General features: G+C 71.3%; 43 protein-coding genes (1 of these 43 running past the window's edge). 25 read left to right on the top strand and 18 right to left on the bottom strand.

What is annotated here, in order from left to right:
• Positions 1 to 2,576, bottom strand: the 5' portion of a protein-coding gene (locus ACG83_RS27895; protein WP_054569237.1) for a branched-chain amino acid ABC transporter permease/ATP-binding protein. It extends 277 nt beyond the left edge of the window; the window shows 2,576 of its 2,853 coding nt (coding positions 1-2,576); it begins with the start codon at positions 2,574 to 2,576; its stop codon lies off the left edge, out of view.
• 25 nt (positions 2,577 to 2,601) lie between these two features.
• A complete protein-coding gene (locus tag ACG83_RS27890; RefSeq protein ID WP_054569236.1) occupies positions 2,602 to 4,011 on the bottom strand; it encodes an ABC transporter substrate-binding protein in 1,410 nt (469 codons plus the stop codon).
• 265 nt (positions 4,012 to 4,276) lie between these two features.
• Here ACG83_RS27890 and ACG83_RS27885 point away from each other — a divergent pair, with 265 nt between their 5' ends.
• The 11 genes from ACG83_RS27885 (at position 4,277) to ACG83_RS27835 (ending at position 18,066) form a co-directional block, all read left to right on the top strand.
• Positions 4,277 to 5,506 carry a CaiB/BaiF CoA-transferase family protein gene (locus tag ACG83_RS27885; protein WP_054569235.1) on the top strand — a complete coding sequence of 410 codons (1,230 nt, stop codon included), beginning with the start codon at positions 4,277 to 4,279 and terminating at the stop codon, positions 5,504 to 5,506.
• Positions 5,503 to 5,979: a Zn-ribbon domain-containing OB-fold protein gene (locus ACG83_RS27880; RefSeq protein ID WP_054569234.1), complete on the top strand. Its 477-nt coding sequence runs from the start codon at positions 5,503 to 5,505 to the stop codon at positions 5,977 to 5,979. Before ACG83_RS27885 ends, ACG83_RS27880 begins: the two co-directional genes overlap by 4 nt.
• Positions 5,976 to 7,211: a thiolase family protein gene (locus ACG83_RS27875; RefSeq protein ID WP_054569233.1), complete on the top strand. Its 1,236-nt coding sequence runs from the start codon at positions 5,976 to 5,978 to the stop codon at positions 7,209 to 7,211. Before ACG83_RS27880 ends, ACG83_RS27875 begins: the two co-directional genes overlap by 4 nt.
• 8 nt (positions 7,212 to 7,219) lie before the next feature.
• A complete protein-coding gene (locus tag ACG83_RS27870) occupies positions 7,220 to 8,692 on the top strand; it encodes an aldehyde dehydrogenase family protein (RefSeq protein WP_054569232.1) in 1,473 nt (490 codons plus the stop codon).
• Complete coding sequence (locus ACG83_RS27865; RefSeq protein WP_054569231.1) at positions 8,689 to 9,897, top strand: amidohydrolase family protein; 1,209 nt, start codon at positions 8,689 to 8,691, stop codon at positions 9,895 to 9,897. The genes ACG83_RS27870 and ACG83_RS27865 overlap by 4 nt, the downstream gene beginning before the upstream one ends.
• A 32-nt stretch (positions 9,898 to 9,929) precedes the next feature.
• Positions 9,930 to 10,724, top strand: coding sequence for an SDR family NAD(P)-dependent oxidoreductase (locus tag ACG83_RS27860; protein ID WP_054569230.1), 795 nt, complete (start codon positions 9,930 to 9,932; stop codon positions 10,722 to 10,724).
• A gap of 32 nt (positions 10,725 to 10,756) precedes the next feature.
• Positions 10,757 to 12,007, top strand: coding sequence for a cytochrome P450 (locus ACG83_RS27855; RefSeq protein WP_054569599.1), 1,251 nt, complete (start codon positions 10,757 to 10,759; stop codon positions 12,005 to 12,007).
• Complete coding sequence (locus ACG83_RS27850; protein ID WP_054569229.1) at positions 12,004 to 12,438, top strand: nitroreductase family deazaflavin-dependent oxidoreductase; 435 nt, start codon at positions 12,004 to 12,006, stop codon at positions 12,436 to 12,438. Before ACG83_RS27855 ends, ACG83_RS27850 begins: the two co-directional genes overlap by 4 nt.
• Positions 12,439 to 12,530: 92 nt before the next feature.
• Positions 12,531 to 13,136 carry a TetR/AcrR family transcriptional regulator gene (locus tag ACG83_RS27845; RefSeq protein WP_083473680.1) on the top strand — a complete coding sequence of 202 codons (606 nt, stop codon included), beginning with the start codon at positions 12,531 to 12,533 and terminating at the stop codon, positions 13,134 to 13,136.
• Positions 13,137 to 13,142: 6 nt separating this feature from the next.
• On the top strand, positions 13,143 to 16,172 hold the full coding sequence (locus ACG83_RS42970) for an ABC transporter substrate-binding protein (protein WP_054569227.1): 3,030 nt from the start codon (positions 13,143 to 13,145) through the stop codon (positions 16,170 to 16,172).
• 103 nt (positions 16,173 to 16,275) lie between these two features.
• Positions 16,276 to 18,066 carry a GGDEF domain-containing protein gene (locus ACG83_RS27835; protein WP_054569226.1) on the top strand — a complete coding sequence of 597 codons (1,791 nt, stop codon included), beginning with the start codon at positions 16,276 to 16,278 and terminating at the stop codon, positions 18,064 to 18,066.
• A 167-nt stretch (positions 18,067 to 18,233) separates the two neighbouring features.
• On the opposite strand, the gene ACG83_RS27830 is transcribed toward ACG83_RS27835, so the two are convergent.
• Positions 18,234 to 19,106, bottom strand: a complete 873-nt coding sequence (locus ACG83_RS27830) for an NAD(P)-dependent oxidoreductase (protein WP_158230862.1) — start codon at positions 19,104 to 19,106, stop codon at positions 18,234 to 18,236.
• 21 nt (positions 19,107 to 19,127) lie between these two features.
• Positions 19,128 to 20,405 carry an MFS transporter gene (locus ACG83_RS27825; RefSeq protein WP_083473621.1) on the bottom strand — a complete coding sequence of 426 codons (1,278 nt, stop codon included), beginning with the start codon at positions 20,403 to 20,405 and terminating at the stop codon, positions 19,128 to 19,130.
• A gap of 144 nt (positions 20,406 to 20,549) precedes the next feature.
• Between ACG83_RS27825 and ACG83_RS27820 the strand changes: the two genes are divergently transcribed.
• Entirely contained in the window at positions 20,550 to 21,956 is a 1,407-nt protein-coding gene (locus ACG83_RS27820) for a PLP-dependent aminotransferase family protein (RefSeq protein ID WP_054569223.1), read from the top strand.
• Positions 21,957 to 22,011: 55 nt separating this feature from the next.
• Here ACG83_RS27820 and ACG83_RS27815 read toward each other — a convergent pair whose 3' ends face one another.
• The 3 genes from ACG83_RS27815 to ACG83_RS27805 all read right to left on the bottom strand — a co-directional run bounded on the left by ACG83_RS27815 (position 22,012) and on the right by ACG83_RS27805 (position 25,655).
• The gene (locus ACG83_RS27815; protein ID WP_369812928.1) at positions 22,012 to 23,160 is read right to left on the bottom strand and encodes a 4-hydroxybenzoate 3-monooxygenase; all 1,149 of its coding nucleotides are present in this window, start codon (positions 23,158 to 23,160) and stop codon (positions 22,012 to 22,014) included.
• Between the two features lie 284 nt (positions 23,161 to 23,444).
• On the bottom strand, positions 23,445 to 24,416 hold the full coding sequence (locus ACG83_RS27810) for an aminotransferase class IV (protein WP_054569222.1): 972 nt from the start codon (positions 24,414 to 24,416) through the stop codon (positions 23,445 to 23,447).
• Positions 24,417 to 25,655, bottom strand: a complete 1,239-nt coding sequence (locus tag ACG83_RS27805; RefSeq protein WP_054569221.1) for an FAD-dependent oxidoreductase — start codon at positions 25,653 to 25,655, stop codon at positions 24,417 to 24,419.
• Positions 25,656 to 26,261: 606 nt separating this feature from the next.
• On the opposite strand from ACG83_RS27805, the gene pabB reads away from it, so the two are divergent.
• The 6 genes from pabB to ACG83_RS27775 all read left to right on the top strand — a co-directional run bounded on the left by pabB (position 26,262) and on the right by ACG83_RS27775 (position 36,201).
• On the top strand, positions 26,262 to 28,469 hold the full coding sequence (gene pabB, locus ACG83_RS27800) for an aminodeoxychorismate synthase component I (protein ID WP_054569220.1): 2,208 nt from the start codon (positions 26,262 to 26,264) through the stop codon (positions 28,467 to 28,469).
• The gene (locus ACG83_RS27795) at positions 28,466 to 30,070 is read left to right on the top strand and encodes an AMP-binding protein (RefSeq protein WP_054569219.1); all 1,605 of its coding nucleotides are present in this window, start codon (positions 28,466 to 28,468) and stop codon (positions 30,068 to 30,070) included. Before pabB ends, ACG83_RS27795 begins: the two co-directional genes overlap by 4 nt.
• Before the next feature lie 25 nt (positions 30,071 to 30,095).
• Positions 30,096 to 31,796 (top strand): class I adenylate-forming enzyme family protein, encoded by a 1,701-nt coding sequence (locus ACG83_RS27790; protein WP_063793227.1) that lies wholly within the window; start codon positions 30,096 to 30,098, stop codon positions 31,794 to 31,796.
• Between the two features lie 31 nt (positions 31,797 to 31,827).
• Positions 31,828 to 32,841 carry a methyltransferase gene (locus ACG83_RS27785; protein WP_054569218.1) on the top strand — a complete coding sequence of 338 codons (1,014 nt, stop codon included), beginning with the start codon at positions 31,828 to 31,830 and terminating at the stop codon, positions 32,839 to 32,841.
• A gap of 82 nt (positions 32,842 to 32,923) precedes the next feature.
• On the top strand, positions 32,924 to 33,730 hold the full coding sequence (locus ACG83_RS27780) for a DUF3050 domain-containing protein (protein ID WP_054569217.1): 807 nt from the start codon (positions 32,924 to 32,926) through the stop codon (positions 33,728 to 33,730).
• A 221-nt stretch (positions 33,731 to 33,951) separates the two neighbouring features.
• Positions 33,952 to 36,201, top strand: coding sequence for an arylsulfatase (locus ACG83_RS27775; protein WP_235498232.1), 2,250 nt, complete (start codon positions 33,952 to 33,954; stop codon positions 36,199 to 36,201).
• Between the two features lie 52 nt (positions 36,202 to 36,253).
• Here ACG83_RS27775 and ACG83_RS27770 read toward each other — a convergent pair whose 3' ends face one another.
• Positions 36,254 to 36,976, bottom strand: coding sequence for a TetR/AcrR family transcriptional regulator (locus tag ACG83_RS27770; RefSeq protein WP_083473620.1), 723 nt, complete (start codon positions 36,974 to 36,976; stop codon positions 36,254 to 36,256).
• A 136-nt stretch (positions 36,977 to 37,112) separates the two neighbouring features.
• Here ACG83_RS27770 and ACG83_RS27765 point away from each other — a divergent pair, with 136 nt between their 5' ends.
• Both ACG83_RS27765 and ACG83_RS27760 read left to right on the top strand, forming a co-directional pair.
• Entirely contained in the window at positions 37,113 to 38,624 is a 1,512-nt protein-coding gene (locus tag ACG83_RS27765; protein ID WP_054569216.1) for an MFS transporter, read from the top strand.
• A 133-nt stretch (positions 38,625 to 38,757) separates the two neighbouring features.
• Positions 38,758 to 39,609 (top strand): DUF72 domain-containing protein, encoded by an 852-nt coding sequence (locus tag ACG83_RS27760; protein ID WP_054569594.1) that lies wholly within the window; start codon positions 38,758 to 38,760, stop codon positions 39,607 to 39,609.
• Between the two features lie 42 nt (positions 39,610 to 39,651).
• Here the strand turns inward: ACG83_RS27760 and ACG83_RS27755 are convergent, their stop codons facing one another.
• Positions 39,652 to 40,506: a siderophore-interacting protein gene (locus ACG83_RS27755; protein WP_054569215.1), complete on the bottom strand. Its 855-nt coding sequence runs from the start codon at positions 40,504 to 40,506 to the stop codon at positions 39,652 to 39,654.
• 364 nt (positions 40,507 to 40,870) lie between these two features.
• Here ACG83_RS27755 and ACG83_RS27750 point away from each other — a divergent pair, with 364 nt between their 5' ends.
• Positions 40,871 to 41,596: a hypothetical protein gene (locus ACG83_RS27750; RefSeq protein WP_054569214.1), complete on the top strand. Its 726-nt coding sequence runs from the start codon at positions 40,871 to 40,873 to the stop codon at positions 41,594 to 41,596.
• Positions 41,597 to 41,697: 101 nt separating this feature from the next.
• A complete protein-coding gene (locus ACG83_RS27745) occupies positions 41,698 to 42,279 on the top strand; it encodes an NUDIX hydrolase (protein WP_054569593.1) in 582 nt (193 codons plus the stop codon).
• Positions 42,280 to 42,460: 181 nt separating this feature from the next.
• Here ACG83_RS27745 and ACG83_RS27740 read toward each other — a convergent pair whose 3' ends face one another.
• The 3 genes from ACG83_RS27740 to ACG83_RS27730 form a co-directional block, all read right to left on the bottom strand.
• Complete coding sequence (locus ACG83_RS27740; RefSeq protein WP_235498231.1) at positions 42,461 to 43,969, bottom strand: MFS transporter; 1,509 nt, start codon at positions 43,967 to 43,969, stop codon at positions 42,461 to 42,463.
• A gap of 23 nt (positions 43,970 to 43,992) precedes the next feature.
• A complete protein-coding gene (locus tag ACG83_RS27735) occupies positions 43,993 to 45,198 on the bottom strand; it encodes a thiolase family protein (protein ID WP_054569212.1) in 1,206 nt (401 codons plus the stop codon).
• An 80-nt stretch (positions 45,199 to 45,278) separates the two neighbouring features.
• Positions 45,279 to 45,671: a Zn-ribbon domain-containing OB-fold protein gene (locus ACG83_RS27730; RefSeq protein WP_054569211.1), complete on the bottom strand. Its 393-nt coding sequence runs from the start codon at positions 45,669 to 45,671 to the stop codon at positions 45,279 to 45,281.
• A 216-nt stretch (positions 45,672 to 45,887) separates the two neighbouring features.
• Between ACG83_RS27730 and ACG83_RS27725 the strand changes: the two genes are divergently transcribed.
• From ACG83_RS27725 to ACG83_RS27715, 3 genes are read left to right on the top strand one after another with little or no spacing between them, the layout of a single operon-like run.
• Positions 45,888 to 47,450 (top strand): AMP-binding protein, encoded by a 1,563-nt coding sequence (locus tag ACG83_RS27725; protein WP_054569210.1) that lies wholly within the window; start codon positions 45,888 to 45,890, stop codon positions 47,448 to 47,450.
• Position 47,451: 1 nt separating this feature from the next.
• The gene (locus ACG83_RS27720) at positions 47,452 to 49,947 is read left to right on the top strand and encodes a CoA transferase (protein WP_054569209.1); all 2,496 of its coding nucleotides are present in this window, start codon (positions 47,452 to 47,454) and stop codon (positions 49,945 to 49,947) included.
• 44 nt (positions 49,948 to 49,991) lie between these two features.
• The gene (locus ACG83_RS27715; RefSeq protein WP_054569208.1) at positions 49,992 to 50,753 is read left to right on the top strand and encodes a hypothetical protein; all 762 of its coding nucleotides are present in this window, start codon (positions 49,992 to 49,994) and stop codon (positions 50,751 to 50,753) included.
• Between the two features lie 277 nt (positions 50,754 to 51,030).
• Here ACG83_RS27715 and ACG83_RS27710 read toward each other — a convergent pair whose 3' ends face one another.
• The 6 genes from ACG83_RS27710 to ACG83_RS27685 form a co-directional block, all read right to left on the bottom strand.
• Positions 51,031 to 52,179 (bottom strand): CaiB/BaiF CoA-transferase family protein, encoded by a 1,149-nt coding sequence (locus ACG83_RS27710; protein ID WP_054569207.1) that lies wholly within the window; start codon positions 52,177 to 52,179, stop codon positions 51,031 to 51,033.
• 82 nt (positions 52,180 to 52,261) lie between these two features.
• On the bottom strand, positions 52,262 to 53,233 hold the full coding sequence (locus ACG83_RS27705; protein ID WP_054569206.1) for an LLM class flavin-dependent oxidoreductase: 972 nt from the start codon (positions 53,231 to 53,233) through the stop codon (positions 52,262 to 52,264).
• 173 nt (positions 53,234 to 53,406) lie between these two features.
• Entirely contained in the window at positions 53,407 to 54,663 is a 1,257-nt protein-coding gene (locus tag ACG83_RS27700; RefSeq protein ID WP_235498230.1) for an amidohydrolase family protein, read from the bottom strand.
• Between the two features lie 341 nt (positions 54,664 to 55,004).
• The gene (locus tag ACG83_RS27695; protein WP_083473619.1) at positions 55,005 to 55,649 is read right to left on the bottom strand and encodes a TetR/AcrR family transcriptional regulator; all 645 of its coding nucleotides are present in this window, start codon (positions 55,647 to 55,649) and stop codon (positions 55,005 to 55,007) included.
• A 151-nt stretch (positions 55,650 to 55,800) separates the two neighbouring features.
• On the bottom strand, positions 55,801 to 57,093 hold the full coding sequence (locus tag ACG83_RS27690) for an acyl-CoA dehydrogenase family protein (protein ID WP_054569591.1): 1,293 nt from the start codon (positions 57,091 to 57,093) through the stop codon (positions 55,801 to 55,803).
• A gap of 87 nt (positions 57,094 to 57,180) precedes the next feature.
• The coding region (locus ACG83_RS27685; protein WP_255354781.1) for an acyl-CoA dehydrogenase family protein at positions 57,181 to 57,671 on the bottom strand (491 nt) is incomplete at its 5' end.

Genomic DNA, 57,671 nt, shown 5'->3' with positions numbered 1-57,671 from the left:
GCCCGAATGCGCTCGCCGAGCCAGGCCGTCTCCGTGGTGTCGAGGCCGGCCGCGGGCTCGTCGAGCAGCAGCACCCGGGTGTCGGCGGCGCAGGCGCGGGCGATCGACACGAGCTGCCGTTCGCCGTGGCTGAGCGCGCTCGCCGGCCGGTCGGCCCGGTCCGCGATGCCGACCAGGTGCAGAGCGCGCTCCAGCGCATGCTTTCGCTCGTGCCCGGGGACACCCGACAGCGCGGCGCCGACGTTCTCCTCGACGGTGAGGTCGTCGTACAGCTCCAGCGCCTGGAACGTGCGCGCCAGGCCATGGCGGACCCGCCGGTGCGTCGCCAGGGTGTCGATCCGGACGTCGTCCAGGTGCGCCGTCCCGGTCGCCCGTGCGAATCCGGTGATCGCGTCGATCACGCTGGTCTTGCCGGCGCCGTTCGGCCCGATGAGACCGACGATCTGCCCTGGCTCGACGCGCAGCGAGACGTCGTCGACGGCCAGCACACCGCCGTATCGCACGGTGAGGTGGTCGACCCGCAGTGTCGCGGTCCGGGCGGCCGGCGGCGACGGCACTGGTGCCGTCGTCATCCCGGCCGTTCCGGTCGGCTCCGCGGAGCCGGGTTCGGCGTGCCTCGCGGCCCCGAGCCCGGGCGGGCCAATGCGTCCGACGAGCGTGCGCAGCCGCCCGGCGAGCTGGTGCCCGCCGCTGGCCAGTCCTTCCGGGTGGCCGATCAGCACTCCGATCACGCCCAGGCCGGACAGCACCGGGAACCAGTCGCCGAGGTCGACCCAGCGGTCCATGGCGACGAACGCGACCCCGCTGCCGCCCATCACCCCGGCGAGAATCCCGCCGTAGACGGAGGTGACACCGGCCAGGTAGGCCGTCGACAGCAGGGTCAGGCCGGCGATCGCGCTGAACGAGTCGAAGGTCACGACACCGCGGCGATAGGCGAGCAGGCTTCCGCCCAGGCCGGCGATGAAGGACGCCAGCGCGAAGCTCACCACCTTGACCCGGACGACGTCGATCCCGATGCCGGCGGCCGAGCGCTCGTTCGCGCGCACCGCCAGCATCGCCGAGCCCAGCGCGCTCATCCGCAGCCGTGCCACGCCCCATGCCACGGCGACCAGCACCGCCAGGCACATCAGCCCGAACGGCAGCCGGGGGAAGGCGTGGCCGCTGCCGATGCCCAGGTCGAGCCCGAACAGCGTCGGCTGCTCCACGGTGGCGCCGTCCGAGCTGACGAAGTCGGAGTTGCGGAACCAGACCGCCTCGATCGCGTAGGCGAGGGCGAGGGTGACGATGCCGAGGGTCAGTCCGCGCAGCCGCAGCGCGGGCAGGCCGACGAGCACCCCGACGGCTGTCGCGACCAGGGCGGCCAGTAGCGGCGCGATGGGGAAGGGGACGCCCCAGCCGCTGGTGAGGCCGGACAGTGTGAACGCGGCGCAGCCGGCGAGGGCCAGCTGCGCCAGCGACACCTGCCCGGCGAAGCCGGTGACCACGACGACGGACAGCCCGATGACCGCGCCGATGAACGTGCCGATCACCGCGCTGCGCCAGGTGCCGTCGGTGAGCAGCAGCGCGAGCACGCCCAGGCCGGTGCCGGTGAGGGTGGGCAGGGCCAGCGACCGAGGGCGGGGCGCGTGCCCGAGCGGCTGGCGCACCAGCGACCCGCGGACTGGCAGGCCCCGCCGGCTGGCCAGCAGCGCCACCATGATCACAAGGAGGGGCACCAGCTCCGCCAGCCCCGATTCGGGCAGCCAGGAGTGGTCGGCGGACAGCGAGAGCGCCTCCGACTGCACCATCCCGATCGCGAGGCCGGCCGCGACCGTCGGGAACAGGTGCTGGAAGCCCCCGACGACCGCCGCGGCCAGCGCCGGTACCACGAACAGCGTGTAGTTGGACGGGGTGAGTGGGCTGAGCGGGGCGATGAGGATCCCCGCGGCGCCGGCCACGGTGCCGCTGATCATCCAGTTGGCGAGCGCGACCCGGTCCGGGGAGGCCCCGCTGACGTACGCGCCGGTCTGCGACTCGGCCACCGCCCGGGTGAGCAGGCCGAGCCTGGTGGCCCGGAAGACCGCGGTCAGCGCGAGCGCGATGGCGACGACGGCGAGGGCCAGGTAGAGCCGGTCGGAGAGCACGGTCAGCGAGCCGAGCGTCCAGCGGTCCTCGGGGAAGATCGCCTCGACGCTGACCGGCTCACCGCCGATCCTGATCGCCATCACGGACTCGACGACGACGAGCACCCCCAGCGAGGCGACCGCCCGGGCCAGCGGCGGGGCCTCCCGCAGCGGCCGGAACACCAGCAGGTACAGCAGGGCGCCGAGCAGCGCCCCGACGACCAGTGCGATCGCGGCGGCGGGAACCAGCCCGAGGCTCCCGCCGACGTCCACGGTCTTCGGCAGCCCCGGCACCGGTATCAGCAGCTCGCCCTCGCGCAGCGAGCCGTAGGTGTAGGCCACATAGAGGGCGACCGACCCGGTGGCGAAGTTGATGACCCCCGAGCTGCGGTAGGTGAGCACCAGCGCGAGCGCGAGCGCCGCGAAGACGCCGCCGTTGCCGAGCCCGAGCAGAAGCGAAGCGACATGGTCCATGGGGAACTCCCGCTGCCGGTTCGGGTCAGTCCTCGATCGGCGTCGCGCCGACGAGCTTGTACTCCGTCGGCTCGCCCGCGTCGTCGAGGGTGGTCAGCAGGCCGCCGCGGCCGCACACCGCCGGCGAGCCGGCGACGGCGTGGCCGTTGCACCGGATCTTCAGGCCGCCGCCGCCGGGCAGCTCCGTCGCCGGCATCGCCTTCATCGCGGTGATGACGGACGTCGGCGTGACGTCGCCGGTCAGGTTCGCGAGGCTGGCCTGGAACCCGGCCAGGGTCGTGAAGATGTTCACGCCGGACGGCTTGCTGGGGTCGATGTCCTTGCCGTAGGTGGTCACGACCGCCTGGTAGAGCCGGGTCGACGGGTTGTCGGTGCCGATCGGGCTGTTGGCGGCGACGGACACGCCTTCCAGGTAGCTGGCGGGCACCGCCTTGCGGGTGGCGTCGGTGACGCACTGCCCGATCATCGAGATCGGGCCGTCGTAGCCGACGGCGCGCAGGCCGTTCAGCGCCGAGATGCAGAACGAGTCGTTGCCGTGGATGTGCACGACGCCCGGGTCGTCGCCGGCGAGCTTGCGCATCTGCGGGGTCATGTCGGCGGTGCCCAGCGGGACGGGGACGATCGTCAGGTCGATGCCGGCGGCCTTGTAGACGGCCACGGCCGCCTGGTAGCTCGCCCGGGAGGACGGCACGTCGATCACGACGGCCGTGACCTTGGTGGTCTTGTGCTCCTTGGCCAGCGCGATCGGCACGCCGGACACGGGGAACGTCGGATCGGTGAGCGCGAACGTGGCCTTGGTGTCACCGAGGATGCGATTGCCGCTCGCGCCGAAGAAGACCGCGGGCAGCCCGGCCTGGTTGATCGGCTGCCAGACGCTCTCCAGCACGGGTGTGGAGCCGACGACGACCGCGGCGACGTTCTCCTCGACCATCCGGTTGCCGCAGTCGGCGCCCTTGCCCGGGTCAGCGAGCGTCTCGCAGAGGACGAGCTCGACGGGCCGGCCGGCGATGCCGGAGCGGTGCTCGTTGAGGTACTTGACGGTCGCTTCGGCGACGTCCTTCTCGATGTTGAGGTCGCCGGACGCCCCGCGCCCCGTGACCAGCCCGATCCGCACCGGCTCGCCCCTCGCCGGCGCCGCCGGCCCGAGTGCGTCGGCGGTGCTCGCCGCACCCGTCGCCGCGGCACCCGTCGCGGCGCCCTGGCCGTCGTCCGCGTCGTCCCCGCAGGCGGTCACCGCCAGCAGCACGGCGACCGCGGACGCCGTCAGCGCCAGCCGGGCTCGGGCGGCCGAACGGCCTCGAACCGCGAGGGCTGGGAGGCCCGGATGAGCCGGGAGGGCCGGTGCGGCCGTCGGCGCCGGTAAGGCGGGTAGGACCGGTGAGGTGGATAACGCCGGTAGTTCGCGCTGCCTGGTTGTCCTGCCACTTCTGCGCATGTGCAACCTGCCCCGGGTCTGTCGTGATGGGTGGTCCCGCCGCGCCGCGGGCGGTCCACAGCGGCTCGTGGCGGTTCGAAATCGGGTGGGCTGACCTGCCTGGACGCTCGGTCAGCCGGGCGGGCCGAGCTGATCTGCCGGCTTGGCGGTGGATGCTTGCACGCACATTTCGAGAAGTCAACGTCTTCACAAATGTGAGAGTGACGTTCTACATTCACGCACCACAAGCTTGCTTGCCTGTCGAGTGGCCGAGGGAGGTGCCGGCGTGGACGATCCCGCGTTCGGCGGTGTCCGCGTGATCGAGCTGGCCCAGTGGGTGTTCGTGCCGGTCGCCGGCGCGCTGCTGGCCGACTGGGGCGCCGACGTCGTCCGGGTCGAGCGCCCGGAGGGAGACCCCTACCGGGGACTGGCGACCCAGGGCATCGGCACCGACGGCGCCGGCGGGGTGAACCTCTCCATCGCCCTGGCCAACCGGGGCAAACGCTCCCTCGCCCTCGACCTGCGGACCGAGCCGGGCCGCCGTGTGCTCGACCAGCTGCTGGCCACCGCCGACGTCTTCCTCACCAACTTCCGGCCGGGCGCGCTGCGCCGCCTCGGGCTCGACGCCGAGACGCTGACCGCCCGGTACCCGAAGCTCGTCTACGCCCGCGGGCACGGCTTCGGCGCCCGCGGCCCCGGCGCCGACCGGCCCGGCTACGACTCGTCCGCCTTCTGGGCGCAGGGCGGGCTCGCCCACGTCCTCACCCCGCCCGGGCAGGACGTCCCGATCAGCCAGCGGGGCGCCATGGGGGACCGCAACGGGGCGACGGCGCTCGCGTTCGGGATCGCCGCGGCGCTGTTACGGCGCGAGCGCACCGGCCGCGGCTCCGTCGTGGACGTCTCGCTGCTCGCCACCGCCATGTGGACGCTGTCCTCCGACGTGCTCTCCGCCCTCGCCGGCCAGACGCCGCGAGCCGCGTCCGGCGCCGCCGCGTACCGCAATCCGCTCGTCGGTCCCTACCGCACCAAGGACGGCCGGCACATCCAGCTCGTGTTCCTGGAACCGGACCGCTACTGGGCCGACTTCTGCCGCCTCGTCGGCCGGGACGACCTCGTCACCGACCCCCGCTTCACCGACCTGGCCGCCCGCGCGGCGAACCGGGAGGCCTGCGTCGCCACGATCGCGGCGATCTTCGCCGACCGGACCTTCGCCGAGTGGAAGGACCTGCTCGCCGGGATCGACGCGCCCTGGGCGCCGGTGCAGGCCGTCGAGGAGCTGCTCACCGACCCGCAGGTGCTCGCCAACGACTATCTCGGCGAGGTCCGTCCCGGGGAGGCGGGCGCGGACACCGGCGCGTCCTACCGGCTGCCGACCGGCCCGGTGCAGATCGACGAGCGCCCGCCCGACCTGCGCCGGGCCCCCGAGCACGGTGAGCACACCGAGTCGGTGCTGCTGGAGCTCGGCTACACCTGGGAGCAGATCGGTGAGCTCGCCGAGGCGGGAGTGATCCCGTGACCATCCGCCCCTTACCGGTTCCTGACGAGATCTCCGCGCCCTACTGGGCGGCGGCGGCCGGCCATGTGCTGGCGATCGCCCGCTGCGCCCGCTGCGGGTCGTTCGCGCTGCCGCCCGACCAGGCCTGCCCGCACTGCGGCAGCACCGACCCGGACTACGCCTTCGCGCCGGTCAGCGGCCGCGGCACGGTCCGTTCGTGGACGGTGATCCGCCAGCCGGGCCTGCCGGGGTTCGCGGCCGAGGTGCCGTTCGTGCTGGTGGACGTCGAGCTCGCCGAGCAGCCCGAGCTGCGCATGATCGGCCGCCTGCTGGACGGCCCCGCCGCCCTCGAAAGCCCCGCGAGCCCCGACGGCCCTGCGCAGCCGCTGCGCCTCGGCGCTCCGGTCCGGGTCGGCTTCGAGGACGTGGCACCGGGGGTCGCCATCCCCGCCTTCACCCTCGCCGCCGCCGCGCGGCCGGGGGAGGAGCCGTGACCGGGCGGGGGTTCACCGCCCGCGGCAAGGTCGCCGTCGTCGGGTACGCGCAGAGCGCCATCCAGCGCCACGCCGGACGTCCCCTCGGGGCGATCACGCTGGAGACCGCCCGCGCCGCGGTAGCCGACGCCGGGCTCACCTGCGCGGACATCGACGGCGTGGTCACCTCCGCGCTGTTCCCCACCGCGGGGTCGCACGACGTCCAGGACGGTGTCAGCTCGGTGCCGGCGACCTGGCTGGCCGAGCGGCTCCGCGGAGCTGGGGCCGGGACCGGGGGCGGCGACGCGCCGCGGTACGTCGCCGGCTTCCACGGGATCGGGCAGATCCCGGGCATGGTCGGGATGGCGGTCAACGCCGTCGCGAGCGGCGCCGCCGACAACGTGCTGGTCTACCGGGCGCTGCACAACCCGCCCGGGAAGTACCACGCCAACACCATGGAACGCGCCGCCGGCCCGGCGCAGTGGACGGCCCCGCAGGGCTTCTTCGGCCCGCTGGCGATGATCGGCCTGCCCTACACCGAGTACCTCCAGCGGTACGGCGCGCGGCGCGAGGCGATGGCGGCCGTCCTCGTCGAGGCGCGCAAGAACGGCGCCCGCATCCCGTGGTCCTACTGGTACAAGCGCCCGCTGACCGCCGCCGAGTACCTGGCCGCGCCGATGATCAGCGACCCGGTCTGCCGGTACGACTGCGACATCCCCGTCGACGGGGTGGCGGCGTTCGTCCTCACCTCGGCCGAGCGGGCCGCCGACCTGCCGCACCGGCCGGTGTACGTCGCCGGCTACGCCAGCGGGCTGCCGGCGACCCGGCGGCTGCCGCTGCACTGGCCGCTCGACGACATCATGGACGTCGGTGCCGAGACCGCCCGGCGGCTGTGGGAGAGCAGCGGGGTCGGCCCGGACGAGGTCGACCTGCCGCAGCTGTACGACGGGTTCTCCCCGTTCGTCTACTTCTGGCTGGAGGCCCTCGGCTTCTGCCCGCGCGGCGAGGCGCACCGCTTCGTCCAGGACGGGCGGATCGACAGCGACCGCCCCGACGCCCTGCCGGTGCTCTCCGGCGGCGGCGCGCTCGGCAACGGCCGGATGCACGGCATCCCGCAGATGCTCGAGTGCTACCTGCAGCTCTCCGGACGGGCCGGTGACCGCCAGCGGGTCGGCGCGGCCGTCGGCCTCGCGTGCCACTCCTCCCCCCACTACGGCGGCGCCGTCGTCTACACGGCCGAGCCGAGAAGGTGAGACAGCCAGTGCCCGACCTCATCGCCGAGCGATGCTCCTACATCGCCGGCAGCTGGGTGGACGGTGACGAGACGCTCGCCGTCGAGAATCCGGCGGACGAGTCGCACGTCACCGACGTGGCCGTCGCGCCGCTGGCCGAGATCGAGCGCGCCGTCGTCGAGGCTCGGCGGTGCTTCGACGCGGGGGAGTGGGCGGACGTCCCGCCGGCCGCGCGGGCCCAGGTGCTGCACGCCCTGGTCGACCATGTGGTGGCCCGCCGCGACGCGCTGATCGCCACCATGGTCGCCGAGGCCGGGCAGCCCGTCTCCTTCGCCGAGCGCGCGCAGTTCGGCGCCGGCGTCGCGCTGGCCCGCGGCACCATCGACCTCTACCTGTCGATGCCACACGAGGACACCAACCCGGTGCCCGTCGACGAGCTGGTGCGCGCGGGCGGGGTCCTGAGCATCCGCCGGCACGAGCCGGTCGGTGTCGTCAGCGCCATCACGCCGTACAACGGCGCGATCATCATGGCGTTCCAGAAGCTGATCCCGGCGCTGATGGCGGGCAACTCGGTGATCCTGCGGCCCAGCCCGCTCACCCCGGTCTCGTCGCTGCTGTTCGGCGCGGCGGCGCAGGCGGCCGGGCTGCCGGCGGGCGCGCTGAGCGTGGTGGTGGAAGGCGGCGCCGCCGGGGCGGAGCTGCTCACCAGCCATCCCGCCGTCGACATGGTCTCGTTCACCGGCTCCACCGCGGTCGGCCGGCGCATCCTCGCCCAGGCGGCGCCGACGGTGAAGCGGGTGGCCCTGGAGCTCGGCGGCAAGTCGGCGCAGATCTACCTGCCGGACGCGGTCGGCCGGGCCGCGGCGGGTGCCGCGGCGGTGGTCGCGGCGACGGCCGGGCAGGCCTGCGTCGCCGCGACCCGCATGCTCGTCCCCGCCGACCGCAAGGACGAGGTCGTCGAGGCGGTGTCGCGGGCCTACGCGGCCATCACCGTCGGCCCGCCCAGCGACCCGGCGGCCCGGATGGGGCCGCTCATCAACGCCGCGGCGCGGGAACGCTGCGAGCGGTTCGTCGCCACCGCCCAGGAGCACGGCGGCAAGGTCGCCTTCGGCGGTAACCGCCCGGCCGGGCTGGAACGCGGCTACTACTTCGAGCCCACCGTGCTCGACCTGCCCGACAACATCAATCCCGCGGCCCGCGAGGAGATCTTCGGGCCGGTGATCAGCATCCTCGGCTACCGCGACCTGGACGACGCGGTGCGCATCGCCAACGACAGCGACTACGGCCTGTCCGGCCAGGTCTACGGCGCCGACCTGCCCGCGGCGACCGCGGTGGCCCGCCGGCTGCGCACCGGGGCGGTCAACGTCAACGTCGGCGGAATGTTCAGCGCCTACGCCCCGAGCGGCGGCTACAAGCACAGCGGCCTTGGCCGCGAGCGCGGGCCGGACGGCATCCGCGCCTTCCAGGAGGTCAAGCACCTCGCGATCAAGGAGCAGTCATGACAGACACCCTCTCGCTCGACTGGCTGATCTCGGTCGACGACCACGTGCTCGAACCGCCCAACCTGTGGCTCGACCGGGTGCCGGCGAAGGACCGCGACCGTGCCCCGCACATGGAGTTCGACGACACCGGCATGGACTTCTGGGTGTACGACGGCAAGAAGTTCCCCAGCTCGGGCCTGTCCGCGGTGGCCGGGAAGGAGAAGGAGGAGTTCTCCCCGGAGCCGCTGCGGTACAGCGAGATGCGCCCGGGCTGCTACGACGCCGCGGAGCGGATCAAGGACATGGACCGGGCCGGCATCCTGGCCTCGCTGTGCTTCCCGACCATCACCCGCTTCTGCGGCCAGCTGTTCATGGAGGCGTCCGACCGGGAGTTCGGGCTGGTCTGCCTGAAGGCCTACAACGACTGGATGCTCGAGGAATGGTGCGGTGCGGCCCCCGGCCGGTACATCCCGCTCGTCCTGATTCCGCTGTGGGACCCGGCCCTGGCCGTGAAGGAGCTGGAGCGCTGCGCGGCGAAGGGCGCGACGACGTTCGCGTTCTCCGAGAACCCGGCCCCGCTCGGCCTGCCGACCATCCATGACCCGTCCGGCTACTGGGAGCCGGTGATGGCCGCGGCCAACGATCTGGAGATGGTCGTGTCGATGCATGTCGGCTCGTCGTCGCAGGTGCCGAAGATCGCCCCGGACGCGCCGTTCATGGCGAACCTGACCTGGGGTGCCATGCGCACGTCCGGCGCGATGCTGTCCTGGCTGTTCTCCGGGATGTTCCAGCGCCACCCGAACCTGAAGATCGCGCTGTCCGAGGGTGAGATCGGCTGGATGCCGTACTACCTGGAGCGCGCCGAGCAGGTGCTCGACAAGCAGCGGCACTGGGTGAAGAAGGGTGCGCGCTGGAACGACCACGGCGCCGCCGGCGCCATCGACCTGGACACGTTCGACGTGCGTGCGACGTTCCGCGACCACGTCTTCGGCTGCTTCATCGAGGACCACCACGGCATCGCCAGCATCGCCGAGATCGGCGAGGACAACATCATGTGCGAGACGGACTACCCGCACTCCGACTCCACCTGGCCCAACTGCATCCAGACGGTGAAGGGCATCATCGGCCACCTGCCGGCCGAGACCCAGTACAAGATCCTGCGGGGCAACGCCGAGCGGCTCTACCGCTTCACCCCCGCCGCGCCGCCCGTCCTGAGCGGGGTCTGAGTGGGACCAGAGCGGACGGACGGAGGGACGTCGTGACGGGCCTGCTGCTCGACGGGAAGGTGGCCGTGGTCACCGGAGCGGGCTCGGGGGTGGGTCGGGCGTCCGCCCTGCGCTTCGCCGCCGAGGGTGCCCGCGTGGTGTGCGCCGACATCAGCCTCGACGGCGCCGAGGAGACCGTTCGCGAGATCGAGAAGGCCGGTGCCGACGGCCGCGCCGAGCCGGTGCGCTGCGACGTCTCCGTGGAGGAGGACGTCGTGGGCGCCCTCGACCTCGCTGCGGAGAGGTTCGGTGCGCTCGACGTCGTGTTCAACAACGCCGGTATCCCGACCCCGCGGCTCGGGGCCAGGCTGGAGGACCACACGGTCGAGGACTTCGAGCGCCTGGTGGCGGTCAACCTGCGCGGGGTCTTCCTCGGGTGCAGGCACGCCGTGATCCGGTTCAAGAGTCAGGGCGGCGGCGGGGTCATCCTCAACACCGGCTCGGTCGCCGGCCTCGTCGGCTGGGGCGGCTCGGTGTACGGGGCGACCAAGGGCGGGGTGCACCAGCTCACCCGGGCCGTCGCCATCGAGGGCGCGCCGTTCGGGATCCGGGCGAACGCCATCTGCCCGGCCGGCATGCCCTACACCGGCTTCATGGCCGCCGGTGGCCTCGGCGGCGACGCCGAGACCACGGCCGCGGCCGCTCGCCAGGTCGGCGCCACGCATCCGCTGGGACGTCCGATCACCGCCGAGGACTGTGCCGAGACCGCGGTGTTCCTGGTGTCCGACCGGGCCGCCAACATCACCGGGGTGCTCGTCCCGATCGACGGCGGATACGTGGCGAGGTGACCGAGGTGACTGAGGTGCCCGCGGTGAGCGATATGGGCCGGGCGCTCGACCCCGACCGCATCCGCACGCTGTTCGACCTGCGCAGCAGCTACAACGTGCGCAGCGGCGGCGACTACGAGGACGACCCCAACCCGGTCTGGCGGGAGCTGCGGGAGCGGGGGCCGGTGCACGAGGGCACCGTCCACGAGCTGACCGGGTACTCCCGCCCGGCGATGTTCCAGGGCCTGCCCTACCCGGACCGGCCGCATTTCTCGGTCTTCTCGTTCGACGAGTGCGACCGGGTCTTCCGCGACAGCGAGACCTTCGCCTCGTCGCCGGAAGCCGTCGACCCGACCGGAGGGGGGATCGGCACCGCCAGCAGCATGCTGTCGATGGGCGGCGCCCAGCACCGCCGGTACCGTGCCCTCGTCCAGCCGTCGTTCGTCCCGGCCCGCGCCGGCTGGTGGATCACGAACTGGATCGAGGAGACGGTGCACGCACTCATCGACCGGTTCGCCGACAACGGCTCCGCGGAGCTGAACGTCGACTTCTGCGCGGCGATCCCGGTGCTGACGATCACCAGCAGCTTCGGGGTGCCCGTCGAGGAGGCGCTGCACATCCGCGAGGTGCTCACCGACCCGCCGCAGGTGATTCGCGCGCTCGCGCCGATCGTTGCCGCACGGCGCGAGCAGCCCAAGGACGATCTCATCAGCACCCTGGTCGCGGCGGAGATCACCGACGAGGACGGGGCGCGGCACCGCCTGTCCGACACCGAGATCTACACGTTCGCCGTACTGCTGCTGCTCGCCGGCTCCGGCACCACCTGGAAGCAGATGGGCATCACGCTGACCGCCCTGTTGCGGCGGCCGGAGCTGCTCGACGCCGTCCGCGCGGACCGCTCCCTGCTGCGCCCGGCCGTGGAGGAGTCGTTGCGCTGGTCGCCCACCGACCCGATGTTCTCCCGCTTCGCCACCCGGGACGTCGAGCTCGCCGGGCAGCGGATCCCGCGCGGTGCCCTGGTGCACCTGTGCCTGGGCGCGGCGAACCGCGACCCGGCCCGCTGGGAGCGCCCCGACGAGTTCGACATCTTCCGCCCCATGAAGCGCTCCCTCGGCTTCGGCGGCGGGCCGCACATCTGCCTGGGCATGCACGTCGCCCGGGCCGAGATCAGCGTCGGTATCGGCGCGCTGCTCGACCGGCTGCCGAACCTGCGCCTCGACCCGCTGGCCACCCCGCCGCGCCTGATCGGCATGTACGAGCGCGGCGCGACCGAGATCCCCGTCGTCTTCGGAGGTTCCTGGTGAGTGAAGCCGGCTACCGGCCGCCGGATCTGGCTCTCGTCGGCGCGGAGCATGTCGCGCGCTACCGGGAGACCGGCGGGGAGGTGGGCTACGAGTGGAACGGCGTGCCCACTCTGTTGCTCACCACCGTCGGCCGCCGCTCCGGTCAGCCGCGGACATCCGCGCTGATCTTCGGGCGGGACGGGGCGGACTACCTTGTGGTGGCCTCGAAAGGCGGCTCACCCGCCGCCCCGCAGTGGTATCTGAACCTCACCGATCAGGCGGCGGCGGAGATCCAGGTCCGTGCCGAACATCTGTCGGTGGTCGCGCGGACGGCCTCCGACGAGGAGAAGCCCCGACTGTGGAAGATCATGACCGAGGTCTGGCCGAACTACGACGCCTACCAGGCCAGAACAGCGAGACCGATACCCGTGGTGGTGCTGACGCCCGCGTAGCCCCCGGTACCGTCGGAGGGGTGTCCTGGGCCGATCGTGCCGCGGACCGGTCGCCGCTGGTGCAGCGGTCCCGGTCGCGCAGCGTGCAGCAGATGACGGTGATCGTCGATGCCGCGAAGCGGCTGATCGCCAGCCGGGGTTCCTCCTTCACGACGCAGGACCTCGTGAAGGAGGCCGGCATCGCGATGCAGACGTTCTACCGGCATTTCCCCGGCAAGGACCAGCTCATGCTCGCCGTCATCGAGGACGTCATCAGCGGGCAGGTGGTGCGCTACCAGGAGTCCGCGGCCGGCGAGCCGGACCCGCTCGCCCGCATGCGGAGGTACATCGAGGCCGCCCTGCACTCACTCGGCAGCGAGGACGGCGCCGTCCGCGGTGCGCGGTTCATCACCGCCGAGCACTGGCGGCTGTACCAGCTCTACCCGGACGAGGTCGACCACGCGACCCGCCCGTTCGCCGATCTCGTGGCTGGCGAGCTGGAGGCGGCCCAGGCCGGCGGCCTCATCGGCCCGATCGACACCGCCCAGACCGGTGAGCTGGTCAACCTGCTGGTCAGAGCGGTCTTCCATCACTACGCGTTCGCGACGCGCAAGGAATCCTCCGCCGAGGTCGCCGCCCGGGTCTGGGCGTTCTGCCTCGGCGGTTTCGGGGCCCTGGCCCCGCCGGCCACACCGCTGGCAGGAAAGGGCGCAGAATAAGGCAATATGCGCCCACCTCGTCGCGAAAGCGTCGAGCGGGCCCTGCCCGGCTACGAGATCGGGGGGCCGCTCGGGCAGGGCGGGTTCGGTGTCGTGCTGTCCGGCCGGCACCGCCAGCTGGGGCGCAGCGTCGCCATCAAGATCCTGGACGTCGACGGCGGCACCGACAGCGACGCCGACGTCGAGGTGCGCCGGCGGTTCGCGGCCGAGGCGCGGGTGCTCGCGCGGCTCGACCACCCGCACGTCGTCGCGATCTACGACTATCTCGAGCACGACGACCTGCGGATCATCGTGATGGAGCAGCTCTCCGGCGGCAGCCTCTCCCGGCGGCTGCGCGCCACCAGCCCGCGGCAGGCGTGCGCGGTCGGCCTGTGCGTGGCCGAGGCGCTCGGTGCCGCGCACCAGGTCGGCGTGCTGCACCGCGACATCAAACCGGCGAACATCCTGTTCACCGGCAGCTCGCTGGTGAAGGTCGCCGACTTCGGCATCGCCAAGATCGTCACCGAGTCGACCTCGGTGACGTCCGGGCTGGTCGGGACCCTGCCCTACATGGCGCCGGAGCAGTTCGGCGAGGGCGGGCTCGGCCCGGCCACCGACCTGTACGCGCTCGGTGTGACGCTGTACGAGCTGTTCGAGCGGCACCGGCCGTCGGGCCCGGTGACGACTCCCGGCGCACTGGTGCACTGGCATCTGGCGGGACGTCCCGCGCCGCTGGTCGAGGCCCCGGCGCCGGTGGCGGGTGTCGTGCTGCGCGCGCTGGCGAAGGACCCGGCGCAGCGGCACCCGTCCGCCCGCGCGTTCGCGCTCGATCTGGCCGCGGCGGCGGCGCAGAGCTTCGGGCCGGGCTGGCTGGCGGACTGCGGTATCCCCGTCCGCCTCGACGACGAGGTCGTCGACGCCGCACGAGCCGCCCCGCCGGCAGCACTCCCGCCGGCAGCACTCCCGCCGGCAGCACTCCCGCCGGCAGCACTCCCGCCGGCAGCACTCCCGCCGGCAGCACTCCCGCCGCCAGGCGCGCCGTGGCGAGCCATGCGGCCGACCGCCCAGCCGCCGCTGACTTCCCAGCCGCCGCTGACCGCGCCGACCGCGCCGACCCCACCGCCGCCACCGCCGCCACCGCCGCCACCGGGCGTACCTGCCTGGGCACCACCGGTCCCGCCGGCGGGTGCCACGCCCGGTTCGCGTGGTACCGGGATCGCGATCGGTCCGCCCTACCTGGGTTCGCGCGGCCTCCGCCGCCTCGGTCGCCGCCGGGTCGTTGCGCTGGCGACCGTGTTGATCATCGCCGTGGGTACCGGGCTCGGACTGCTGCTCACCTGGCCGGATGGCTCCTCCCGGCACCAGCGGCTCGCCGGGGACGAGGCAGCGACAGCCACGGCGGCGCCTTCGCCACGGCAGCCGTCGGGGAAAAGCGGCGGAACCCTGAAGCTGGTCGCGAGCGGCGGCGACTGTGACTCCTGGGATCCGGGACTTACCTACCTCGCCCCCTGCTGGTCGATGCAGCGGCTGGTCTCCCGGACGCTGCTCACCTACCGGGCCGAGGCCGGGGCGGCCGGCACCGAGCTGGTGCCGGACCTTGCGGCGGCCATGCCCGAGCGGGTCGACAGCATCACCTGGAAGGTCCGGATCCGTACCGGCCTGACGTTCCAGGACGGCTCCGTGATCCGGGCGGAGGACGTGAAGTACGCGATCGCCCGTGGCTATGACCAGGCGCTGGTCCTCCGGGGCGCGCCGGGGTACCTCAGCGAGGTGCTCAGCCAGTCGCCGGCCGAGTTCCCCGGGCCGCGTGACAAACCCCTGGCGGGCTTCACCTCGATCGACACGCCTGACGAGACCACCCTGGTCTTCCACCTGCGTGAGCCGTTCGACGACTTCCCCTACCTGCTCACGCTGCCGCAGACCGCGCCGATTCCCGCCAGGGCCGACCTTGTCACCAGCGAGGCCGGCTCCGGCTACGACGCGACGCGGCTGGTCTCCAGCGGGCCCTACCGGGTCGAGTCGTACACGGCGGCCAAGTCGATCAGCTTCGTGCGCAACCCGAGGTGGGTCGCCGCCACCGACCCGAACCGGGCCGCGCTGCCCGACCGGATCACGGTCGCCTTCGACGTCCCCGCGGACGAGATCGACGCCGATCTGATCAGGGGTACCTACGACGCCGACATCTCCGGCGGCTCGGTCGGTGCGTCGACCACCGCGGCGATCGCCGCGCAGCCGGCCCTGAAGGCACGCAGCGAGGTCACCGTCCTGCCCTACCTGAGCTACCTGGCTGTTATGACCAGGCAGGCGCCGTTCGACAACGAACACTGCCGGCGCGCGGTGGCCTGGGCGGTCGACCGGGCGCGGCAGTCCAGCCTCCGCGGCTATGACGCGTTCGGCGGCACCGGGGCCGCGGGCCTGCTGCCGCCGGCCCTCGCCGGCTACACCGGCTCCAGCGCCTACCCGAGCGACGGCCTGCGCGGTGACCTGGGCAGGGCGCGCGACGAGCTCACCGCCTGCGGCCACCCGGACGGTTTCGCCACCACCCTCTCCGTGCCTGACCGCGCCGCTGACGTCAAGGCGGCCGAGTCGATCCAGGACGACCTGGGCAAGATCGGCATCAAAGTGACGCTGAAGACCTATGCGACCGGGGACTTCTACGACACGCTGGGCGCGCCGGACCAGGTGCACGCCGCCGGGATCGGGCTCGCGCTGACCAACTGGGGCCCGGACTGGCCGAGCGGCTACGCCTTCTTCCACCAGATCGTCGACGGCCGGCAGATCCGTCAGCAGGGCAACTTCAACATCTCGGAGCTCGACGACCGGGCGGTCAACGACGCCCTCGACGTCGCGGCGGCGAGGAGCGATCCCGAGCATCCCGAGGCGGCGGCGGACAGCTGGGCCAGGGTGGACCAGCTGGTGCAGCAGACCGCGGCCCTCGTGCCGCTGGTGCACCGCCGCGCCCAGGTCCTCTTCAGCGAGCGACTGACGAACGTCTACCTGAACCTTGGCCTCAACGCCTCGTACGACGTCGCCAACCTCGGCGTCAGGACCGGCTGACGACGGCAGCGAGCTGCGATCGCCGGTCTGTAGTTGCGATGTCCCGCGTGTGTTGACACGCTCGGTTCGACGCAATCTCAGCGGCATGGGCGGTGGTGGGGCCATGCGGGGCCACGTCCCGGAGCGGACCGAGGAGTCTTCCGGCGGCCGGGACGAGTCCGTCGTTCCCACGGCTGTCCGGGGTGCCAGGCGGGCTCCGTCGGCGTCCCCGCACCGCACGGGATGGGTGCACCGCCTGTGGGAACAGGCGGACCGCCCGTTCCGCCGGGCCGCTGGCGCGATCCTGCTGCTCCTGCTCGGCTCCGCGCTCCCGCTGCTGGTTCTGGAGGGCCGGACCGAGCTCGCGTTCGTGCGCCTCACGAGCCCGATCTTCTCGGCGGTGGCGGTGGGAATCTGTGTGTGGGCTGGTCTGCGCAACCACGGGGCGGAACGGGCCTGGCGATTACTCATCGCCGCCATGATCATGGCGAACGCGCTGGCGGGAGGGGCGATCGCGCGGGACGTCATCAACGGCGGTCCCGCGCTGCCCAGCATGACCCCGCTGGCGATGCTCGGCCTGACACCGACGGTGTGCGGCCTGGCGGCCCTGCTGTGCTTTCCGTCCGAGCCCTACGACCACGCGACCCGCGCCCGGGTCGACGGGGCGAACCGGCGGCTACACGTGATCACTGTTCTGGACGGCCTGATCGTCGTCGGTGCGGTGGCGTTGCTCTGCTGGGTGCTGATCCTGAACCGGGCGCTGGACTCACCCGTGTCGCCGGGCCTGCCCGGGACCCTGGCCGTCGCGGCTGTCGCGACCCTGCTCATCGTCCTGGTCATCCTGACCGCGGCGTTTCGCAGGCCGCGGTCGCCGCTTGGCCTGGTGCTGGTCGGATCCGGGATCATGCTCTTCTGTCTGTCCGTCATGTCGCACATGTATGCCGGTGTCCGTGGGCTTGCCGACGTCCCGCGGGTGCTGGATCTCGGCTTCGGGGGCAGTGGTCTGCTTCTCGCGCTCGCCGCCCTGCTCCGTCCCGGCGGGCCTGTGCCGGCCACCGGGCGCCTGCCGCCAGACCGCTGGGAGACCGCCGCCGCCGTCCGGGTGGACGGCCGCGCGGCCGCGGGGGCAGGTTCGGCCGACGGGATGGCCCCCGCGCGTTCGCCGGCACGTCACCGCTGGTGGCACGGGGTGCTGCCGTACATCCCGCTGCTGGTCGGCGGTGCGTTCGCCATCTTCCATCTCCAGCCCGTGAGCGGAAGCCTTGATCGTGATCTGACCCTGTGGGGGCTGCTGGGCCTGCTCCTGCTGGCCGTGCTCCGCCAGATGACCACGATGGCCGACAACGCACACCTGCTGACCCAGCTCGAGGGGAAGCAGCACGAGCTGCACCACCTCGCGTTCCATGACCCGCTGACCGGGCTCGCGAACCGCGCGCTCTTCGTCGCCCGCCTCAATCGCGCGCTGGCCGACCGCCGCCTCCGGCCGCACCGGGTCTCGCTCCTCTTCTGCGATCTGGATGGATTCAAGGGTGTCAACGACAGGTTCGGGCACGCGGCCGGCGACGAACTTCTGCGCGTCGTCGCCGCGCGGCTGGCCGGGCAGGTCAGGCCGGGCGACTCGGTTGCCCGGCTCGGCGGGGATGAGTTCGCCATCCTGCTCGAATCGGACTCGCGGGATCCGGAGGCGGTCGGGCGCCGTCTGACCCGCGCGGTACGCGCCCCGGTCCAGCTGCGGAGCTGCCCGTGCCGCGTCGACGCCAGCGTCGGTCTGGTCACGGTGGAGGAGGATGCGGGGACGGTCTCGGCGGAGGCCCTCCTCCATCGGGCCGATCTCGCCATGTACCACGCGAAGGCCACGGGCGGGGGTCAGCTGACCGTCTTCCGGCCGGAGCTGGCGGAGGACGGCCACGCTTGACCGCGGCGGCTCGCTGCGATGTGCTGACCGGCCGCAACGCCGCCTACGACGTTGCCAGCCTCGGCGCCAGCGTCAGGGCCGGCTGAGCCCGGCGCCCACGTGCCCCCAGCCGCCCACGTGCCCCAGCCGCCCCGTGCCCCAGCCGCCCCGTGCCCCAGCAGCGCGGGTCAGCCCGCGATCGCCTCCGGCCAGTTCCCCCGCCGTGCGGTCCAGCCGAGAAGGCGCTGTGCCCGGCCGCTGTCGATCCGCTGGTTGTCCAGATCCGGTTCGAGGTCAGCGTCGACGGCTGGTTGCGGGGCGCCGTCGATCCGGGCGAGCCGGGTCAGATATGACTCGTAGGTCACCGGCTCGGCGGCGAGGTTGAGGATTTCACCCGACGGCCGTCGGTCGAGCACCGCGAGCACGGCGTCCGCGACGTCCGCGACGTGTACATGGGAGACGAAAGTGCTGCCGTCCCCGGGAATCGGGAGTTTTCCCGCCCGCAGCAGCTCTCGCTGCCGATCCTGAATGGTTGCCGGCCCGACGAAACGCGCGGCCCGCAGAATCGTCCAGGCGCATGTCCGGGGAAGTTCGATGACAGCTTCCTCCATCGCCGCGGTCGGGCCGACGAGAGCGGCCCGCTCGGGATCGGAGTCGATGGGGACCGACTCGTCGATCCATTCGGCGCCGCGCACCGGGTAGATCATGCTGATGCTGAGCTGGACCAGTACCGGGACGCCGACCTGGGCGACCAGCCTGGCCAACCGCGGGGAACCCGTCTCGCGGATGCTCGAGTCGAGATCCCACCCACGTGGGTCGTCATCATCGGCTGGTACCGCCGTGGCGAGGTTGACGACCGCGTCATGACCTGCGAGCCGAGATGGCAGAACGTCTTCGAGATCCGCGTCCAGCAGCCCCGCGCGCAGCCGTCGTACGGCGGGAGGCAGCTGGTCCAGCCGTGGGCCCGGAGACATCGCTGTGATCTCGTGGCCCGCTGCCAGGAGAGCGTCCACCAGCGGCCTGCCCGCGGCACCGGTGGCACCGACCACAAAAACACGCATCGTGCTATCACCCATTTCTTGTCAGTTGACGGACTGTTCACGCCGCGTCGGAATCTCGGACGGAGTCGGCCCGTCGCCCCGGACGCGTCGCCCACGAAAATCGAAATCGGTCGTTGCCGCCGCGGCGCCGGCGGAGGCCAGCAGTCCGCCGAACAGGCATACCCCGCTCCAGCCCCATTGCTGCCAGATCGCGAGAGCGGCATTCGTACCGAGCGTGCCGCCGGCGAAGAGCGTCACCACGTAGATGGTGTTGAGGCGGGCGGCGGTCTCCCCGGCACTGGCGAATATTCGCTGCTGGTTGGCGCTGTTGGCCGCGCTGTAACCGACGTCGAGCAGAACGACCCCGAGAGCCAGCACCACCAGGCTCGAGCGGCCGGCGGCGAGAACACAGAAAGACGAAGCGATCATCAGGAGCCCGCAGAGGGTCACCAGGCGCCCGCGGCCCATATCCGCGATACGGCCGGCTCGTGGCGCTACCAGCGCACCGCCGACCCCGATCAGCGCGATAAGCCCCACCGTCGTGGGCCCGCGTTCGAACGGAGCACCGGACAGCCGGGCGGGAAGCGTGGTCCAGAAGCCGGTGAGGACCGCGAAGGCCAGGAATCCGTAGAGCATCGGACGCCGAAGGCCACGCGTCCGAACCGCGAGGAGGAACGTGTTCGCGACCAGGTCCCGGTAGGCCCAGTCCGTGGTCTTTGGTGATATGGGCAGAGCGCGGCGGCAGGCGACCAGAAGAACCGCGGTCCAGACCGCCGCGCACCCGTACATCGTGCGCCAGCCGAACTGCCCGCCGATGATTCCGGCGACCGTTCTGGAGAGCAGGATTCCGGTGAGCAGTCCGGTCATGATCTGGCCTGCGACGCGCCCGCGGTCGGCTGGCCTGCTCAGGTGGACCGCCAGCGGGAGCGCGATCTGCGGTGTGACGTTCACCAGCCCGAGCATGATGCTGGCGACGAGCAGCACGGCCGTGTTGGGGGCGGTGGCGACGCCGGCGAGGACGACCATTGTCGCGGCGAGCAGGATCGATACCAGCCGCCGCCGGTCGGCGACATCCCCCAACGGAACCAGCAGCACCAGACCGACCGCATAGCTCAGCTGGGTGGATGCCACGATCGCACCGATGGTGGACTCGCCGACGCCGAGTCCCTGCGCCATGTCGACCAGAAGAGTTTGACCATAGTAAAGATTTGCCGCGACCGCTCCGGCGGTGATCGCGAGAACAAGGATGCGATGGTCGGAGAGGGACAATCGGGCCGAGGGGCGGCGAGCCGAAGTGGTATCCCCGTTGCCCGTGGCCATGGGCACTGCCAGCGGCTCTATACCGCCTGTCGGTTCGATACCGGCCAGCGGAGGTGCCCGATGTGACGCCTGGCACTCGTCTCCATCCTTATTCTCCACGGCGAAACCATATCGGTGCCCGGCCTCATGCTAAGGTCCAAACTCGTGACCATTTCCTGGGTCAAACCCGGTCCGTACAGCTTCCTGGTCGATCTCGACCCGAAGCTTGGTCGCAGAGCCGCGTTGGAGGCCGGCCTTCGTGACGCCATCCGGGCCGGTCGTCTCCGCCCCGGCGCGCGCCTGCCGTCGAGTCGCATCCTCGCGGCGGAGCTCGGTGTCTCCCGCGGAACGATCAGCACGGCGTATACGCAGCTGGTGAGCGAGGGTTTCCTGGTGAGCAGCCGGGGCGGTGGATCGCGGGTCGCGGATCTCGCCACCGGCGGAGCGGAACCGAAAAACATCGGTCCGCGGTCGGAAAAGGAGGCGAGTGCCCTTCGCTGGGACTTCCGTCCGGGAGAGCCCGATCTGACCTCCTTCCCGCGGAGCGAGTGGCAGAATGCGCTGCGCGAGATTCTCCGCACCTCACCGGCGTCCTTCCTCGGATATCAGGACCCACAGGGCGTCCCGGAGCTGCGCAGTGCGGTGGCCGATCACCTCCGGCGGTCGAGAAATCTCGCCGTCGACACCGAGAACATCGTCATCTGCGCCGGATTTCGGCAGGGGCTTGACCTGATATGCAGGGTTCTGCGTGATGCGGGCACCCGGACCGTGGCCCTGGAGGACCCCGGACTGGCCGATCATCATCGCGTGGCCGGCGCGAGCCTGAACGTGGTGTCGCTGCCGGTGGATGCGCTGGGTGCGGACACGCAGCAGCTGTGGACATCTTCGGCGCAGGCGGTCGTGCTCACTCCGTCCCATCAGTTCCCGCTGGGAGTGAGACTGCATCCGGACCGCCGGGCGGAGGCGTTCGCCTGGGCGCGCCGGACCGACGGCCTGATCATAGAAGACGACTACGACGGGGAGTTCCTCTACGACGGCGGGCCGCTGGGCGCGATGCAGGGCGAGGACCCCGACCGGGTCGCGTATATCGGCAGCGTGAGCAAGACGTTGGCACCCGGAATCCGGCTCGGCTGGCTGGTGCTCCCACCCCATCTCATCTCCCCGGTGTGCGAGGCGAAGTATCTGAGTGATGCCGCCTCCGGAAGCTTCGACCAGAATGTGCTCGCATCGATGCTGCGATCAGGTGCGTTCGCGACGCACCTGCGTAAACGGCGAGTCGCCTACCGGCAACGGCGCGACCACATGGTCGGTATGGTGGCGGAGCGGGTGCCCGGGGCGACGATTCGCGGAATTGCCGCCGGCCTGCATGCGGTTATCGAGCTTCCGGCCGGGGTGCAGGCCGGATGGCTGCAGCGGTCCGCGGCCCGGCGCGGCCTCGGTATCGGCAATCTGGACAGCTACCGGATCGCCGGCGAGCGGGCGGACGACGCCGTTGTGCTCGCCTACGGCCGGCCACCCAGTCATTCCTTCGCACGTGGAATCGCGGAGTTCGTGGACCTTGTGCCCGGATAGCCCCCGGTGGCCCGAGCGGTACGGCGGCGGCGCTTTCCCTGCGGCCGGCCAAGCCCTACGGCCGGGAAAGCCCGACGTACTGTTCGGCAAATGCAGTCGCGGCCGTGCTCGACCGGCGCAGGAGATCGAGCCGAGCCCGCCTCATCCGGCGCTGGGCCGCGCTCTCTCCGGGCGAGACGTGCAGCAGCGAGGTCATGAACTCGGAGAACTCCTGCCCATGCCACGCACGCCGCAGTGAGTGGCTCTGGTAGCCGTCGAGCAGGTCGCGGCGCCCTGAGCGATACCAGTGGTCCAGCCCCTCGGCGAGCAGGCGGGCATCCGCGACGGCCATGTTCAGCCCCTTCGCGGCGCTCGGCGGCACGATGTGCGCGGCGTCGCCCAGGAGGAACAGGGTCCGGTACTGCATGTGCTCCTCCACATGGGCGCGCAGCCCGACCAGCACCCGTTCCGTGATGGTCCCGGTCGGCAGCTTGCCCGTTCCGCCGGTAAGGCGTAGATCCAGCTCGTGCCAGATCTCCTCGTCGCTGCGCAGGTGGATCGGCTCGTCCGGTGGTACCTGGAGGTAGAGGCGGCTCACGTCCGGCGAGCGCATGCTCTGCAGGGCGAAGCCCCGATCGGTCACGGCATAGATCAGTTCCGGGGAGAGCGGCGGCGCCTGGGCGAGGACGCCGAGCCAGGCGAAGGGGTAGGTCCACTGGTGTGAGCTGCGCCGCTGTGCGGGGATCGCCGCCCGGGACACCCCGTGATGGCCGTCGCAGCCGGCAAGGAACTCACAGGAGATCTCGACCGGGATTCCGTCCAGGGTGCACTGGACCAGGGAGCCGTCGACGCCCACCTGGCAGATCCGCACATCGGTGACACCGAAGTGGATCTCACCCTGGGACTCCAGCCGGGCGCCGATCAGGTCCTTGACGATCTCCTGCTGGCCGTAGACGACCATCGGGACGCCGGTGAGCTCGGAGAACGCGAGGCGGAAGGCCGCGCCATCATGGCGAAGCTCCATTCCGTCATGCACCATGCCGTGACGGTCCAGGCGGTGCGCCACACCGGCCGCTCGGAAGGCCTCGACGGTGGACCATTCAAGAAGGCCGGCCCGCACACGCTTCTCAACGTGTTCCCGGCTGCGCCGCTCCAGAACCACGGAGGCAATGCCGCACTGTTCAAGAAGGCGAGCAAGAAGTAGCCCGGCCGGACCGGCGCCAATAATGCAGACCTTGACGGTTCGCTTCTCGGGGTGATCGGGAATCGGAGTCTCCTGAAACGTGGGCCGTTGGCAGGCCGGTGCCGATCGGCCGCACAGCGCCAGCCGAATGCGGAGGAGAAAAAATGCCGGGAACTGGGCCGGCGAGAGAAAGAAGATGACTGTTGCCTGCGATTTTCCTTGAAATTCCACGCCTGGGTGGTGCTGGGTTGCCGGGCGTAGAGCTGGCAGGATCGAGATTATCACCTCCTGGTGATGGTCACACTACACCCGCTTTTTCGGATGGTCTATCTTGATGGACCATCCGCGGCACTGCTCTTTGGACCATCCGCCGGCCTTGCATCTCCTTTCCGTGTCGGGTCACCGCACACGTCCTGCGCCCGGCTTGTTGGCAGGGCCTGTACCAGGCTGGTAAGCCATCGCTGCCATTGCTCGCTTCTGAGTGCGGGCCCGGCCTCGAGCGTGGTGCCGACCCAGGAGGTCACTGGCCGGATCCCGTGCAGCGCGTTGAGCAGCCACACCTCCCGGCCGGCGAGCTCCTCGACGCGCCGGCGGCTCGGCCGGATCTCGAGGCCGATCCGGCGGGCTCTTTCGAGGACCAGGCCGATGGTTATCCCCGGCAGTACGCGAAAGCGGGGGTCGGGAACGCAGAGAGCGTCGCCCTCCCACCAGCAGATGCTGCTGGTGGTCGCCTCGACGACCAGGCCGCTCCTGGTGGTCAGCGCGACCTCGTCCGCCCCCTGGCCGCCGGCCGTTCGCCGGAGGTCTGCCAGCCGGTCGAGGTCCGGGCCCTTGACCCGCGGCCGGGTGCGCGGGTCAGGGACGGGCGCACCCCATACCCGCACCCCGGTGCCGAGTGGCGGTGCCGGGCGGATACGGACCTGCAGCCGCCGGTGTCCTGCCAGGTCCACCAGCTCGGTCCGCGGGAACCAACTGCCCCCGCGGGGGATCTGCGTGATGGCGGCGGTCCAGAAGAAGGCGATGTCCTCGTCCGCCTCGGCGGTGCCCCGACGACTGGCCCGGCAGGCATCGAGGAACCTGTCCCGGTGGCGGTCCAGGGTTCGGGCTCGCCCCTCCGAGACCAGCCAGGAGTCCGCGGCGAGCAGCCTGGTGCCAGCCTCCTCGGTGCTTCGGTGCAGGCCGGAGGCCGACCACAGGTACAGGCCCTCCGGTGTCGTCGTGGCCGGCCGGCCGGCGCGAGGGCCGGCCTCGGACGCGCCGCGCGGCCACGGTGGGGCATGGCCCGGGTCGCTGGTCACTCAGTACCTGCCTGCGAGTGCGGTGTCGGTGGCCAGACGGCGTGGACCGTACACCGCCCGTTCCAGCCACGTGCCACAGGACGGTATCCATGGCGCCAGTGCCGCGGCGGTCCGCTGCCGGGTCCGCAGGATCGGCCGGGTTGCCTGCAGGTGGACGAGCGCGGTGCCGGCGGCCTGGCTGTTGCGCAGCGCGGCGGCCCGCCTGGTCGTCGCGAACCGGCGCACCGCCTCGTCCGCCTGGCCGGCCGACCTCGCGGCGAGGGCCAGGACGACGGCCCGGGCCGCCTCGTCTCCGTCCGCGAAACCGCTGTTCATGCCGCGGGCGCCGAGCGGTGGGAACAGGTGCGCCGCCTCGCCCACTAGCAGGATCCGGCCGTGTGGGTCGACGAACGAGTCGGCCACGATCCGCTGGAACCGGTAGGTCGCCGTCCACAGCACCGACTCGAGATATCTGCCGTCGACCACCTTCGGTAGCCAGCGTGCGAGCGCCTCCGGTGAGTCGAAGTCCTCGGCCCGGTCGGAACCACGGCACTGCAGATCGAGCTGGAAGCCGTTCGGGAACGGCACGTGCATCAGATGCCGGCCATCGGTACCGGGGTGCTCGTAGTGGAAGATCCGCTCGGGCGGCAACGCGTCGGGCCCGGTGTCCGCGATGTCCACCGTGACATGAAAGCCCTCGGATCTCTCGCCCTGCATGCCGATGCCGGCGAGCCGCCTGATCGTGGAGCGGGGGCCGTCCGCACCGATGAGATAGCGGGCGGTGAAGGACCGGCCACTCTCGACCTCGACCGTGACCTCGTCGTCGGCGGCGTCGAGCCGGACCACGGGCGAGCCCCACCGGATGTCGACGCCAGCCCGTGCGCACGCCGCGCGCAGATAGCCCTCGGTGTCCACCTGGCGAAGGCTGGTGTAGGGGACAGGACGACCGGCCCGAGGCCGCGGGTACTGCTTGGCGTATACCTCCCGGCCCCGGAACAGCGTGCGCCGCGCGGTCCAGAGGATCCCGTGCTCGCTGAGGTCGGCAGCGAGGCGGGGGTCGGCCAGGCCAAGCAACCGCAGCGATTCACCGTGCACATACAGCGCGCGGCTGCCCGGCCGGGTGGCGTCCGCCTCCCGAGCTTCGAGCAGGGTCACCGGCGCACCAAACGAACGTAAAGCCAGGGCGGTCGCCAGGCCAACCGGCCCAGCACCGACGACGAGCACCGGGTACTGCTCCTTCTTCCGGGCAGGGGTCGTCATGATCTTCCTCTCCGCGGAATGTCGCAGCCCGCCCGAAGTCCTCAGAGCGGCGCCATGACATTACGAGAGCGAGTCCGGAGCATGTCAACCGCCGGGTGAAAGCGGGAGTCACACCGGCCGGTCCGGCGGAAATGGAAGAACAGGTGCCGCCAGCAGGGCATCAGCGTTGGTTCGCCGCCCTTGATGGCGGGCGGGGTGATCTGTCTCACGTCCCCCCGGTGGGTTGGGCCGGCTGCGGGTCCTGGCGGTGCACATGCACGACATCGGTACGGCCGTGGCCGCTGACCTGGTATTTCGGGTGACATTCGCGAACGCTGTTGCATCCAGGGAACCCGGGCTATAAGCTTCGCCCGGGTTGCATTTGGGCGAACGCCTTCCGCGAGATTTCCACTCGCCTGCGTTTTCGTCGGCCACGGCATCTGGCTTCTCCTCGGATCCACGGATCCTCCGGGGTGGAAGTCCTGCGTGTGGCATGTCCTTCTTTTCGTGATCCTGGCTCATGTCCGCCGGCTTCCGCCGGGAAATCGTGGGCCAGTCCGGGCTGCCGGCCGCATGGTCCGCGTGATTCGACGCAGGCCTCTTCACGTCCAGAGCTAGGGGAATCCGGTGCGAACCCTGCTGATCGACAACTTCGATTCGTACACATATAACCTGTTCCAGCTCGTCGCCGAGGTAAACGGAGTGGAGCCGGCGGTCATCACCAATGACACCTCGCTCGAAGAGCTCGGTCGGCTGGACGTCTACGACAATGTGATCATCTCGCCCGGTCCGGGACGTCCGGATGTCGACCGGGATTTCGGGATCTCGGCACAGGTCATCGCGCAGGCCGAGGTGCCCGTGCTGGGAGTCTGCCTGGGCCACCAGGGCATCGGGGCGCATGAGGGGGCTCGGGTCCAGCCGGCGCCGAAACCAAGGCACGGATTTCTCAGCTCGGTCCGCCATGACGGAACGGGGCTCTTCCAGAACATTCCGAGCACCTTTCTCGCGGTGCGATATCACTCCCTGGCCCTCACGGACCCGTTGCCCGCGGCCCTGCGCGCCGTCGCCTGGGCCGAGGACGATGTGATCATGGCTGTCGAGCACCGTTCCCGGCCTCTGTGGGGCGTCCAGTTCCACCCGGAGTCGGTCGCGACAGAGCACGGAAGACAGCTGTTGGCGAACTTTCGCGCCCTGACAGAGCAGCTCGTACGGCCGGGTCGAAGTGCTGGCGGGCGGGGAGCGGTCCGGCCGACCGGCGGGACCAAGGCGCTTGCGCGGCGCCGTGAGGACGACGGGAGGGCGCAGCCCGTTCCCGTGTCCGCGCCCCGGACCGGTCCCCCCGTGCCTGCGCCCCGGACCGGCCGGCCTCATCGGCTGAACGTCCGCACGCTGCCGGGTGCGGCCGACGCGCCCGCGGTATTCCGTGAACTGTACGGGGAGTCGCCCGACGCGTTCTGGCTCGACAGCTCCTATCGCCCCGAAGGGCTCGCCAGATTCTCCTTCCTGGGCGACGCCGGCGGCCCGCTGGGTGAAGTGGTGTCCTACCAGGTAGGTGATCCGCACGTTTCGGTACGTTCTCGGGGCGAGGCCAGCCTGGTACCCGGAACAATCTTCGACTATCTCGAGGAGGCGTTGTCCGAGCGGCAGATCGAAGGCCCCGACCTGCCCTTCGACCTGCGGTGCGGGTATGTCGGCTACTTCGGTTATGAACTCAAGGCGGATCTCGGGGCGACGAACGCACATCGTTCGGTCGCGCCCGACGCGGCCTGGATGTTCGTCGACCGGATGATCGCCATCGACCATGAGGAGAAAACCACCTACCTGCTGGCCCTGGAGGCGGACGGCGCGTCGGACTGGATCGAGTCGACCGCCGCGCGCCTGGCGCTGCTCAGTGATTCCGAGGAGGTTCTTCCCACGTCGGCCGGGGCGTCGAATCCGCCGCCTCTCGACCGGGCACTGGTCAATGGTTACCTGAGCCGTGACCGAGCCCGATACCTTGCTGACATCGATCATTGTCAGGCGAAGCTGGTGGCTGGGGAGAGCTACGAGATCTGCCTTACCAACATGGTGCGCCTGCCGGCCGTGGACGACGGGCTGGCGGCGTATCTCGCGCTTCGGCGATGGAACCCGGCGCCCTACGGTGCCTACCTCCGGCTTGCCGGGGTCGAGGTCGCCAGCTCCTCACCCGAGAGGTTTCTGCGCATCGACAGATATCGCTGGGTCGAAAGCAAGCCGATCAAGGGGACGGCGCCGCGGGGAAAGGACGCCGCGCAGGACATCCAGCTGTGTCACGAACTGCGGACGAGCCCCAAGACCCGAGCCGAGAACCTCATGATTGTCGACCTTCTGCGCAACGACCTCGGCCGGGTCTGCGAGATCGGCAGCGTGCACGTGCCGCGCCTCATGACGACCGAGACCTATGCGACCGTGCATCAGCTGGTGTCGACCGTGCGCGGACGGCTGCGAACCGACCGAAGTGTGATCGACTGTGTGCGGGCCTGTTTTCCGGGGGGCTCCATGACCGGCGCCCCGAAGCTGCGGACGATGGAGATCATCGACACGCTCGAAACCGACGCCCGTGGTATCTACTCAGGGGCGCTGGGCTTTCTTGGCTGCGACGGGACAGCGGACCTGAGCATCGTCATCCGCACCGCGGTTCTGGTGGACGACGTCTGGCATGTCGGCAGCGGGGGCGCGATCGTCCTGGACTCCGATCCCGGCGAGGAACTGGACGAGATGCTGCTCAAGGCGGCGACGACCGTCCGCGCGGTGGCCAGTCCGGCGGCCGGCCGGGCCGTCTCCGGGCAGCGGGCGTTCTCCGGAGCCCCGCGATGAACGGGCGTCCTCCCAGGAACCTGGCCGCGGAGTTGGCGGACCTGGCGCGGTCCCGGGGCTGGACGGACCGACCGGCCCTCCTGTTCGAGGACCAGGTGGTCACCTACGGGGAGTTACACGACCTGGCCGCGCGAGTCGGTCAGGTGCTGGTCCGGCATGGCGCCGGGCCCGGCCGCAGGGTGCTGATCGCGCTGTCCGACGGCCCCGCCTGGGTGGCGACCTTCCTCGGAACCGTGCGGTGCGGAGCGACCGCCGTCCCGGTCAACCCGTTGTTGACCGCGCACGACCACGGATTCATGGCAGACGACTGCGCCGCGCGGATCGTCGTCGCGGACGAGGAGATCTGCTCCCGGTTCACGGCCACCGTGGTGCGCAGTGGCGATCAGCTGCTGGCTGAGGCACACCAGGCCGAGGCCGGGCCGGTCGTGCGTACCGACGACCCTCTCTATCTCACCTACACGTCCGGGACGACGGGATCCCCGAAAGGGGCGATGTTCCGGCAGGGGAACCCCCGCTTCTACCATCAGAGCATCGGACAGGCGCTGCTGCGTTCCGGGCCGACCGATGTGACGCTGTCCGTGTCGAAGCTCTATTTCGGCTATGGCCTCTGCAACTCCCTGGTCTTCCCGCTGTATTCGGGTGGGTCGGTCGTGCTCCTGCGAGAACGTCCCGGCCCGGAGGCCGTCGAGGAGCTTGTCAGCCGGCACGGGGTGACCCTGCTGTACGCGGTCCCGTCGGCATTCGCGGGCCTGGGGCGTTCGGCGGAACCCGCCTCGTTCGGCTCGGTCCGGGCGGCGGTGTCCGCCGGTGAACGGCTGAGCCTCGAACTCGGTGGGCGTACGTCCGATCTGCTGGGCGCCCCGGTTCTGGAACAGCTCGGGCAGACGGAGGTGGGGTGCGCCTTCGTGGCGAACGGCGTCGAAGCCAACGTTAGGGGCACGGTCGGGCGTGCGGTACCCGGCTTCACGGTTCAGGTGCGTGATCCCGAGGGCCGGCCGTGCCCCGACGGGACCGTCGGTGAGCTGTGGGTCACCGGGCCGACCCTCATGATCGGCTACCTCAACCGGCCGGAGCAGACCGCGGCGGCCCTTCGCGGAGGCTGGCTCGCGACCAACGACCGCGGGATGCGTAACCCGGACGGCACCTTCGTACATCTCGGGCGGCTCGACGATCTCGAGATGGTCGGCGGGATCACGGTGTCACCGCTGGAGATCGAGGGGGTTCTCGGCGCACATCCGCTTGTTTCCGAGGTCGCCGTGGCCGCGGTTCCCGACGAGACCGGCGCGACCCGGCTGCGGGCCTATGTGGTGCCGCGCCGGCCGGACGAGTCCGGCAGCCGGCTCGAACAGGATCTGGTGGGTTTCGCGCGGGAACGCCTCGCGCCGTTCAAGGTTCCCCGGACCGTCCATCTTGTGCCCGCCCTCCCACGCACCGCCTCGGGAAAGCTCCGCCGTTTCCAGCTGCGCAGTGGCCTCTTCGCCGCGGAGAACCCGCCCGCCAGCCCGGGCTCCAGCCCGGCCGGCCGTCCAGAAGTCCCGCATCCCACCGCGACGCCCGCCTCGACGACGTGGCTCGGTCCAGATCCGGCCGGCCTCAGCTGAGCGATCTTCAGGAGATGAACGCAACGTGTCCGCCGATCTCAACACAGGAGTGCGTGCCTTCTACATAGGCCGCATGTTCGATCAGGCCGCTGACGCACATCCCGCTGTTTCCGTGAGCCTCGACCAGCCGCTGGGCTGCGCGCCAGACGCTCCGCAGGCGACTGTCGGGGATCTCGCCACCCTGGTCGCGGACCTGGCGTCCCGCCTCTGGGCGATCGGCATCCGGCCCGCCGAACGGGTGGCGATCTACAAACAGAACAACTTCGACATCGCGCTCCTCGCCTGCGCGGCGGCCCGGATCGGCGCGGTTCCCGCCCTGCTCGCACCGGCGCTGCCCGGAGACATCGCGACCGAGCTGATCCGTCGGCTGGACCGGCCGTGGTTGCTGACCGACACGGAGACGCTTGCCGGCCCGCTCGCGGCGCAGGAGCCTGTGGTCCGGGGCAGCGTCCTGGTCGACGACGGGCCCGCCGTCGACGACGGGGCCGTCCGCAACGAGGCCGTCCGCAACGAGGCCGTCCGCAACGGGGCCGTCCGCAACGGGGCCGTCCGCAACGCGGCCGTCCGCAACGCGGCCGTCGACCACCCGCTTCGCGATCAGAGCGGCGCGCCGGCGCCGGTGGTCCGCCTGGGCGGGTACGCGGGCTCGCCGCCGCGGGATCCGGTGCTGCTGCACCCGAGGGAGCCGGCGCTCATCACGCACAGTTCGGGAACCACCGGTATTCCCAAGCTGGTGGTGCACTGTGCCGGGGCGCTCTGGCATCGGCTGATTCCGCAGCTGGCGATCGCCTCGCCGGTCAGGAAGCGCCTCAAGGTGGCTTTCTGTCTGACCTTCGTGCATTCTCGCTTCTACCACGCTCTCGGTGTCTTCCTGCGTTACGGAAATCCGCTGGTGATCGCCTCGGACTCGGCTCCCGAGACCGTTGGACCACTACTCGTCCGGACCCGTCCTGGATTCATCGAAACCCATCCCAACGCCTTCATCGACTGGGAGGATCTGGTCGACGCGCCCGGCCAGCCCCTGTCGAGCATCAAATACTATGCCGCTACGTTCGACGCAATTCATCCGCGGACCGTCGCCAGGCTCCTGTCCGCCTCGAAACACCGGCGGCCGCTGATGCTCGCGTTCTACGGGCAGTCCGAGACGGGACCGGTGGCCGGCCGATGGTTCACCCGCCGCGGAGCCGCCCAGGCGGACGGGCGCTGCGTCGGGCTCACCCTGCCCGGCTTCATCAGGCTGAGGGTCGTCGGCGCGGACGGGCGACGGGTCCGGCCGGGTGAGGCGGGCCACCTCGAGGTGCGCAGCCGCGGCCGCGCGCTGACCTACCTCGGCGAGGACGAGCGTTTCGCGAGCCAGCTCCGCGACGGCTGGTGGCGGCTCGGCGACATGGGCTACCGAAGCCGGCGAGGCCTGCTCTACCTGATCGACCGCGAGGTCGACCAGATCGCGTCGATGCCCAGCAACCTGCAGGCCGAGGACATCCTCATGGGCCGCCTCACCGAGCTGCGGGAGATCGTGATCGTCGCCGGCCCCGAGGGCGAGCCCGTCCCGGTCGTGTGCACGCGTGATGACGGACCGCTGGACCGGGCCCGTTGGGCGCGGGCGATCGACGGGCTCCCGGACATGGCCGAGCCCGTGGAGCTGCCCTTCCACCAGCTTCCACGAACGTCGACCGCGAAGATCCAGCGCTCGGTCCTCAGTCGGCTGGTCGCCGAACGGAAATGACGGAAAACCACCTGCCAACCCAGGAGCTCCGGTGACGACAGACTCCACCAGTGCCCGTACCCTGATCGAGCTGGCAACCGGGTACTGGCGAACCCAGGCGATACACGCGGCCGCGGCACTCGGTATCGCGGACCGACTGGCCGGCGGGCCTCGGAACGCGGCCGACCTGGCAGCCGAACTTGCCCTCCAGGTCGATCCGGTCACTCGTCTCCTACGTTTCCTCGTCGACCTCGACGTGTTGACGTACGATCCCGCGGGCGGCTACTCCCTGACCCCGGTCGGAGAGCTGCTGCGATCGGACACCGCGGATTCGCTGAACGCGTTGACAGTTCTCTACGGCAGCGAGTTCTACGCTGCCTGGGGTGAGCTGCTGAACGCGCTCACCACCGGCATCTCAGGCTTCGAGAAAGTCTTTGGCAGGAGCCTTTTCGACTACCTTCCCGCGCATTCGGAGACGGCGTCCCGCTACGACGCCACGATGGCCGGTGGCGCCTCCTTCTTCGCACGTGTACCGGCGGCCCACGCGTTTCCCGCGCAGACCACGGTGGTGGACGTCGCGGGCGGTACCGGCGGTCTGCTCGCCGAGATCCTGCGGTCGGACGAGTCGTTGCGGGGAGTTCTCTACGACGCGCGGCACGTGGTGGCCAGCGCGGCCACCGAGCGGAACCTCCAGTCCTTCGGGAATCGCGCTCAGACCGTCTCCGGTGACTTCTTCGCGCAGGCGCCGAAGGGGGGAGACGCCTACGTTCTCTCCCGGATCCTCCATGGCTTCGACGACGCGGACTGCCGGCGGATCCTCGGGCGCATACACGAGGCGGCGCGGCCGGGGGCCACCCTGCTGGTGGTGGAGCGCCTGCTGCCCCCCGCCGGCGCCGCGCCGTCGCTTGCCGCCGGATTCGACCTGCACATGCTCGCGGTGATGGGCCACGGACGGGAGCGCTCCCGGGAAAACTATGCCCAGCTGCTGGCCGACGAGGGATTCGCGCTCGATGACGTCCGGCCGCTCGAGCTGGACGTCCACCTGCTTGTCGCCCGCCGTCTCTGACAACGGTCGCGCAGGCCGGCGCGTCCCGGCCGCGTCGACGACACCGCCGCCGCCACAGCCAGTTCGACCTAGTGAGGGACAGATGTCACGCTACTCGTGGGGCAAACAGCACTCGAGCATCGACAGCATACGGGAGATGATCAACCAGAGCCGTCTCGAGGTCACGGCGCACTCGCTTTACCAGCGTATTCGCACTGTTCGCGACGTTCAGGTCTTCATGGAGCACCACGTCTATGCGGTCTGGGACTTCATGTCGTTGCTGACCTCGCTACAGCGCTCCCTTACCTGCATCGACCTTCCCTGGGTTCCGAGCGGGCCCGTCTCGAGCCGCCGGCTGATCAACGACATCGTCCTCGTGGAGGAGAGCGACGAGCTCGACGCCGGCTACATAAGTCACTTCGAGCTCTACCGGATCGGAATGATCGAGGCCGGTGCGCGGACCGACGGGATCGATCGCCTGCTGGAGGCGGTCAGGGTGGGGGTTCCGATCGCCGAGGCCGCGGTGCTCGCCGAGGTGCCGGCACCCGCCTCGAGCTTCATGAAGGAGACCTGGAGCATCATCACCGAGACGCCGGTCCACTGCCAGGCCGCGGCGTTCGCCTTCGGGCGCGAGGACCTGATTCCGGACATGTTCGCCCAGGTGATCTCGAACAACGAGATCCGCCTGCGTACCTTCCACGACTACCTCGCCCGGCACATCGAGGTCGACGGTGAGCAGCACACGCCGATGGCGATGCAGATGCTGGCGGATCTCTGCGGTGAGGACGACGCCCGCTGGTCGGAGTGCGTAGCCGTGACGAGACGCGCCCTGCGGGCACGCCTGCAGCTGTGGGACGGCATCGCCGCCGCCCTTGATGTCGACGAGAGGGAGCGTTCGGTCACGATCTGACCCGGTGCGCCGGGGCGGCGCCGCCTCGGGACGGGTCCGGTCACGCGCGGCGATCACGGATCACCGAGATTCCGGGAGGATGCCCCGGCCGTCAGGCCGGGGAGGAATCCGGTTCACCGCACAGGACGGCCACGCTTGACTGCATCGGCCGCCGTGGGGTGTGCTGACGGCCGCGGTCTTTGCGACATTCTTGGTCGGCATTGCGTGGAATGGGGACTCCTGTGGCGAATCGTGCGCCGAACGTGGTCGTGATCCTGCTCGACGACCTGGGGTTCGCGCAGTTCGGGAGCTACGGTTCCGGGTTCTCCACGCCGAACGTCGACCGGCTGGCCGCCGGGGGACTGCGGTACAACCGGTTCCACGTCACGGCACTGTGCTCGCCCACCCGCGCCTCGCTGCTCACCGGGCGCAACCACCACGCGGTGGGCATGGGCTTCCTCGCGGACCTCGCGACCAGGGCTCCCGGCTACACCGCCCGCATCCCGCGCTCGGCCGCCACGCTTCCCCGGCTGCTGCGCGCAGGCGGCTACAACACGATGGCGGTGGGGAAGTGGCACCTCGTCCCCGGTGGTGAGCGCAGTTCGGCCGGGCCGTACGACCGGTGGCCGCTCGGGCTGGGTTTCGAGCGCTACTACGGCTTCCTGCGCGGCGACGCCAACCACTGGGCGCCCGAGCTGGTCCGCGACAACTCCTACGTCGAGCCGCCGGCCGGGCCCTCCGACGGCTACCACCTGACCGAGGACCTCGCCGACGAGGCGATCCGGATGGTGGTCAACCAGCAGCAGTCGGCGCCCGGAAAGCCGTTCTTCCTCTACTTCGCCCCCGGCGCGATGCATGCCCCGCACCACGTCGAGCGTTCCTGGGCGGATGCCTACGCCGGCGCCTTCGACCACGGCTGGGACCGCTGGCGCGAGGAGGTCTTCGCCCGGCAGCTCGCCAGCGGCGTCGTCCCCGCGGGGACGACGCTGACCGAACGCCCGTCCTGGGTGCGGGCCTGGGCTGACCTGCCGGCCGACGAGCGCCGCGTCTTCGCCCGGATGCACGAGGTCTACGCCGGTTTCCTGAGCCACACCGACGCGCAGATCGGCCGGGTCGTCGACGCGCTGGAGAAGCTCGGCGTCCTGGACGACACGCTGCTGTTCGTGATGTCCGACAACGGCGCGAGCGCCGAGGGCGGGGTGTCGGGAACCGCCAACGAGCACAGCTTCACCCACCGGGTGGTCGACGATCTGGCCGACAACCTGGGCCGCCTCGACGACTGGGGCGGGCAGCGCCACTACCCGCACTACGCCTGGGGCTGGGCCTGGGCCGGCAACACACCGTTCCGGCTGTGGAAGCGTTACACCTGGCTCGGTGGCACCCGGGTGCCGATGATCGTCCACTGGCCGGCCGGGATCACGCCGGGCACCGGCGGCGGGGCTGGCGACGGTGGTGCCGACACCGGTGTGCGCGGGCAGTTCGCGCACGTCATCGACATCATGCCGACCGTGCTCGAGGCCTGTGGCGTGCCGCTGCCCGAGTCCGTCGACGGCGCGGCGCAGCAGCGGGTGGACGGCGCCAGCCTGCTGCCCACCTTCGACGACCCGGCGGCGCCGAGCCCGCGAACGTCGCAGTACTTCGAGATGCTCGGATCGCGCTCGATCGTCGCGGACGGTTGGAAGGCGACCACCGACCACGTCTCGCAGGGCGTCATCGAGGAGGAGCAGCTGATGGAGGGCAGCCGCGACTTCGAGACCGACCGCTGGTCGCTGTTCCGGCTGGACGAGGACTTCTCCGAGGCGCACGACCTGGCCGAGAAGCATCCGGACGTCGTGCGGGGCCTGGAACGGCAGTGGTTCGTCGAGGCGGGCGCCAACAAGGTGATGCCGATCGTCGACAGCATCGCCGGCCGCTTCGGTGACCTGCTGCCGCGGGAGTACCCGGTCGGACAGAGCCTGGTGCTGGACCCGGCCGGCGGCCCGGTCTCCGACGACGCGCTGCCGCTGCTGTTCGGCGGTGGCCGGATCATCGCGGACGTCGAGGTGCCGGCGTCCGCCGACGAGGCGAACGGGGTGCTGTTCGCGCTCGGCGACTGGAACGGCGGTTTCGCCGCGTACGTGGTCGGTGGCGTCCTGCATGCCGTGGCGGCGCTGCCCAGCAGTGAGATCGCGGTGTCGGCGGACCGGCCGCTGCCGCCCGGCCGGCACACGGCGGGGCTGGGGCTGCGGCCCGATCCGGCGGGCGGCCTGCACGTCGAGGCGCTGATCGACGGGGAGGCCGTCGGCACCGCCCACGTCGACGACAGCCTGCCGTTCGTCTGGCAGCACGGCGGCGCGTCGATCCACCTCGGGCAGGACCGCGGGCTGCCGGTGAGCGACGGCTACCGCCCGCCGTTCCCGTGGACGGGCACCCTGCACCAGGTGCGCATCGACGCCGGCGCCCAACTGCCCCCGGAGCGGGATCTCCTGCGCATCGCACTACAGGTCGACTAGCAGCCACGAACGAGCGTGCGGGAGCCCTGGCCCACACGCTCCCACGCCCCCGTCATTCCGCGCGCGGGTCCAGGTCGGCGGTGGACAGTGGCCGGCCGGGCAGCGGTGGTCCGCCGGTGGCCGCGTCGGGCCGGGCCCGCAGGCCGTCGAGGATGATCCCGCGGGCCCGCTCGAAGGCGATCTCGTCGGGCTGCCAGGGTGATCCGTTCGTGCTCTGGAGCAGCAGGGTGAACAGGTGGGTGACGTCGCCGCCGCCGACGTCGGGGCGCAGCGCCCCCTCCCGCTGTGCGTCCCGGACCAGCGTGTCCGTGATCTCGATGAGCTCCGCGCGGATCCGCCTGATCGTCTCGTCGGCCTCGATCGCGGCGGCCGTCGCCCCCGAGAAGAGCCCGGGCATGCGCACCGTGAGGCTCAGCGCGCGGAAGCCGCCGAGGCTGCGCACGAGCGCGCCCCAGGCGGTGGGCTCCTCGGCCTGGGCCCGGCGGGCATGGTCCAGCATCTCGCTCACGCTGTCGCGCGCCACCTCCAGCGTCAGCGTCTCCCGGTCGGGGAAGTGCCGGTAGAGCGTGCCGACGCCGACGCCGGCGAGGCGGGCGATCTCCTCCATGGGCACGTTGGGCCCGTCCGCGGTGAACGCCGCGGTGGCCGCGGCGAGGATGGCGCCGCGGTTGCGGCGCGCGTCGGCGCGCAGCCGGTGCGGCGGTGTCGATGGCCGCTCTGTCGATGGCCCCTCTGTTGATGGCCGCCCTGTTGACGGCCGCTCTGTCGATGGCATCGGCCTGATCCTCCTCCTGCCTGCTGTCAAGCCTGCTCCCAGCTCGGCCACCGGGGCCAACCGGAGGCGCATCCTCCGTTCGTGCTAGCGTAACCGGAAGAAATTCTTCCGTTACTGATCGATGTGAGGACCAGGCATGACAGAGGCGTCCGCGCCGGCGGCGACCACCGTCGGGGCCACAGCCGTCCAGGCCACAGCCGTCCAGGCCACAACCGCCGCGCAGGCCGAGGCGGAGATCCGCGCCCACACCACCTCCGGCCGGGCGACCCTCGAGCTCGCCGTCGTCGGCTTCGCGGCCCTCATGGTGTCCATGTCCCAGGGGATCCTGGTGCCGGTGCTGGCGATCCTGCCGACCGAGCTGAACACCACCCACACCAACGTGGAGTGGCTGCTCACCTCCACGCTGCTCGTCGCCGCCGTCGCCGTCCCGGTGATGGGCCGCCTCGGTGACATGTTCGGCAAGCGCCGGATGCTGCTGATCGCGATGGGCACGCTCGCCGTCGGCTCACTCATCGACGCGGTCACCAGCAACGTCGCGCTGATGATCGTCGGGCGTGCCATCCAGGGCCTGTCCACGGCGGCGATCCCGCTCGGGATCAGCCTGCTGGTCTCGCTGCTGCCGAAGGAACGGGTCGGCTCGGCCATCGCGCTGATCAGCTCGATGCTCGGCGTCGGCGCCGCGCTGAGCCTGCCGCTGGCCGGTCTGGTCGCCGAGCACGCGGACTTCCACGTGCTGTTCTGGATCCTGGTGGTCGGTGGCGCCCTGTCGTTCCTCACCGTGCTGGCCTTCGTCCCCGAGGCGCCCAGCCGCACCGGTGGCCGGGTCGACCTGGTCGGCGCCGCGCTGCTGAGCGCTGGCCTGGTCGCGCTGATGCTCCCGCTCGCCGAGACCGCCAACTGGGGCTGGGGCTCGCCCTGGGTGATCGGCCTGCTGCTGCTCGGCGTGGTGCTGCTGGTGGTGCTCGGCGTGGTCGAGCGACGGATCAACGACCCCCTGGTCGACATGGTCGCGTTCCTGCGCCGCCCGCTGCTGATGACGAACGTCGCCTCGATGCTGTTCGGTTTCGCGCTCTTCGCCTCGATGATCGGGACGGCGTCGTTCGTGCAGGCACCGGAGCAGGCCGGGTACGGCTTCGGCTCGTCCATGGTCGTCGGCGGCCTCGTGATGCTGCCGAGCGGCCTGGGCATGCTGTTCCTCGCGCCGGTCGCGGCCCGGCTGGTGGCACTGCGCGGCGGGGCGCAGACCCTCGCGCTGGGAGCCGTCATCGTGGCCGTCGGCTGGTGCACCCGCATCGTGTTCACCGACGAGCTGTGGCAGATCATCGTCTGCAACGCCGTGGTCGGGACCGGGACGGGCATCGGCTACGCGGCCATGCCGTCGCTCATCAACGCCTTCACGCCGCCGACCGAGATCGCGGCGGCGAACGGCCTGAACGCCCTGTTCCGGTCGATCGGCAGCTCGCTCGCCAGCGCCATCGGCGGCAGCATCCTCGCGGCGCAGACGGTCGCCGTCGGCTCCGCGGAGCTCCCGTCACTGGACGGCTACAAGCAGCTGTTCGCCCTGTGCGCCGGGGCCGCGGCGGTGGCCGCGATCACCACCTTCGGCATCAACAGCCGTCGCGGCGCCAAGCCGGTGCCGGCGACCTGACCGCTCGCCGCGGCCGTGCGGTTCCGCGGAACCGCACGGCCGCACCGCACCGGGTCAGAACTGGACGGATACAGTGCGGTCCGGCCGGGTCCGGCGCGGTGCCGTGGGGGTCGCTGACGGAGGGATTCGCTCGATGCGTCTTGCCGTGGGATGCGCGATGTGGAGCCACCGGTCCTGGCAGGGGCGCTTCCTGGCCCATCCGCTGCCGCCGAACGAGCGCCTGCGCGCCTACGCCAGCTGGTGCGACGCCGTCGAGGGGAACACGACCTTCTACGCCACCCCGACCAGGGAGACCGTGGCCACCTGGGCGCGCCAGACCGGCGAGGACTTCCGGTTCCTGGCCAAACTGCCGAAGATCATCACCCATGACCGCTGCCTGACCGACGTCGACGAGCCCCTGCGTGGCTTCCTGGACGCGATCGAGCCCCTGGGCACCCGCGCGCACGCGGTGTGGATCCAGCTGCCGGGCGCCTTCGGTCCCGTCGATGTGCCGCTGCTCACCCGCTTCCTGAGCCGGCTCCCCGACGGCCACCGGTACGCCGTGGAGGTCCGCCACCCGGAGTTCTTCGCCAGCCTCCGGGCGGCCAGCCTGCTCGAGGCGGCGCTGCGTACCGCGGGCGCCGAGTGGATCCCCTTCGACACCACGGCGTTCTTCGCCAGCCCGCCGACCAGCGACGCCGAGCGGGACGCCTGGAGCAAGAAGCCACGGGTACCGTCGCGGTCCGTCGCGCTGACCGACCGGCCGATCGTCCGCTATCTGGGCCGTGACGACACCGAACAGACGGTCGCGGGCTGGCGGCCCTGGGTCGACGTCGTCGTCGGCTGGCTGCGCGAGGGCCGCTCGCCGACGATGTTCATCCACACCCCGGACAACGCCGACGCGCCCGGACTCGCGCGGCGTTTCCACGACGACGTCCGGGCCCGGCTGCCGGAGCTGGACGCCCTGCCCGAACCGATCCCGGCGCAGCCGCTGACCCTGTTCTGAGCCGCTGACCCTGTTCTGAGCCACTGGCCCTGTTCTGAGCCGTCAGCGCGTGGCGAGCGCGATCTGTTCCTCGGCCTCGGCCTGGGCGTTCCACTCCCGCTTGCCGGACTGCCAGCCGTCCTCGTCGTGCCCGGCCCGCCAGTAGCCGGAGATCGACAGCCACTCCGGTGGCAGCCCGCGCTCGACGCGCAGCAGCCGCCGCAGCGCCTTCACCGTGCCCGCCTCACCGTGGACGAACACCTGCCCCGTCCCCGCCGGCAGCTCCAGCGCGGTGACCGCCTCGACCAGCAGCGCACCGACCGGCCGTTCCCCGCGGTGCAGCCACCGGACCTCGACACCGTCCGGTACGTCCAGGCTCTGCTCGTCCTGCGAGCCGGCGACCTCGACGAACGCATGCACCGGCACGCCGGCCGGCACCCGGGCCAGCGAGGCGGCGATCGCCGGCAGCGCGCTCTCGTCGCCCGCCAGCAGATGCCAGTCCGCGTCCGCGCCGGGGGAGTAGGCGCCGCCTGGGCCGTTGAACAGGATCTCCGCGCCGGGGGTGACGGTGGCGGCCCAGGGCCCGGCGATGCCCCGGTCGCCGTGCCAGACGAAGTCGATGGTCAGCTCGCGGCTGACCGGGTCCCAGGCGCGGACGGTGTAGGTCCTGGTCCGTGGCCAGTGCTCGCGCGGCATCTCGGCCCGCACGGCCTGGATGTCGAACGGCTCCGGGTAGGTCACCCCGGGCACTCCGAAGAGCAGCTTGACGTAGTGATCGGTGAAGTCACCGGCGGAGAAGCGCGCTAGTCCGGGGCCGCCGAGGACGACCCGCACCATGTGTGGGGTTAGACGCTCCGTGCGCAGCACGGTCGCCCGGTGCGGGGCGGGGAACCGTCGCGCGGTCTGACGCTCAGCCATTCCCCCAACGTACGTTCGGAATCCCGTGGCGAACGGAACACTCAGTTTGCCCGATTAGCGGACCAGCCACCTTGACGGATCTGTGCTGATCTATCCTGATAATCTCGGCGATCTAGTTTCGGGGCCCGGGGAATCCGGGTTCCAGGCCGAGGGGCGGGGCGTGGCGGACGAGCGCGGGGACTCAGGCGAGGATTCGGCGGAGCGCCGGGAACAGGCAGGCCCGGGGGGTTCCGGCGGCTCCGGCAGTTCCGGCGGCCCGGTGAATCCGTGGGTGCTGGCACCGCCGTCACCGGTTCCGCCCACACCGCCCATGGCGCCACCGCCGCCACCCGCGGCACCACCAGTCCCGGGGCCGGATGCGGCGATGCCGGCGTCACCGGCGTCACCGGCGTCGCCCGCACCGGCACCGCCGCCGGGCCCGTGGCCGCCCTACGGCTGGTATCCGCCACAGCCACCGGCGCCGGGCCCGGCCCGCTGGCACGGCTGGTTGCTCATCGTCGTCACCGTGCTGAGCGCGGCCGCCGTCGCGCTGAGCGCACTCACGCTCTTCTGCGGGGTCGACTTCACAGAAGACGGTTATTTCGGAAGCTCGGACATGCAGGGCGTGGAGGTGTCCGGGTCGGATGCCTGCTACGGAGCCACGGGTGGCTCGGTACCCGACTCGGCGCGGCGTTCGCCGGACGAGGACGACCCGGTCGTCGCGGCGGGGGAGACCGTCGTGCTCAGGTATCAGGTGGCGGGCTGCGACCAGCCGACCGTCGTCGAGCTGACCGTCGGCAACGTGCACAGGCAGTCCACCGCGCCCACCGAGGAGTTCCAGCGGACGCCCGACAACGGCACGTATCTGCTCGTGGACGTGACGGTCGCGGTGCGCGGCAACTACGTGTGGCCCGACCTCTACGTCTTCTCCGCGCTGGGGCCGGGGAACGCGATCGCGACCCCACTGTGGACGGAATCGGCGATAATGGGGCCTTCGGAGCCTTTTTCCGATGATCCGACAACTGTCCAGCTTGCCTTTGATGTCACCGCCGACTTCGATGTCATCCGGTTCGACGACGCCACCCCCGGCAGCGTTTCCTGGCGAATCTGACCGAAGGGCACGGCCGGATTCCCGGGCTTTCACGGGTCGCCGGCCGGGCATGAAATCATCTCCTGGTTCCTGCTGTGATGTGCCGACCAGGAGTGGACGAGATGCCCGTCAGCAACGACGACATCGCCAACACGATCAGCGCCTATCTCGACGTGTACCCGACGGACGCGGAGCCGTTCGCCGCGCTGTTGGAGAGGGCGCGTGGCAGCGAGGCGCCGCTGGCCTCGAGGGCGACCACGCCCGGCCATGTGACCTGTGGGGCGGTCGTGGTCACCCCCGACCGGCGCGTCCTGCAGATCCGGCATCGCCGGCTCGAGCGCTGGCTGCTGCCCGGTGGCCACATCGAGCCGGAGGACGACTCACTGCTGGCTACGGCGATGCGGGAACTGGCCGAGGAGGCGGGGATTTCCGGCGGGAGCGTCAGCCCCGTTCTCGAGCGGCCGGTCGACCTGCACGCGCACGTGATACCAGCGAATCCGATCAAAGTGGAGCCCGAGCACACTCATTACGATTTTCGATTCCTGCTGGCGGTGGATCAGGCGGTCGCCACATCCCCGAACGAGGAGGAGGTATCCGACTTCCGGTGGATCCCGCTTCTCGAGCTGCCTGGCCAGCTCGGCGGCCGGGTTCGGGCCACCCTGCTCACCCGAAAACTTCCCGACCCGGCTCGCAGGTCTCCCTGACGCCGGCCGGCCTGCCCGCGGTGCCCGCGGCGGCCGCCGCCGGTCGGACCGGGTGGCGACACGGGGCGCTTGCGCGGAACCGGGGCGCTTGCGCGGAACGCCCCGGTTCCGCGGAACCGGCCAGTCGGTACATCGAGCACCCGACAACTGCGCGACGTTCCCGCCGGGTCACCCATCAGCATCACGGCGGGCGTCTGAGCCTCGAACACCCCGGCTCTTCCTGAGGACCGCCACCGCGGGGGATCAGCACGGCGGCGCAGGACGCGCAGACGGCGGCACCGGCGGCGATCCAGAACGCCCGGGTGAACGCGCTGTCGGTGGGCAGTGGACGGCCCGCGCTCGTGCTCGACGCGAGCAGGGCGGCGACGACCTGCGAGCCCAGCGCCGCGCCGACCGAGCGCACCAGTGCGTTCACCCCGGTGGCCTGGCCTGTGGTCCGCGCCGGAACGTCCTCGATGATGATGGTGGGAACCACCGACATGCCGAGGCCGACGCCGGTGAAGACCACGGTCGTGAGCACCGCGACGACCACCCGCTCGCCGTGGTCCACCGCGAGCAGGGCCAGGCCACCGGCGGCGGTGAGGAACCCGGCCATCAGGGGAGCGCGCCGCCCGAGCCACCCGCTGATCCGCCCCGCGTACGAACCGGTGATCAGCATCGCCAGGGAGGCGGGCAGCAGCAGCAGGCCTGTTCCGGTGGCGTCCAGGCCGAAGCCGTAGCCGGCCGAGCGCGGCGCCTGCGCGATCTGCGGGACCAGGACGAACGCGCCGAACATGCAGCAGCCCACCAACAGAGTGGCGAGGTTCGTGGCCGCGACGATCGGCCGAACCAGCAGCCGGATGTCCACGAGCGGATCGGCTGTGCGCAGCTCGAACAGCGCGAACAGGGCGAGGACGGCCAGCCCGGCCGCCATCAGCCCGAGTGTCCGGGGACTGTCCCAGCCCCAGACGGAGGTCTGCGTCAGCGCGATGAGCGGGGCGGTCAGCCCGGCGGACAGCAGGAGCGCACCGGGCACATCCACCCGGCCCGGGGAACGGGACGCGGCGGAGTCCGGAGGCAGCCGCAGCGAGCCGGCCGCCGCGCCGGCGGACATGAGCGCACCGAGCCAGAAGATCCAACGCCAGCTGGCGTGATCGAGGAGCAGCCCGCCCGCGAGCAGGCCCGCGCCGGCGCCGATGCCGGCGATCGCGGCGATCAGCCCGACAGCGCCCGGGCGGCGGCGTTCGGGGAACGCCTCGCCGATGATGCCGAAGCAGAGCGGGAAGATGCCGCCGCCGGCGCCCTGCACCGTCCGCGCCGCCACCAGCAGCCAGATGTCGCTCGCGAGCGCCGACAGCACACTGCCCGCCGCGAACACGGTGAGGGCGATGACCAGGAGGCGCCGCCGGCCGTACATGTCGCCCAGGCGGCCGATGACCGGGGTGAGGATCGCCGCCGCGACCAGGTAGGCGCTGAACACCCACGTGACGTTCGCCGCGGTGGTGCCCAGGGCGTCGGTCAGCACGCCGACCCCCGGCACCACGGCGGTCTGCGCGATGGAGAACGCCGCCGCGGCCGCCGCCATGACGAGCAGGCTCCCGGTCGTGGACGGCGCCGGCGCGTCGAGTGCCGGCGGCGCCGTCGAGACCCCCGATGGCGCCGGTGCCACCGACGGTGGTGGCGGCGTGGGCACGGGTGCCGGGGGCGGCACCGGTCGGTCCTGGGCGGGCGGCATCAGGCGGCGGCTTTCTCCAGCACGTGCACGCCACAGGCGCTGCCCAGCCCGATGACATGGGCGAGCCCGACCCGGGCACCGGCGATCTGCCGGTCGCCGGCCTCGCCGCGCAGGTGATGGCAGATCTCCCAGACGTTGGCGATACCGGTGGCCGCGATGGGATGGCCCTTCGACTGCAGGCCGCCGCTGACGTTCACCGGGATCCGCCCGTCGCGCCAGGTGGCACCCGACTCGAAGAAGCCGACCGCCTCGCCCGGTGCGCAGAGCATCAGGTTGTCGTAGTGCACCAGCTCGGCGGTGGCGAAGCAGTCGTGCAGCTCGACGAGGTCCAGCTCCTGCGGTCCGATGCCGGCCTGCTCGTAGGCCTGGGTGGCGGCGGAGCGGGTGAGGGTGTTGACGTCCGGGAGCACCTGGCAGCCGTCCTGCCACGGGTCGCTGGTGAGCACCGACGCGCTGACCTTCACGGCCCGCCTGCGCTGCTCGGGGGACATCCGGCGCAGCCTGTCGCCGCTGACGACGATCGCCGCGGCGGCGCCGTCACAGTTCGCCGAGCACATCGGGCGGGTGTTCGGGTAGGCGATCATGACGTCGTTCATGATCTCGTCGAGGGTCAAGCGGCGGCTGTACGCGGCCAGCGGGTTCAGGGTCGAGTGCGCGTGGTTCTTCTCGGCGATCCGCGCGAACAGCTCGAAGCTCGCGCCCCCGTAGCGGTGCCCGTACTCCAGGCCGATCTGGGCGAACACTCCCGGCATGCTGTCGGTGCCGACCCGGCCCTCCAGCGGTGCGACCGCGCCGAACCGGCCTCGGCGCGACCAGGTGCCGTCGCCCGCCGACGCCTGACCGGGCGCGCCGAGCAGGCCGGCGCCGGCGAGCTTCTCGACACCCACGGCCATCCCGATGTCGGTCTCGCCGGCCCTGATCGCCATGATGGCGACCCGCAGTGCGGTCGCTCCGGTGGCGCAGGCGTTGGCGACGTTGTAGACGGGGATGCCCGTCTGCCCGATCTGTTTCTGCAGCAGCTGGCCGAAGCTGGAGCTGCCACCGGTCAGGCTGCCGGTGGCGAGCACGCCGATGTCGCGCATGGTGATGCCCGCGTCGGCGAGCGCCGTGGCCGCGGCCTCGGCGGCGAGGTCGATGCCGTCCTTGTCCCGGTGCTTGCCGAACCTGGTCATCGAGATCCCGAGGATCCAGACATCCTGGGCCATGGCCGTCCTTTCGATCTTCTCGACGAGCCCGGCGCCGGCGCCGGTGCCTGTGCCGTGGCTCGGGGGGACCCGTGGGCTGTCTAGACCGGCTCGAAGCCGTACCCGACGGCCTCGACCCCCGCGCTGTCGGCGCCCACGGGCACGGTGGTCAGCCGCACCTTCATGCCCAGTGTCACGTTCTCCGGGCGCGGCTCGACGTTCACGAGGCAGCCCCGCACCCTGGTTCCGCCGCAGTCGACGACGGCCGCGACGAACGGCACCGGGACACCGGGCGGAGCCATCGACACGATCGAGAACGTGTGGACGGTTCCCTCTCGCGGGACCGCGACGGCCCGGAACGCCGTCGCGCCGCACGACGCGCACGCGTTGCGGCGGTCGAAGAAGCGTGCCGAACACTGCTCGCACTCCTGGGCGACCAGCCGCGGCTCGCCGCCCAGAACCAGATAGTCCACCAGCGGAATCCGCTCTGCCACGAAGAACCCCTGCCCTCGACCCAATACTGAACCGCCGATGACGCGTGAATCACTCCTACGCCGTTGCGGACGAATTAACCAGCCTTTTCCGAATGCTATAACGCCCTCTCGCAGAAAGATCTACAAGGGTGTGACTGTCCGTATTCAGGATGGCCATATTTACACTAGGTTGAAGTACCTGTACTGTCAACCCGGTCGTGTGGAGGGAGGACGCCCATGAAGGTCGCGCTCACGGTCAGAGACTTTCTGGACCGGGCTGAGGCGGTGTATCCGGGTGCGTTGGCACTGGTCGACGAGCCCGGCCAGGCGGGTTCACTGGGCCGGCTGAGCTATGCCGAGCTGGCGGCACGTGCCCGCGGCGTGGCGGCCGGTCTGGCCCGGCTCGGGGTGCCGGTGGGCGGCCGGGTGGCGATCGTGTCGCCCAACTCGGGCCGCTTCCTGACCGCCTTCTTCGGGGTCTCGGGCAGCGGGCGGGTGCTGGTCCCGGTGAACTACCGGCTGGGTGCCGAGGAGGTGTCCTACGTCGTCGGCCACTCGGGCGCCGAGCTGCTTCTGGTCGACCCGGACCACGCCGACGCGCTGGCCGATGTGAAGGTCGCCCACCGGCTCGTGCTGGACGGGGTGTCCGACGCGGAGCTGTTCGCCCCGGCGGACCCCACCGACGCCGCCGCGTCCGCCGCGTGGGCGCAGTGGGAGCCCGACGAGGACGCCGTCTGCACGATCAACTACACGTCCGGCACCACGGCCCGGCCGAAGGGCGTCCGCCTCACCCACCGCACCTGCTGGCTGAACGCGGCCTCGTTCGGCTGGCACACCACCGTCACCGAGCACGACGTCCTGCTGCACACCCTGCCGATGTTCCATGTCAACGGCTGGGGGATGCCCTACGCGGTGACCGGCATGGGTGGCACGCATGTCGTGATCCGCAGGATCGACGGGGAGGACATCCTCACCCGGGTCGAGCGGGACGGGGTGACGCTGATGTGCGGCGCCCCGGCGGTGGTCGCCTCGATCCTCGACGCCGCGTCCGCGCGGGTCGCCGAGGGCCGCCCGGTCCCGGGCCGCGACCGGGTGCGGATCGTGGTGGCCGGGGCGCCGCCGCCCAGCGCGGTGGTCGCCCGGGTGGAGGAGCAGCTCGGATGGGAGTTCATCCAGATCTACGGGCTGACCGAGGCGGCGCCGCTGCTCACCGTCAACCGGGCCCGGCGCGGCTGGGAGAAGCTGCCGACCACCGAGCGTGCCCGGCTGCTGGCGCAGGCCGGTGCCCCTGCGCTGGGGGTCCGGCTGCGTACCGATGCCTCCGGCGAGATCCTCGCCCGGTCGAACCATGTCTTCGACGGCTACTGGGAGCAGCCTGAGCAGACCGCGGCGGCGATCCGGGACGGCTGGTTCCACACCGGCGACGGGGGCACGTTCGACGGCCCACTGCTCGCGATCACCGACCGCAAGAAGGACGTCATCATCACCGGCGGTGAGAACGTCTCCTCGATCGAGGTCGAGGACTGCCTCTACCAGCACCCGGACGTCGCCGAGGCCGCGGTGATCGGCGTCCCGGACGAGAAGTGGGGGGAGACGGTCAAGGCCCTGGTCGTGCTGCGTCCCGGCGCCTGCGCCACCCCCGCCGAGCTGATCGAGTTCTGCCGGTCCCGGATGGCGCACTACAAATGCCCGACCAGCGTGGAGCTTCGGCCGGCGCTCGAACGCACCGCGACCGGGAAGCTGCAGAAGTTCAGGCTGCGTGCCCCCTACTGGGCCGGCCGCACCCGCGAGGTCAACTGACATGCCCGGCGTGACCGGCCCCGCCGGCCTCGAGGGCATCCGGGTCGTCGACTTCGGCCACCAGATCGCCGGCCCGGTCGCAGCACTTCTGCTGGCCGAGGCCGGTGCCGACGTCGTGCACGTCGACTCGCCGCGCGCCGCGGCCGAGCCCGGTCCGCTCGACGCCTACGTCAACCGCAGCAAACGGCGGATCACGCTGGACCTGAAGCGGCCGTCCGACCGGGCGGTCGCGCTGGACCTGGTCGCCCGCGCCGACGTGCTCGTCGAGAACTTCCGGCCCGGGGTGATGGACCGCCTGGGCCTCGGCCCGGGTGCCACCCGTGCCTCCAACGAGCGGCTTGTCTACTGCTCGCTGCCCGGCTTCGCCGGCGATGACGAGAAGGCCACACTCGCGGCCTGGGAGGGAGTGATCCAGACGGCGGTGGCCGGCTACCGGCCGCTGAGCGAGCACTGGGACCCGTCGGGCCGCCGGCGGGTGCGGGTCGAGGACCCGGCCGCGCCGCTGTTCAGCCCGATCACCACCGCGTCCAACTTCGGGGCGCTGATGGGCGCCGTGTCGGTGGTCATGGCGCTGATCGCCCGGGAACGCTCGGGCCGGGGGCAGCTGGTCGCGGTCCCGCTGGCGGAGGCGTTCGCCGAGGCCTACAGCACGATGCTGGGCATGCGGGTGTACGAGAACCCGCTGATGGGCGACGGCCACCTGCTGCGTGACCTCACCTACGAGTGTGCCGACGGCGGCCTGGTCGACCTGTCGCCGTACGCGAAGTTCGTCATCCCGCTGCTCGTCGCCGCCGGGGTCGCGCCGGAGTGGGAGCGCCAGGGCCTGATCGACGTCGCCACCCGCGGCTTCGCGCGGGAGCACCGGGACCGGGCGATGACGATGTTCGCCGACCTGGTCCGCAGCCGCCCGGCGGCCTGGTGGGACGAGGTCGCGACCAGGGCCGAGACGCCGATGGCCATGGTCCGGACCCCCGCGCAGTGGGTCGCCAGCGAGCACGCGCACCTGTCCGGAGCCGTCGTCACCCTGGACGACCCGCTCGCCGGGCCGCTCGTGCTGCCGGGCCGCGGATTCGACCTGGGCCGGGCCCCCGCCGCGCCGAGGCCCCGGCACCTGCCCGACCAGGACCGCGGCGCCGTGCTCGCCGAGCTGCGTGAATGGCACTGGGCCGGGAAGCGGGCCACCCGCGGGCCAGCCGTGCCCGGGGCCGGGGTGTCGCCGTCGCGAAGCGGTGCGCCGCGGCCGCGCCCAGTGGATCTTCCGCTGGAGGGGCACTCCGTCCTCGACCTCAGCCAGGCGGTCGCCGGCCCGACGGCGGCCCGGGTGCTCGCCGACTTCGGCGCGGACGTCATCAAGATCGGTAACCCGGTGCCGGCGGTGACCGACGGCATCGTCGGCCAGCTCCACCGCGGCAAGCGCACGATCCTGCTGGACGCGCGGAGCGGGCCGGGCCGCCGGCTCGTGGCCGACCTGGTCCGTGACGCGGACGTGCTGGTCACCAACTTCACCCTCAGGTCACAGGCCCGCTACGGCATCAACCACGCGCGGACCAGCGTGCTCAACCCCGGCCTGGTGCACTGCTCCATCACCGCCTACGGCCACCACGGGCCCTGGGCGCACCGTCGCGGCTACGAGAACCAGTGCAACGCGGCGACCGGCATGAGCTGGCGCTACGGCGCGCGTTTCGGCTGGACGCTTTACCAGCCGACCCCGGTCAACGACGCGGACACCGGGATCCTCGGCGCCTACGCGGTGGCGGTCGCCCTGTTCGCCCGCCTGCGCGACGGCGCCGGCCAGCAGGTCGGGGCGTCGCTGGTGCAGGGGTCCACCTTCCACCAGGCGGTCCACCTGGCGGCCGAGGCCCAGGCGGCGGAAGGCAGCGGGCCGGACGCACTGCGCAACGAGCATGGCGCGACCGCCCTGGCGCGCTTCTACCAGGCGAAGGACGGCTGGTTCTTCCTCGCGGCCGGGCAACGGGACGTCAACGGGCTGCTGCGTGCCGTCGGCCTGGAGGCCACCGCGGAGCCGGGCGACGTCCTCGAGCCGGGCGACGCGGCGGACCCGGGCGGGGACGTGGAGACCTGGCGGGACCCGGGCGGGGACGTGGAGACCTGGCGGGACCCGGGCGGAGCACTCGCCGCGCGGCTGGCCGCCCGGTTCTCCGGCGAGCCGGCCGCGTACTGGGTCGGCCGGCTCGTCGACGCCGGCATCGGCGCGCACCACCACGTGCCCATCGACGACGCGGTCGGCTATCTGCACGGCCGCGGCGTGGTCTATTTCGAGCGCGGCCCGAACGGCGCGGACGTCCCACGGCCCGGCATCGGCCAGTGGCTGTCGGAGACGCCGCCCGTCGTGGGCGCCAGCCCCGGGCCGGTGGGCTCCCAGGCGGTGGAGATCCTCGCCGGGCTCGGGCTCTCCCCGGCCGAGATGGAAAGGCTGGCCGCGGACGGCGTCCTGTGCCTGCCCGACCGGCTACCCGAGCTGAAAAGGCTGACCTGAGCTATGAGACCACATCCGAAAGCGTCATCCCGGAAGGTGTTCCGTTGAACCGAGTCAAGGTTGGATTCATCGCACTCACTGGACTTCCGAAGAGTGTCTCCGAGGCCGAGTACCTCGAATGGCATGCGACCAGGCACATGCCGGAGCAGTTCACGGTCCCGGGGATCGTCAACGCCCAGCGGTGGCATTCCACGGCAGCCTGCCGCGCCCAGCGGGCCGCCCAGTCCGACGATCTGGTCGATGCCGAGAACCTCGTCTCGTACCTGCTGTCCGATCCGGTCGAGCAGAACCTGGCGGAGTTCCAGGCCCTGAACAGGAGGCTGAACGAGACCGGGCGGTTCATCGAGCCCAGCCCGTTCCTGATGCTCGGGGCGTACAAGCTGCTCGAACCACGTGCGGCGGAGCGCACCCTCATCTCCGACCACGCCGTCCCGTGGCGCCCGAACCTGGGGGTCTACCTCGTCGTGGAGCGACTCGACCCGGAGCGTGCCGAGGAGTACGACAGCGAGTTCCGCGGGGCCGGGGCGGACGGCCTGCTGTCCGTGCCCGGGGTGGCCGGGGTCTACCTGTACGGCACCGCACCCGGCTACCAGACCTCGCACCAGGTGGACCAGACGCACCGGGTCACCGTGGCCTACCTCGACGCCGACCCGGCGACGGTCGGGGCCGCCGTCCGCCCGCTGCTGGAGGAACGCTGGAAGGACAGCGGTGTCGAGCCGGTGTTCGCGGGCCCCTTCGAGTCGGTGGTGCAGTGGAACTGGCAGCGGTTCACCGAGCCCGAGCAGGTGGCGGGCTCGCCGTCCTGACCGTTCCCATACTGCGACGGCACGTGGCTGTGTCCGTAGCCTGCCACGGATTGGCGTCGATCAGGATCGCTGGTGGGCAGCCGGGGAGGCTCGCGCTCCACGAACGCGGCCGGACCTCCGAGAGCCCGGTGGCCCGGTTTGGTGAGCCGCAGGAGTGAAGGATTTTGGTCGTTCCGACGACCAAAATCCTTACTTCTTGCGGGTTGCCAGGCGAATCTCTGACCCTTTTGCGGCTATTGAGTCGAATTGCCGGTGCTGCGCGACGGCGCGGGATCGATCAGGAGCGGCGGCCCACGGCGCCGCAGGCGTGCAGCTCGTCGATGAGCGAGGCGCTGAGCCCGGCCTGCGCCAGCACCGCGCGGGTGTGCTCGCCGACCGGCGGCGGGGCGTAGGTCGGGCCGGGCGGGCGTTCGCCGGATTCGTCCCGGATGCGGACCGGGGATCGGGGAACCGTCAGGTCACCGACCTTCCGCAGCAGCCCGCGGGCCGCCACCTGCGGGTCGTTCGGCAGGTCCGGCCCGCGGTTCACCCGCACCACGCTGGCCCCGAGCGGCCCGAGCTCGGCGGCCCAGTGCTCGGCCCTCCTGCTCCGGAAGCGTTCGGCGAGCCGCTCGGCCACGGCGTGCGGGTCCTCCCAGCGGCGCAGGGAGCCGGTCAGGTCGGGCAGTCCGATCCCCTCGCACAGTGCGTCCCAGGTCCGCGGCTCCGCGGCGGTGACGGCGACCCAGGTGTCGTCCGCGCACTCGTAGACGCTGCGGTCGGGTCCGAACGGGACACCGCGGGGCCCGCGGTCGATGATCCCGTCGGCGGACGAGAGCAGCCAGGTGGACGCCTCGGACAGGCTGATGTCGAGCTGGGAACCCGTGCCGGTGCGGTCGCGTTCACGCAGTGCGGCGAGGATCCCGACGCTGGCCGTGAGCGCACCGACGGGGATCGACAGGATCAGCTCCGGATGCCACGGCTGCCGCGGGTTCAGCGCGGTGAGCAGCCCGGAGTGCGCCGCGAACGACAGGTCGTGCCCGGACCACTGGGCGTAGGGGCCGTCCTGGCCGTAGCCGGTGATCGAGCACCACACCAGGCGTGGCGTCTCGACCGCCGCGTGCTCGTAGCCGAACCCGCGCTCCGTCAGGACACCTGGACGCTCGTTCTCGACGAGGACATCCGCGTGCGCGGCGAGCGCCCGCAGCACCTCCAGCCCGCGCGGGTGCCGCAGGTCGAGCGCGAGTGAGCGCTTCCCGCGGTTGAGCCCGATCGGACCGTCGAACTGCCGCCCCTTCGGTGACTCCACCCGGATGACGTCGGCGCCGAGGTCGGCCAGCAGCACGGTGGCGAACCCGCCGGGCGGCAACCGGGTGAGGTCGAGCACGGTCACACCGCTCAGGGGCAGTGCCGCCCGCGGAGCCGGCGCGGATGTCGGTTCGGGCATGTGATCTCCTCGGGTCGGGCCGGGACGAGCCAGTGGGCACAGCGGGTGGATCAGCCCGGCGACGGGTCGGCGCCGGGGTGGATCAGGGCAGCCGCGGCAGCACCTCGTGCTCGAACAGCCGCAGGCTGGACCAGGCCAGGTCGATCGGCATCCCGCCGCAGAGCGGGTGGAAGTTGGCGAACGGGCTGGGAGAGGCCCGCAGTTCCGTGACGAGTTGGTCAGGGGTCACCACCCGGTACTGCCCGGTCGCGCGCAGCGCGTCGACGTCGGGCAGCACACGGTAGGGGCTGCCCCCGTCATCCTGCGCCTGCCAGGCCCCATAGGCGTTCGTCTGGTAGAGGAAACAGGGACCCATCTGGTCCCAGCCCTTCTCCGGGTCCTCGGCGAGGGCGACGGTCCGCGTCGTGCCGATGGGGCTCGGGCCCGGATCGGGCCGCCCGAGCCGCTGCACCTCGTCGCGATAGAACTCCCAGACCGTCGGGTCCGTCGGGATGAACCCGTCGGCGATGCGGGCGGCCCGCCGCGCGGCCGGCTCACTGCTCCCGCCGAGTGAGATCCACGGGCCGCCGGGACGGTACGGGGCGGGAGTGAGGTGGACCCGGCGGCCGCGGTGGTCGAACGGGAGCCCGGTGAACGCGGCCTTGAGCGTCGTCACCGCCTCGGTGACCCGCCGGGGCCGCTCCCGGGGTGACACGCCGAACAGGTCGAACTCCTCGCGCACGTATCCGCCGGCGATGACGACGTCGACCCGGCCCCGGCTCAGGTTGTCCAGGACGATCAGATCCTCCGCCAGCCGCAGCGGGTCGTGGAACGGCGCGATGAGCGCAGCGATGCTGAACCGGACGGTCCGGGTGCGCGCGGCCATCGCGGCCAGCATCGTGACCGGGCTCGGCAGGTACCCGTCGGCACAGCCGTGGTGCTCCGACACGGTGATGCTGGCGCAGCCCAGCCGGTCGGCCCACTCGGCCATGTCCAGCGCCGCGGCGTACCGATCCGCGGTCGTGGTCCCGGCGAAGGCCGGGTTCCGGAAGTCGAAGCGCATCGCGAAGCGCATCGATGTTCACCTTCTTCCGCTGCTTCCGTGCCTTCGGTGGGTGCCGGTACCGGGACTGTCCGTCCCGCCCGGCACCCACCGCGTGTTCGTCGGGACCGGTGCGACGACCGGCACGATGTCCAGGCGCCCAGGAAGGTCCAGGCGCCCAGAAACGACTAGGCGCCCAGAAACGACTAGGCGTCCAGGAACCGGCTGAGGTTGTCGCGCATGATCTTGCGGACGGTGGCGTCGTCGAGATGCCTGATCTGCGAGACGTACTGCATCGGGTCGGGGATGCCTTCGGAGTGCGGGAAGTCCGACCCGAAGACGAGGCAGTCGCTGCCGACGACGTCCATCGCCTTGGAGACGTTCTCCTCGGGGAACGGCGCGATGACGCAGCGCTCCTTGAAGATCGACGACGGCCGCCCGGGGAGCGTGCCCCACCTGGGCCGGCGGCCCAGCAGCATCGCGTGGTCGAGCTTGCGCAGCAGGTAGGGCAGCCACACGGTGCCGAACTCGGCGATGAGCACCCGAATGTTGGGGAAGCGGCCGAACAGGTTGTGGAACACCATGGCGGTGACGGTGTCCATGATCGGCCGGTCACCCCAGTAGGAGACCCACTGGAAGCCGTCGAAGTGCTGGTAGCGGCCGTTCGGATCCTCGCTCCACTCGGCCCCGTGCCGGGCGTAGGTGCCGCCCAGGTGCACCGCGACCCGGGTGTTGGTCTCGTTCACGAGGGACCAGAACGGGTCGAAGTACGGGTCGAACGGCGACCGGCCGTAGGCGGGCCCGGGCGGGAGGTCGACGAACCGGGCACCGCGGTCGAGGACCCGCCGCAGCTCGGCGACCGCGCGGTCGACGTCGAGCAACGGGATCGGCACCGGGACGAGGATCCGGTCGTCGTGGGAGTAGCCCCAGTCCTCCCACAGCCAGTCGTTGTACGCGCTGTTCACCGCGTAACCGGCCTCGATGTCGCCGCGCCCGAACGCGCTCTCCCAGCCGGTCCCGACGGCATGCAGCACGGCGAGCTCGACATTCTGCAGATCCATCAGCGCCAGCCGGGGATCCTTCTTCTCGAAGGCCGGGCGCATCGCGTTGTATCGCTCCACCAGCTGTGCCCGGCTGAGCTGGTCGAGATCCTTCATCGGGTTGAGCCTGTTGAGCATCGCGCCTGGAATGGGGATGCTGCCCGCCATCGCGGGCAACTCGGTGATGTCCACACCGCCGTGGCCGCCCTCGGGCTGCGAGTGGACGCCGAGTGTCCGCCGCTCGTGGTCGGCATCCTCGTCTTCCTCGTGTTCTTCCTCGGTGAGCATCCGCGGTTCTCCGGGCAGCCATGCACGGTCGATCATTTCGGCCGACAGGTATCGCGTGACCGCGTCCGAAGGTGCGTAGAGATGGTGGTCCGCGTCGAATATCCCGTAGTCGAGGCTCTGCTCGAGATCTGCCACATAGATTCCGCGCGTCCCAAGCTGGGGGCTGTCAGGCAACGTTCCTCCAGGAGACTTGTCCTGATCACCAGATTTGAACTCAGTCTAACTCTGGTGTGCATGCCGACGCCACCCCGCAGCGTTGAAGTGGGGCTGCCGCGCCCTGGATTTCGCTCGCCTTCAGGCCGGTCGTGCCCGCGGGATTGTCACGCGTCGGCACCGTCGACGGCCCCGAGGCAGCCCAAAAACGGGAGGGGGCCCGTCGGTGTGTGCTGGCCAATGCCAGTGAATGCCATCCGGAACGTCGCGGACGGCATTGCCCGCGGGCGTGTGTTCAGCCCGGGCGGGTCAGAGCGGTCGGGTCAGAGCGGAAGCTCGTTGTCGGGGTGCAGCCCGGCGACGACGATGGCCGCGCGCCGGTAAAGGGCCTGGTTGAGCCGGTTGAGCCGGCCCTGGGACCATTCCATGATGGAGTCGACGACCAGGGCCTCCAGGATCTGCGCCATCTCCGATGCCTCGATCTGGCCGGTCACCTCGCCCTTCTCCTGGGCCCTGGCGAAGAGCTTCTCGAACGCCTCCGCGAAGGCCGGGCCCTCGTAGGACGCGACCGACCGGTTCGGACGCCGGAACTCGGCGAGGGCGCGGCTCACCGCGGCCGGCGGGGTTCCCTTGATGTTGCGAGCGAGTGCGTTCATGACGGTACGCAGTGAGTCGTTGATACCGCGGTCCGCCCGGACGCAACGATTTGCCGTGTCATTGAGGATGGTTGCCGTCTCGACACCCATCTCAAGCAGGATGTCCTCTTTGTGAGCGAAGTGGAAGTAGAACGTCCCCTTGGTCACGCCGGCGGCCTGGCAGATCTCCTCGACCTTCGTGTCCTCGATACCGGTCTCGAAACCGCGCTCCGTCCACAAATGCAGCGCGGAACGGACCAGCCGGCGCCGGGTCTCCCGCGAACGCTCCTGCAGAAGCCCTGCCCGCCGCCGCGGCTCATTCGAAATGCTCACCGTCCGGAGTATACCTGTGTGGTCCCCGCCGGAAGACCACCGAGATGCATACGGAGATGACCTGCCTCCTCGTGCCGCCGCCCGCCACCGAAGCCACGGAACACCCGCGAGACGCACGCCACACCGGCATGCGTGCGGGCTGCCGCCGGTTTCAGTTTTTCTCCAGCCACTCGCGGGCGCTGCGCTGGACTTCGCTGAAAGGCCGGCCCCGGTCGAAGCTCGGCTCCCGAGGCAGGCCGAGGACTCGTTCGCTGATGGCGTTGCGCTGCATCTCGTTGGAGCCGCCGGCGATCGACCACACCCGGCTGTTCAGATATTCGAGTGCCGCCCGCTGACCCGCGTCGTCCCGCCACACCAGCGGCTGCCCCTGCCCGATTTCCAGCATGAGCCGGGCCCGCTGCGGGTTGTACACGCCGGCCGCGAGCTTCCAGTAGGAGGCGATGCCGCTCGCGGGCCTGTCGCTCGTCCGCAGCAGGCCGGTGATGCGCCGGCCCAGCTGGCCGCGGGCCCAGTCCGCGGTGTGGATCCGGGCGAGTGCCTGGCGGGCGACGGGGTCCTGGGCCCGCCCCGCGGCCCGGACCAGGTCGACCAGGAACGGGTCGATGGTGGCCGGGTCGGTCTCCGGCATGTTGACCGGGTCGTCGCGCCCCGCGCCCCGCTCGACCAGCAGCATGGTCTGCGCGACCGCCCAGCCGTGGTCGACCTCGCCGATCACCTCGTCGTCGCTCACCCGGACCTCGTCGAGGAACTCCTGGCAGAACTCCGCCGCACCGGTGATCTCGCGAACGGGCCGGATGGTCATGCCCTCGCCGCGCATCGGGACGGCGAACCAGGTGAGCCCGCGGTGCTTCGGCGCGTCCCAGTTCGTCCGGGCCAGGCACAGGCCGTAGTCGGCGTAGGAGGCGCCGCTGGTCCAGACCTTCGACCCGGTGATCAGCCAGCCGCCCTCGCCGTCGCGGACCGCCCGCGTCGTGATGCCGGCCATGTCGGAGCCCGCGTCCGGCTCGGAGAACAGCTGCACGAACAGCTCGTCCCCGGCGAGGATGCGCGGGACGTGCCGGGCCAGGAAATCCGGCGAGGCATGCCGCAGCAGTGTCTGGCTGACCGGGCCGTAGGTGGTGCCGCCGGCATGGCCGAGGTCGGGCATCCGGTACGGAGCGGCCTCCTGCCCGAACGCCCGGGCATGGGCGTCGCTGAGCCCCTGCCCGCCGTACTCCTTCGGCCAGTTGATGCCGGCGTACCCGGCCTGGTAGATCTTCCGCTGCAGCGCGCGTTCCGGCAGATACTCCTCGGCACTGTGGGTGCCCCCGCCGCGGACCGGACCGGCCGGCCCCGCCTCGCGGCGCTGCAGGTTGGCCGCCAGCCACCGCCGGGCGGCCAGCCGGTACTCCTCGAGATCCGGTTCGCCGGGATCCGGTCTTCCCGGAGCTGTCTCGCTCACGATGACGCCTCCTTCGCTTCCCATGGAGCCTGGGTGCCCGTGGAGCTTCGGTGCCCGTGGGGCTCCGCTTCTCGTCCGACGCCGTCCTGCTCAGACACCGGACAGCTGACAGACCCGCTCGCGGTGCCAGGTCGGCGTGCCGTACAGCGCAGCGTCGGCGGTCAGGCGACGCAGGTACAGGTGGAAGTCGTGCTCCCAGGTGTAGGAGATACCGCCGAAGTGCTGCCAGCAGTTGTGCGCGAGCTCGATCGCGGCGTCCGAGACGAACGCCTTCGCCAGGCTCGCCGCGTGCGCGGCCCGTGCGGCCTCCACCGGGCCCCGGTCCTGGGTGGCGATCGCGCGGGCAGCCGCGGTCACCACCGCGTGGCTCATCTCCAGCGCCAGGCTGCTGTCGGCCAGTTGGTGCTTGATCGCCTGGAAGGAGCCGATGGGCCGACCGAAGGCGACCCGGTCCTTGCAGTCCGTCATGGCCCCTGGTGGGGCCACCCGGGACAGGGTGAAAATGTGGTGGGGCGTTCGGTCGACGTCGTTAGTACTTGGTGCTGTGAGCCCGGGTTGCAGTCGGACGCTGGAGGCCGCCT

Source organism: Frankia sp. R43, from assembly GCF_001306465.1.
Taxonomy (GTDB): domain Bacteria; phylum Actinomycetota; class Actinomycetes; order Frankiales; family Frankiaceae; genus Parafrankia; species Parafrankia irregularis.
This window is presented reverse-complemented; position numbering and strand designations above follow the sequence as displayed.

Coding starts and splice junctions, on each gene's coding strand:
- ACG83_RS27890 (WP_054569236.1), bottom strand. CDS start 4,011: ATGCGCAGAAGTGGCAGGACAACCAGGCAGCGCGAACTACCGGCGTTA.
- ACG83_RS27865 (WP_054569231.1), top strand. CDS start 8,689: ATGACAGACACCCTCTCGCTCGACTGGCTGATCTCGGTCGACGACCAC.
- ACG83_RS27855 (WP_054569599.1), top strand. CDS start 10,757: ATGGGCCGGGCGCTCGACCCCGACCGCATCCGCACGCTGTTCGACCTG.
- ACG83_RS27845 (WP_083473680.1), top strand. CDS start 12,531: ATGACGGTGATCGTCGATGCCGCGAAGCGGCTGATCGCCAGCCGGGGT.
- ACG83_RS42970 (WP_054569227.1), top strand. CDS start 13,143: ATGCGCCCACCTCGTCGCGAAAGCGTCGAGCGGGCCCTGCCCGGCTAC.
- ACG83_RS27835 (WP_054569226.1), top strand. CDS start 16,276: ATGCGGGGCCACGTCCCGGAGCGGACCGAGGAGTCTTCCGGCGGCCGG.
- ACG83_RS27830 (WP_158230862.1), bottom strand. CDS start 19,106: ATGCGTGTTTTTGTGGTCGGTGCCACCGGTGCCGCGGGCAGGCCGCTG.
- ACG83_RS27825 (WP_083473621.1), bottom strand. CDS start 20,405: ATGGCCACGGGCAACGGGGATACCACTTCGGCTCGCCGCCCCTCGGCC.
- ACG83_RS27805 (WP_054569221.1), bottom strand. CDS start 25,655: ATGACGACCCCTGCCCGGAAGAAGGAGCAGTACCCGGTGCTCGTCGTC.
- ACG83_RS27795 (WP_054569219.1), top strand. CDS start 28,466: ATGAACGGGCGTCCTCCCAGGAACCTGGCCGCGGAGTTGGCGGACCTG.
- ACG83_RS27780 (WP_054569217.1), top strand. CDS start 32,924: ATGTCACGCTACTCGTGGGGCAAACAGCACTCGAGCATCGACAGCATA.
- ACG83_RS27770 (WP_083473620.1), bottom strand. CDS start 36,976: ATGCCATCGACAGAGCGGCCGTCAACAGGGCGGCCATCAACAGAGGGG.
- ACG83_RS27765 (WP_054569216.1), top strand. CDS start 37,113: ATGACAGAGGCGTCCGCGCCGGCGGCGACCACCGTCGGGGCCACAGCC.
- ACG83_RS27760 (WP_054569594.1), top strand. CDS start 38,758: ATGCGTCTTGCCGTGGGATGCGCGATGTGGAGCCACCGGTCCTGGCAG.
- ACG83_RS27755 (WP_054569215.1), bottom strand. CDS start 40,506: ATGGCTGAGCGTCAGACCGCGCGACGGTTCCCCGCCCCGCACCGGGCG.
- ACG83_RS27750 (WP_054569214.1), top strand. CDS start 40,871: ATGCCGGCGTCACCGGCGTCACCGGCGTCGCCCGCACCGGCACCGCCG.
- ACG83_RS27745 (WP_054569593.1), top strand. CDS start 41,698: ATGCCCGTCAGCAACGACGACATCGCCAACACGATCAGCGCCTATCTC.
- ACG83_RS27735 (WP_054569212.1), bottom strand. CDS start 45,198: ATGGCCCAGGATGTCTGGATCCTCGGGATCTCGATGACCAGGTTCGGC.
- ACG83_RS27725 (WP_054569210.1), top strand. CDS start 45,888: ATGAAGGTCGCGCTCACGGTCAGAGACTTTCTGGACCGGGCTGAGGCG.
- ACG83_RS27720 (WP_054569209.1), top strand. CDS start 47,452: ATGCCCGGCGTGACCGGCCCCGCCGGCCTCGAGGGCATCCGGGTCGTC.
- ACG83_RS27710 (WP_054569207.1), bottom strand. CDS start 52,179: ATGCCCGAACCGACATCCGCGCCGGCTCCGCGGGCGGCACTGCCCCTG.
- ACG83_RS27705 (WP_054569206.1), bottom strand. CDS start 53,233: ATGCGCTTCGCGATGCGCTTCGACTTCCGGAACCCGGCCTTCGCCGGG.